Here is a 56302-nt window from a genome sequence, read left to right as displayed (position 1 = left end):
GCACGCCCACAGCGAGGGCGAGGTAGAAGTCGGCCTGGGCGTACGGGGACAGCAGCGGACCCGGCCCGGCGTTCCAGCTCGCCAGCCAGTTCACCGCCCAGAACAGGGACGCGGCCAGGAACAGCAGCCCGGTGCGCCGGGTGCGGGCGCCGGTCGCGAGCAGCGCGCCGACGACCGCGATGCCGCCGGTGCCGGCGAGGGTGAGCGCCGCGGCGGCGTGATGGCCGCGCCAGTAGGGCCATCCCGCGGCGTAGGCGAGCGCGGCCACCGCGAGGCCGGCGGCGAGGGCGCGCCTCGTCTCCTGGCCGAACCACGGTGGCGACCTGCGCCTCCGCGGGGCGGATATCACCACGACCATCCTTTCCATGCTCGGGCCCGGGACCGGTCTCCCGGTACCGGGATCCCACGGGCGCGCGCCCCGTGCTTCCCCGGACGCACCGGCAGTGTCCCCGCTCCGCGCCGTCCGGGAGAAGCGCGTTACCGGATCGCGATGCGCGCCCGTGCGGCACGGCCCGAAGGGGAGTTGGCTCCACCCCCAGTGGGGACCTGCCCCCACCGACGCGGCCCCCTCGCCCGGTGCACAGTCGTTGCGGACGGCCGCCATCGCGCAGGCCGCCCGACGGCACGGACGAGACGACACCGAAGAGACGGCACGGACGAGGAGCCGCAATGGGAGAGCGCACACGACGGGACGTGCTGACCTACGTGCACGACCCGGTGCGCGGCGCCGCCGACCTGATGATCCTTTCCGCGCAGGAGTTCACCGGCGAGCCGCCGGCCCGCGTCCACCTTCCGAGGCGGGGCGCGCCGGGCTTCCACGGAAGCTGGGTTCCGACGGTCTGGGTCCGGAAGATGTTTGCGCTACCACGATTGCTTCCTGGGTATTGACATCGGTCGGCGTTATCGCAAACATTCAGGGCACCCGACCGATGTGGAGCAGATCACAGTGACCACCGCAGCGCCCCCGCCCCCGTCCGGCACCGGCCCGTCCGGTGCCGGGCCGGACGGGCGAGGGAGCGCGCGGTCGCGCGCGGCGGTCATGGAGGACGTCGCGGCGCTCGCCGGCGTCTCGGCGATGACGGTGTCGCGGGTGCTGAACGACCCCGGCAAGGTCGCGCCGCGGACCCGCGAGCGGGTGCTCGCGGCGATGCGCGAGCTGGACTACCGGCCGAACTCGGCGGCGCGCGTGCTCGCGACCGGCCGGTCCGGGGTGCTCGGCGTGGTCAGCTTCGACACGACGCTGTACGGGCCCGCCTCGACCCTGTACGGGATCGAGCGCGCCGCGCGCAGCGCCGACTACATGATCAACATCGCCAGCCTCGGCTCGCTCACCCGCCGCTCCATCGAGGACGGCGTGCAGCGCCTGCGCGCCCAGTCGGTGGACGGCATCGTCATCATCGCGCCGCACCAGTCGGCGGCCGAGGGGCTGCGGCGGCTGCCGCCGGACATGCCGGTGGTGGCGGTCGGCGCGGGCGACGACCTGCCGGTGCCGGTCGCGTCGGTGGACCACCGCGCGGGCGCGGTGCGGGCCGTCCGGCACCTGCTGAGCCTCGGGCACGAGACCGTCTGGCACATGGCCGGGCCCGCCGACTGGATCGACGCGAGCGCCCGCGTGGACGGCTGGCGCTCGGTGCTGGCGGAGGAGGGCCGCGAGGTCCCCGAGCCGCTGGCCGGCGACTGGAGCGCCCGGTCGGGGTACGAGCTCGGCCGGCGGCTCGCCGCCGACCCGGCGGTCACCGCGGTGTTCGCCGCCAACGACCCGATGGCCCTCGGCCTGCTGCGCGCGCTGCGCGAGGCGGGCCGCCGCGTCCCGGAGGAGGTGAGCGTGGTGGGCTTCGACGACGTTCCGGAGGCGCCCTACTTCGCGCCGCCGCTGACCAGCGTCCGGCAGCCGTTCGGCGAGGTCGGGCGGCACGCGTTCCAGCTGCTGCTGCAGCGCGTCGACGATCCCGGCGGCGCGGGCGGCGGGCCGCCGGCGCGCCGGACCGTGGAGCCGGAGCTGGTGGTGAGGGAGAGCACGGCCGTGCGGCCCGGCGGCCGCTGACACCGGATCGCGTGGAGGGGGCCGGTTCCGCGGCGGCGAATGTTAGCGCTAACACAAGCTACTGCCAGGTTGATCAAGAAGGGCGGCACGTTGCGCATCACCGAGATCGGTACCCATGTCCTGGGCACGCCGTGGCGGAACCTCACGTTCGTGACCGTCCGCACCGACGAGGGCCTCACCGGCGTCGGCGAGGCGCGGATGCTCGGCCACACCGACGCGCTCGCCGGCTACCTCGCCGAGGCGGAGCGCCGGCACATCATCGGCAGCGACCCGTTCGACATCGAGGACCTCGTCCACCGGATGAAGTACGGCGACTTCGGCCGCGCGGGCGAGATCGTCATGTCCGGCATCGCGTGCGTCGAGATGGCGTGCTGGGACATCGTCGGCAAGGCGCTCGGCCAGCCCGTGTGGCGGCTGCTCGGCGGCAAGGTGCGCGACCGCGTCAAGGCGTACGCGAACGGCTGGTACACCGTCGACCGGACCCCCGAGGACTTCCACGCCGCCGCCAAGCGGGTCGTGGACGCCGGCTACCGGGCGCTGAAGCTGGACCCCTTCGGCGCGGGGCGGATGGAGCTGGACCACGCCGGGACGGTGCTGGCCATCGACCTGGTGGAGGCGGTCCGCGACGCGGTCGGCCCCGACGTCGAGCTGCTCGTCGAGATGCACGGCCGGTTCTCCCCCGCCACCGCGATCCGGCTCGCGGGCCTGCTCGCCCCGTTCGACCCGGCGTGGCTGGAGGAGCCCGTCCCGCCGGAGAACCTCAAGGCGCTCGCCAAGGTGTCCGCGCACACCGGGCTGCCGATCGCGACGGGCGAGCGGATCCACGACCGCATCGAGTTCCGCGAGCTGCTGGAGCTGCAGGCCGCCGACGTCCTGCAGCCCGACGTCGGGCACACCGGCGGCATCGCCGAGGTCCGCAAGCTCGCCGCCACCGCCGAGACCTACTACGTGCAGATCGCGCCGCACAACGTCGGCGGCCCGGTGCTGACCGCCGCGAGCCTCCAGCTCGGCGTCTGCACCCCGAACTTCAAGATCCTGGAGCACTTCAACGACTTCGCCGACGCCGCCGTCAAGGACGTCGCGAAGGGCGCCCCGCAGGTCGTCGACGGCTACTTCGCGCTGCCGGAGGCGCCCGGCCTCGGCGTCGAGCTGGACCTCGACGCGGTCGCCGCCTTCCCCCAGCAGCACGCCGACTTCGACCTGTACGCCGACGGCTGGCACTTCCGCGGGACGCGCCGTTGAGCCGCGCCGTGCTGGTGGAGGCGCCGGGCCGCTGGCGGCTCGACGCGGGCGAGCCGCCGGAGCCGGGACGCGGCGAGGCCCGCGTCCGGGTCGCCGCCGCCGGGCTGTGCGGCAGCGACCGCGAGCTGTTCGACGGCGCGCGCCCGGACGGCTTCGCCTGCTACCCCGTCGTCCCCGGCCACGAGTGGTCCGGCACGGTCGACGCGGTCGGGCCCGACACCGACCCGTCACTGGTCGGCGCGCCCGTCGTCGGCGAGGGGTTCCGCGGCTGCATGGCGTGCGGACGCTGCCGGGAGGGCGCCCCGAACCTGTGCGCGAGCCGCTACGACGAGACGGGCTTCACCCGGCCCGGCGCGTTCGCCGACCACCTGCTCGTCCCGGCCCGGCTGCTGCACGTGCTGCCGCCCGGCGCCGACCTGCGCGCCGCGGCGCTGCTGGAGCCCGCCGCGGTGATCGCGGGGGCCGTCCGGCACGCGGCGCCGCGTCCCGGCGAGACGGTCGCGGTCGTCGGCGCCGGCACGCTCGGGATGCTCGCGCTGCAGTTCCTCGCCGCGTCGTCGCCCGCCCGGCTCGTCGCGATCGACCCGCGGGTGGAGCGCGGCGAACCGGCGCTCGACGCGGGCGCGACGGCGTTCAGCCGTCCGGGCGAGGCCGCCGAGGGCGCGTTCGACGTGGTCGTGGAGACCGCCGGCGCGCCCGGCACCGCGAGCTCGGCGGTGCGGCTGGCCCGCCGCGGCGGCCGCGTCGTCGTCACCGGCATCCCCGCCGACCCGGCCGACGCCGTCCCGACGTCGCTGCTGGTCACCCGCGCACTGTCGCTGCACACCGTGTTCGGCTCCGGCCCCGCCGACTGGACGTACGCGGTGCGCGCGTTCGGCAGCGGCGTGCTGCGGCCGGCGTCCCTGATCACCCACGAGCTGCCGCTGACCGAGTTCGCGGCGGCGCTGAAGCTCAGCGGCTCCCCCGACGCCGGGAAGGTGCTGCTGCGCCCCGACCTCGACACGCCCCCGACCGGCGGGAGGACCGATGGACCCCTACTCTGACGAGCTCGCCGACCCGGCCGGCGGCGGCCGGGCGCCCGGCGAGGACGCGCTGCGCTCGCTCGGCTGGCCCGACGCCCCGCCGCGCCCGCCCTCCTCCGGCCTGCGGTTCCCCGACGGCGGGACGTGGCGCACCGAGCTGCCGTCCTGCGAGGGGCCCGCGGTCCTGGCGGCCGTGCTGGAGGAGAGCGACCGCCTCGACGTGCCGCTGCACCGCATCAGCCAGGGCAGCGGCGTGTGGATGCTCACCGACGCCGAGATCGGCGAGATGGTGGCCGCCTGCGACGCGCGCGGCATCGAGCTGTGCCTGTTCCTCGGCCCGCGCGGCACCTGGGAGCCCGGAGCCGGCGGCCGCTCCTACAACGCCTCCGGGCCCCGCGCCCGGGGCCGCGACCAGCTCGCCCAGTGCGTCGAGGACGCCGAACGCGCGACCGCGCTCGGCGTCCGGTCGCTGCTCGTCGCCGACGAGGGCGTGCTGTGGACGCTGCACCTCCTGCGCGAGGCCGGTCGGCTGCCCGCCGACACCACGTTCAAGGTGTCGGCGCTGGTCGGCCCGGTGAACCCGGCGTCGTTCACGGTGTGGGAAGGGCTCGGCGCCGACTCGGTGAACGTGCCGAGCGACCTGGCGCTCGCTCAGCTCGCCGAGATCCGCGCGGTGAGCGCCGCGCCGATGGACTTCTACGTCGAGGCGCCCGACGACCTCGGCGGGTTCGTCCGCTTCTACGACGCGGCGGAGCTGATCCGCTGCGGCGCCCCCATCTATCTGAAGTTCGGGCTGCGCAACGCGCCCGGCATCTATCCGGTCGGCCAACACCTGCTGCCCGCCGCCGTGGCGAGCGCGCGGGAGCGGGTGCGGCGCGGCCGGCTCGTCCTGGACACCCTCGCCCGGCTCGGGGCGGGCGAGGGGATGTCCCCGATCGGGTCCCGGGACCCGGGGCCGCTGCGGCGGTTCCCGGCGCTGCCGGAGACCCTGCCCGCGTCCGCCGTCCCACGCTGATCCACTCCGCTGCCCTCCCCCACCCCGAAGGAGAACGAGATGAGACTCCGGCGCATCACCACGGTCCTGTCCACGCTGGTGCTGGCGACCGCCATGACGGCGTGCGGCTCCAGCGAGAAGAGCATCGACAAGAAGCCCAAGGCCGGCGACGCCAAGGGCGCGCTCATCGGCGTCACCATGCCGACCAAGTCGTCCGAGCGCTGGATCCGCGACGGCAACACCCTCAAGGCCGACCTGGAGAAGCTCGGCTACAAGGTGGACCTGCAGTACGCCGAGAACGACATCCCGACGCAGGTCAGCCAGATCGAGAACCAGATCACCAAGGGCGCCAAGCTGCTGGTCGTCGCGTCCATCGACGGCACCGCGCTGACCAGCCAGCTGCAGCAGGCGCACCAGAACCACATCCCGGTGATCTCCTACGACCGGCTCATCATGCGCAGCCCGGACGTCGACTACTACGTCACCTTCGACAACTACAAGGTCGGCGTGGAGCAGGCGACGTCGCTGCTCACCGGCCTGAAGCTGAAGAACGCCGACGGGTCGGAGGGCACGGCGAAGGGCCCGTTCAACATCGAGCTGTTCGCCGGCTCCCCCGACGACAACAACGCGCCGTTCTTCTACAAGGGCGCGATGTCGGTGCTCAAGCCGTACATCGACAAGGGGACCCTGGTCGTGAAGAGCGGCCAGACCGACTTCAAGACCATGGCGATCCTGCGTTGGGACCCGGCGACGGCGCAGAAGCGGATGGAGGACATCCTCACCAAGACCTACCGGGGCGGCGCCAAGGTCGACGGCGTGCTCTCGCCCTACGACGGACTGTCGATCGGCATCCTGTCGGCGCTCAAGAGCAACGGCTACGGCACGCCGAGCCAGCCGTACCCGGTGGTGACCGGGCAGGACGCCGAGCGGGCCTCGGTGAAGTCGATCCTGGCCGGCGAGCAGTACTCGACCATCTTCAAGGACGTCCGCAAGCTCGCCGACGAGGCGGCGAAGATGTCCGACGCCATCCTCAAGGGCGGGAAGCCGCAGGTCAACAACACCACCGACTACAACAACGAGAAGAAGGTCGTCCCGACGCAGATGCTGCAGCCGGTCATCGTCAACAAGTCCAACGTGCAGACCGAGCTGGTGCAGTCCGGCTACTACACGCAGGCGCAGCTGGGGTGACGCCGTGACCACCGACGACACCACCGACGCGGCGGCCGCCGGCGCCGCGGGGCGCGACGACATCCTGCGGATGCAGGGGATCACCAAGACGTTCCCCGGGGTGAACGCGCTCGCGGACGTCGACCTGACCGTGCGCCGCGGCGAGATCCACGCGATCTGCGGGGAGAACGGCGCCGGCAAGTCCACGCTGATGAAGGTGCTGTCCGGGGTGTACCCGCACGGCTCGTACGACGGGGAGATCCTCTTCGACGGCGAGCCGTGCCGGTTCTCCGGCATCCGCGACAGCGAGGAGCGCGGCATCGTCATCATCCACCAGGAGCTGGCGCTGTGCCCGCAGCTGTCGATCGCCGAGAACATCTTCCTCGGCAACGAGCGCGGCGCCCCGGGGTTCCTGGGGCGCGGCCTGGTCGACTGGAACCGCACCAACCACGAGGCGGGCCGGCTGCTGGAGCGGGTCGGGCTGCCGGAGAACCCGGTGACCCCGATCGCCGACCTCGGCGTCGGCAAGCAGCAGCTGGTGGAGATCGCCAAGGCACTGTCCAAGCGGGTGCGGCTGCTGATCCTGGACGAGCCGACCGCCGCGCTGAACGACGCGGACTCCGCGCACCTGCTGGAGCTGATGCGCGGCCTGCGCGACGACGGCATCACCTGCGTGATCATCTCGCACAAGCTGAACGAGGTGCTGGCGATCGCCGACACCGTCAGCGTGCTGCGCGACGGCCGGATGATCGAGACGCTCGACCCGTCGGGCGGCGGGGTCACCGAGGACCGGATCATCTCCGGGATGGTCGGCCGGGACCTGGAGCACCGCTTCCCGCCGCGCGAGCCGGAGATCGGCGCGGAGGTGCTGCGGATCGAGGACTGGACGGTGCACAGCCCCGCGCAGCGCGACCGGGCGGTGGTGTCGGGGGCCGCCCTGTCGCTGCGGCGCGGCGAGATCGTGGGGCTGGCCGGGCTGATGGGCGCGGGCCGCACCGAGCTGGCGATGAGCGTGTTCGGCCGGTCGTACGGGGTGGACATCTCGGGCCGGGTCTACAAGGACGGCGAACCCGTCCGGCTGCGGAACGTGCGGGACGCGATCCGGCACCGCATCGCCTACGCCACCGAGGACCGCAAGCGGTACGGGCTCAACCTCATCCAGGACATCAAGCGGAACGTATCGGCCGCGCGGCTCGGGAAGCTGGCCCGGGCCGGGTGGGTGAACGAGTACGACGAGTACCGGGTCGCCGAGGAGTTCCGCGGCGGGATGAACATCAAGGCGCCGAGCGTGTCGGCCGTGGCCGGGCAGCTGAGCGGCGGCAACCAGCAGAAGGTCGTGCTGTCCAAGTGGATCTTCACGGACCCGGACGTGCTGATCCTGGACGAGCCGACCCGCGGCATCGACGTCGGCGCCAAGTACGAGATCTACACGATCATCAACCGGCTCGCCGCGGAGGGCCGGGCGATCCTGCTGATCTCCTCGGAGCTGCCGGAGCTGCTCGGCATGTGCGACCGGATCTACACGATGGCGGCCGGCCGGATCACCGGCGAGGTGCCGCGGGCGGAGGCGACGCAGGAGCGCCTCATGTCCTTCATGACCATGGGAAGGGAGCAGGCCGGATGAGCCGTACCGCACCTGCCGAGACCGGGGCCGCGAGCCCCGCCGCCGCGCCCGGGGCGGCGCCCGCGGGCCGGCCGCGGCTGACCGTCAACGTGCGGCAGAGCGGCATCTACATCGCGTTCGCGCTGATCGTCGTGCTGTTCGCGGTGCTGACCGGCGGCGATCTGCTGCAGCCGCAGAACATCTCCAACATCATCGTGCAGAACTCCTACATCCTGATCCTGGCGATCGGGATGATCCTCATCATCATCTCGGGGCACATCGACCTGTCGGTGGGCTCGCTGGTCGGCGTGACCGGCGCGATCGCGGCCTGGCTGATGGTGAGCCACCATGTGGCGTGGCCGGTCGCGCTGCTGCTGACGCTGGTGGCGGGCGCCGCGATCGGCGCGTGGCAGGGGTACTGGACGGCGTTCTTCGGCATCCCGTCGTTCATCGTCACGCTGGCGGGGATGCTGCTGTTCCGTGCGCTGACCATGACGGTGCTCGGCAACCAGGGTCTCGGCCCGTTCCCCGACCAGGTGCGGACGCTGTCGAACGGGTTCACCTCCGGCTACTTCGGCAACGTCGGGCTCGGCCCGCTGGGCGGCGCCGACCTGTTCAGCCTGCTGGTGGGGATCGTGGCCGTCGCGGGGCTGGCGGTGTCGCGGTGGCGGACCCGCACGACGCGGCTCGGCTACGGGCAGACCGTCGACCCGGTGCCGGTGTTCCTGCTGAAGATCGTCGCCGCGGGCGCGCTGATCATGGCGGTGACGGTGCAGCTGGCCCGGTTCCACAACCTGCCGTGGGTGCTGGTGCTGCTGGCGGTGCTGGTGCTGGCGTACTCGCTGCTGACGGGACGGTCGGTGTTCGGCCGGCACGTCTACGCGGTCGGCGGCAACCTGCAGGCGGCGGTGCTGTCCGGCGTGCGGGCCAAGTCGGTGGTGTTCTGGCTGTTCGTCAACATGGGCGTGCTGTCGGCCCTCGCCGGGATCATCTTCGCCGGGCGGCTCAACCAGGCGGGGCCCACCGCGGGCAACACCTTCGAGCTGGACGCGATCGCCGCGGCGTTCATCGGCGGCGCGGCGGTGCAGGGCGGCGTCGGCAAGGTGGTCGGCGCGATCACCGGCGGCCTGATCATGGGTGTGATCAACAACGGGATGTCGCTGATGGGCGCGCCGAGCGAGCGGGTGATGCTGGTGAAGGGCCTGGTCCTGCTCGCCGCCGTCGCGTTCGACGTGTGGACGAAGCGGCGGTCCGGGTCGCCGCTGCTGCGGTGACGGGCGTGCCGGACGCGAGGGCCGAGATCGCCGAGCGCGGGCCCGCCGCGCTCGGCGAGGGCCCCACCTGGGATCCCGCGACCGGCCGGCTGGTCTGGGTGGACGTCCTCGCATGCGAGGTGCGCTTCCACGACCCGTCCGGCGGGCCGGGCACCGTCCTGGGCACGGAGCAGCACGTCGGCGCGGCCAAGCCCCGCGCCGGCGGCGGCCTGGTGGTGAACCTGCGCGACGGCGTCGGCCTCTACGACCCGGACGGGTCGTTCCGCTGGCTGGCCGAGTGGCCGGAGGACGGCTGCCGCGGCAACGACGCCGCCGTCGCACCGGACGGGTCGCTGTGGGCGGGCAGCATGCGCTACGACGAGGCGCCCGGCGGCGGACGGCTGCGGCGCGTCGGCCCGTCCGGCGAGGTCCGCACGCTGCTGGACGCCGTGACGGTCAGCAACGGCACCGGGTGGAGCCCGGACGGGCGGCTCGTCTACTACGTGGACACGCCGACGGGACGCATCGACGTCCTCGACGCCGGCGACCCGTCGAAACGGCGGCCGTTCGCGCACGTCCCGACGCCCGGCCTCCCCGACGGCCTCACCGTCGACGCGGACGGCTGCGTGTGGGTGGCGCTGTGGGGCGGCGGCCGCGTCCTGCGGTACACGCCGGCGGGGACGCTCGACCGGGTCGTGGAGATCCCGGCGCGGCAGACGACCGCCTGCGCCTTCGGCGGCCCCGGCCTGCGGGACCTGTACGTCACGACCGCGACGGCGGGCGCGCCGCCGGGCGACGTCCACGCGGGCGCGCTGTTCGTCGTCCCGGACGCGGGGCAGGGCCTGCCCTCCCCCGCGTTCGCCGGCTGACCCGGGCGGCGAGGGCGGTCAGGCGCGGCGGCCGACGCCCGCGAGCGTGAACGTCCGCTCGGCGTGCCCGGCCGCCCCGCCGGGCGGGTCGGGCCGCCACTGCGAGGTGTAGGTCAGGCCCGGTTCGAGCAGGTCGAACGGCGCGACGACGGACTCGACCTCGGCGCGGGTGCGGCCCCGGAACAGGCCGCTGGTCGGCCGGAACACCTTGCGGACGTCGCCGCCCGACTCCGGCTCCGGGTCCTGCGTGATGTGCGTGAACACCAGGTGCCCGCCCGGCGGGAGCGCCGCGTGCAGGCGCCGGACCGACGCGGCGGCCTCGGCGGTGTCTTCGATGAAGTGCAGGACGCGGTCCAGCACGACCGCGACGGGTTCGGAGAAGTCGATGTGCTCGCGGACGGCCGGGTCGTCGGCGACGGCCTCGGGGTGCTTGAGGTCGCACTGCACGACCGACGTCCGCTCGTTGCCCGCGAGCAGCGCCCGCGCGTGCACGAGCACGACCGGGTCTCCGTCGGCGAACACGACGGTCGCGTCCGGCGCGACCCGGGCCGCGACCTCGTGCACGTTGCCGGCCGCGGGCAGCTTGGTGCCGATGTCGATGAACTGCCGCACGCCCTGCCCGGCGAGGTGCCGGACGGCGCGGCCGATGAAGGCGTGGTTCTCCCTGGCCGCCGCCTGCGCCTCCGGGATGACGGCGAGCAGCTGCTCGGCCACCTCCCGGTCGGCGGCGTAGTTGTCCTTGCCGCCGAGCAGGTAGTCGTAGATCCGCGCGGTGTTCGGGGTCGTCAGGTCGACGCCGGCGGGGGACGGCCTCTCCTCGGTCATCGGCACACTCCGCTTCGTCCCGGGGAAGTTGATCGTCTCATGGGACGCGGCGTGCTCGCGCCGGGACGCACCGCACCCGGCCGTCAGGGCCCCTCAGGGTCGACGACGCCGCGGTCGGCCCAGAACGGGTCGAGGAGCGAGCGCAGCCGCTCCGCGCCGACCCGCTCCAGCACGCCGAGCGCGGCGATGTCGCCGGTGAGCTGGTCCAGGCCCGTCGCGCCGAACAGGACCGTGCCGGTGGACGGGTGCGTCAGCGTGAAGGCGATGCACAGCTGCGCGGGCGTCGCGTCCAGCTCGGCGGCCAGCTCGCCGATCCCCTTCGCGGCCTCGACGATCCGCTCGCGGATCCCGCCCGGGTCGCGGCCGATCTGCCGGGACGTCCCGGACTTGCCGGCGAGGATGCCGCCCTCCAGCACGTCGGACGCCTGCATCGACACGCCCTCGGCGAAGACGGCCGCGAACGGCTCCCCGTCGGGGATGGACCGGCGGCACGGGCTGTACTTCAGCTGGGCGAGCTGCGGACCGGGCGAGCCGGCCGCCAGCGCGTGCCCGCGGATCTCCCGGACGGCGGCCGCCGACCAGTTGTTGACGCCCCAGCAGCCGAGCAGCCCCTCCCGCTCCAGTTCGGCGAGGTCGCCTGCGAGCCGCTTGAGGTCGAGGTCGTCGCTGCGGATATCGCCGAGGACCGCCACGTCGGCATGGTCGGCGCCGACGCGGAACAGCGCGTTGGCGAGCTGGTCGCGCAGCGAGTGCTCCGGGTACCCCTCCAGCCACAGCTTGGTGGACAGCAGGTAGTCGTCGCGGGCGATCCCGGCGGCGCGGACGATCGCGGAGAACAGCACGTCGGTGAAGACGGGCGGGTGGCCCGGCATGCCGTAGACGGCGACGTCGAACAGGTTGATGCCGGAGTCGACGGCGTGCCGCAGCATCGTGACGGCGTCGCGGAAGTCCATCCGGTCGTAGGTGTGCCAGGAGCCGAGGGACAGGACGGACGCCTCGGGCCCGGCCGTGCCGAGGCGGCGGCGCGGAACGATCGTGGTCACGTTTCTCCTCACAGGTGCGGGTGGACGACGGCCTTGACCTGTTCGAGCCGCCGCATCGACGCCAGCGCGGCGGACGCGCCGCCGAGGCCGGCGGGCTCGCCGAACAGGTCGTCCCAGGGGAAGCGGTCCCGGGACGTGCGCAGGAACTCGATGGCGCGGTACAGGTCGCCGGCGTCGCCGTTCAGCGAGCCGAGGACGTTCAGCTCCTTGCCCATGATGGTGCCGAGCGGCAGCTCGTCCGGGCGCGGCCCGGTCGTGCCGACCACGACGAACCGGCCGCCGAACGCCGCCATGCCCACCGCCTCGGCGCCGACGCCGGGCGCGCCCGCGAGGTCCAGGACCAGTTCGGCGCCGCGCCCGTGCGTGGCGTCCATGACGGTGGCGAGCCGCGCGTCGGCGCCGCCGTCCAGGCCGATGACGGTGTCGGCGCCGAACGCGCGGGCCAGATCGAGCCGGGAGTCGGGGGCGCCGATGGTGATGACGGTTCCGGCGCCGGACGCGCGGGCGACCGCGGTGGCGACGATGCCGAGCGCTCCCGCGCCCTGGACGACGACACTGGATCCGGGCCGCACCCCGCCGGCGCGGTCGTAGGCGTGCAGGACGGTCTTGACCGCGCATCCGGCCGACGCCGCCCACGTGTCCTTCACCTCGTCGGGCAGCACGACCTTCAGCGCGCCGGGCGTCACATAGTTGTGCGCGGCGAGCCCGCCGGTGGCGTAGGGGAAGCGGTCGGAGCGCAGCAGGAAGCCGTAGCCGCGTTCGGAGCAGGCGACCGGGTTGCGCAGCACGGTGCAGCCGTAGCAGTGCCCGCACACCGACTCCGACCAGCCGATCCGGTCGCCGACCTTGACCGTGCGGCCGAGCGCGTCGCGGGTGCCGGGGCCGACGGCGCGGACGGTGCCCATCGTCTCGTGGCCGAGCACGATCGGCAGCATGTCCGGGAAGGCCATCGCGCCCGACCACAGGTGCACGTCCGTCGCGCACAGGGTGGCGCAGTCGACCCGCACGACCGCCGCGCCGGGCTCGACCTCGGCGGGCAGCGGCAACTCCTCCAGGACGAGGGGGGCGCCGTGCTCGCGCAGCACCGCCGCCCTCGTGGACGTCAACCGGGTCATCACTCTCCTCGTTTCGTCATCGGCCGTGCTCGGTGTCCCAGACCTCGCGCCGGCTGCGCCACCACAGCAGGACCAGGATCACCAGGAAGGGCACCACGCCCTGGTACTTCTGGATCGCGTCGAGGGAGGACGACAGGCCCTCCAGGCAGCCGAGGATCAGCCCGCCGGCGAGGGTCAGCGGCAGGCTGCGGAAGGCGCCCACCATCGCGACCGCCAGCGCGGTGCTGATCAGCCCGGACAGGGTGGAGAAGTCGCCGCCGAGCCGCGGCGCGACCAGCACGACCACCATCGTGGTGACGGCGCCGACGCCGGCCCAGACGCCGACGGCCAGCCGCGGCGCGGGGATCCCGACGACCTCGGCGGTGCCCGGCCGCTCCGACAGCGCCTGCAGCTTCAGCCCGATCCGGGTGCGGGTCAGCAGCAGCCCGACCGCGACGGTGATGAGCAGCGCGAACGCCAGCGACACCGGTACCGACTGCGGGACGACGACGTCCCCCACGGTGAACAGCGGCGCGCCGAACGGGTTGGGGAAGCGGTGCGCGCCGGTGCTGTTGCCGCCGAACAGCCGCACGCCGACCGCGGTGAGCGCGACGAAGATCGCCACGGTCACGGCCGCCTTGGTGCCCTCCTTGTGCCCGGCGAACCAGCGCACCAGCGCCGCGCCGAGCAGCGCCGACAGCGCGGCCGCGAACACCACGCCGGCGAGCAGGGCGAGCAGCGCGTTCACGCCGCGGTCGGTGAGCGACACCATCACGAACGCGCCGAGGGCGCCGACGGCCGTGAGCGCGAAGTTGACCACGGCGACGAGCCGGTAGGTCAGCACGACGCACAGGCCGAGCAGGGCGTACCCGCCGCCGCTGGTCAGCCCGGCGATCACAGAGTTCACCATCGATACCTCCGGGTGGTGCCGGGCGCGCGGGTCCGCGCGCCCGGCGGTCGGATCTGCTCGTCCCGCTACTTCTCGCCGGGGACGGTGAACCCCTCGGGCAGGACCTTCCAGCCGCCGGCGTCGGCCTTCACGAACCGGGTGCCCTTGATCGGGTTGTGCTCCTTGCCGGGCCCGAACACCCACGGGTTGGCGGCCATCGGGTAGTCGACCGGCTTCATCGCCTTGAACGCCTTGGTGACGGACTCGCGGGTGATGGCGCCCTTGATGCCCTTGAGGACCTGGACGAAGAGGTCCGCCGCCATCACCGCGCCCTGGCTGAACGCCGTCTTCTGGATGCCGTTCCTCTCGACGATCCTCGCCCAGCGGTCGTTGCCCGGCAGCGTCGGATCGGTGTACGGCTGCCACTCGGCGCCGCAGTAGGCGTTCATGCCCGCCGGGATCACCTTCGCGTTGGCGTCGGTGTAGCTGTTGGCCGCCAGCAGGAAGTCGACGTTCTGCATGCCCTGCGTCTTGGCCTGCGAGAACCACGGCGCGACGGTCGCGTTGTAGAGGACGGCCTCGCAGCCGGCGTTCTTGTCGGCGACGAGGTAGCGGGTCGGGTCGCCGTTGCCGACCGCGAGGTTCTTGTGGGCGAGCGTCTTGCCGGTCAGCCCCGTCCATTTCTTGATGGCGTTCTCGATGCCGCCGCCGCTGCCCGGAAGGACCGTGTAGTCGATGCAGATCCTCTGCTTCTTCAGCGTCTCGGACGCGTAGTACAGCATCGCGGTCGTCAGCGCGTACGGCCCCGGGTTGACGGGGGCGATGTTCGGGCTGGTGAAGCAGGCCGGGTCGACGCCGACGGCCGGGACGGAGACGATCTTCTCCTTGCTGTAGGTGACGCGGTTCAGCCCGCAGTCCACCGCGCTGGAGGACCCGGCGAACGCGACGACGCCGTCGGACTTGATCAGCTCGCGGGCCGCCTGGCTGGAGCGCTGCGGGTCCATCGCGTCGTCCTTGCTGATCAGCTTCAGCTTCCGGCCGCCGATCCCGCCGGAGGCGTTGACCTCGTCGAAGACCGCCTTGACGGCCTTCGGCACCTCGGGCGTCTGGAACAGCCCGGTGATGCCGTTGATCGAGCCGACCTTGATCGGCCCCTTCGTCGAGTCGCCCGACCGGCAGCCGGCCGCGGTCACGGACACGGTGACGGACACGGCGAGCACGGCCGCCGCCGTCGAGAGGGTGCGCTTCATGGCATGAGCCCTTGCTTGGGGGGTGGGATGGACTGGGGGTGCGCGCGTGCGGGTGGGCGCGCGGACGCGGCGCGGGTCGTCAGGTGGCGGGGACGTCCGCGGTCCCGAGGTAGGCGGCCCGGACGGCCGGCTCCTCCAGGACCTCGGCGGTGGGCCCGGAGGCGATGACGTGCCCGAAGTCGAGGACGGTGACCTGCGCGCACGTCGCCTGGACGAGCTCCATGTCGTGCTCGACGAGCAGGATCGACACCCCGAACCTGGCGGGGACCTCGGTGAGCCGCCGGCCGAGCGCCAGCGACTCGGCGGCGGACTGGCCCGCGGCGGGCTCGTCGAGCAGCGCCACCTTCGGGCGCGCCGCGATCGCCGCGGCGACGTCCAGCAGCCGGCGGCTGCCCGCGTCGACGATGGACACCGGGACGTCGCCGGGCGGGCAGCCGAAGAACTCCAGCAGCTCGTCGGCCTCGGCGCGCGGGAGGCGCCGGCCCGAGCCGATCGTCAGGTACTCGTACAGGGACAGTTCAGGGGCGATCGCGGTGGTCTGGAACGTGCGCCGCAGGCCGCGCTTCGCGCGGGCGCTCGGCCCGAGCCGGTCCAGCCGGGCGCCGGCCAGCTCCACCGAGCCCCGGTAGCCCGCGACGAACCCGGTCGCCGCCGCGATGAACGTCGACTTGCCGGCGCCGTTCGGGCCGATCAGCCCGGCGACCGCGCCGTCCGGGACCGTCAGGTCGACCGCGTCCAGCGCGACGACCTCGCCGAACCGCACGGTCAGCCCGGTCACCTTCAGCGCCGCCGGAGCGGAGCCGCCGGCCGCGCCGGAGCCGGCGGGCGGACGGGGCGCGGGCACCACGGCGGGCGCGTCGCCAGGGTGCTCGTCGCCGGTCCGGTCGAGGAGCTTGCGGGCGTCGCGCTCGCGCTTGCGCATCCGGGTCATGTCGGTCTGGCTGAGCCCGCTGCGCAGCGCGAGCAGCGCGCCCGCGCCGAACAGCACGCCTCCGAAGTCCTGCGGCAGCGACAGCTTGTCCATGATCGTCGCCATCACGGCGCCGAACACGCCGCCGAGCACCGCGCCCTCGGGGTGGTGCGGCCCGATCATGATCGCGACGGCGAACAGCGCGAGGGACTGGCCCATCGCGAAGTTGCTCGGCACGACCATGCTGAGCTGACCGGCGAGCAGCCCGCCGCCGATCCCGGCGACGAAGGCGCTGATCGCGAACGCGGCGAGCTTGCTGCGCGCCACCGAGACGCCGTGCGCGGCGGCCGACCGCTCGGAGTGCCGCAGCTCGTACCAGGACAGGCCGAGCCGCGTCCGGCCGATCGCCCGCAGCGCCACCGCGATCACGGTGAACACGATCACGCAGAGGACGAAGTAGCCGCCGTCGCCGTCGAACGGCGCGGGCCGGTCCAGCATCGTCAGGTCCGCCGCGCCGGGGAACGGGTTGGAGTTCCACACGATGTCGGCGGACACGGCGAACCCGAAGGTGACGACGGCGAGGTTCACCCCGCGGATGCGCAGCGCGGGCAGCCCGATGGCGACGCCCACCGGCACCGCCGCGAGGCCGCCGAGCAGCAGCCAGGCGAAGAACCCGCCGGGCGCGCCCATCACGTTGAGCTTCAGCACGACCCACGCGCCGATCGCCGCGAACGACATCTGGCACAGCGACATCACGCCGGCCCGGCCGACGATCACGCCGAAGCTCTGCATGATCACCGCGCTGACCGCGGCGCTGATCGCCAGGTAGATCCAGTACGGCGGCAGCACCGCCGGGAGGACCGCGCAGGCGAGCACGGCCGCGGCGAGGCCGGTGCCGAGGCTCCGGCCGGACTGGAGCCTGCCGGTCGGGTTCATCGCGCCTCGCTCTCCGCGGCCGGCGGCGTCGCGCCGCCGGGTTCCGCGCCGTCGGATCTCGGGCCGCCGGCGGACGGGGCGCCGCCGAAGTACAGCCGGTGCAGCCGCCGTTCGTCGCCGCGCAGCTCGGCGCACGGGCCGGAGAACACGATCCGGCCCTTGCGGAGCACGTGCGCGCTGGTCCCGACGTCCAGGGCCAGGTTCGCGAACTGCTCGATGAGCACCACCGCGATCCCCATCCCGGCCAGCTCGCCGACCGTGGTCATCAGCCGCCGCACGACGAGCGGCGCGAGGCCGAGCGACATCTCGTCGATCAGCACGACCTTGGGCGCCGACACCAGCGCGCGGCCGAGCACCACCATCTGCTGCTCGCCGCCCGACAGGTGCCCGGCCTGCAGGCCGCGCCGCTTGTCCAGCTCGGGGAAGAGCCGGTAGACGGTCGCGAGGTCGCCGTCGCCCCGCTGGGACACCAGCAGATTCTGCTCGACGGTCAGGGTCCGGAACGTGGTGCGCGCCTGCTCGACGTAGCCGAGCCCCGCCCGCGCCCGCTTGTAGGGGGCGAGCTTCTCGACGGCGGTGCCGGCGAGCCGGACCGTCCCGGACTTGACCTGGGCCAGGCCGGCGATGCCGTCCATCAGCGTCGTCTTCCCCGCGCCGTTCGCGCCGAGCACGACCGTGACCTCGCCCCGCGCGGCCTCCAGCGCGACGTCGTGGACGACCGGCACCTCGGCCCGGTCGACGGCGACGCCCTCCAGCGCGAGAGCCGGAGCCTCCATCACTCGCCGTCCGTCCCGAAGGCGGAGCGCAGTGCGGCGGCGGCGCGGGCGTGGGCCTGCGCGGCGGCCGACAGCTCGGAGGCGAGCGGGCCGAAGAACGCGTGGATCAGGCCGTCGTAGCGGACGAGTTCGGTGTCGACGCCCGCGTCCCTCAGCCGCCGCGCGTACTCCTCCCCCTCGTCGCGGAGCACGTCGCATTCGGCTTCGAGGATCAGCGCGGGCGCCACGCCGGAGAGGTCCTTGGAGCGCAGCGGGAGGAGGTAGGGGTCGTCGAGGTCGGCCGGGCCGGTCGGGTAGGTGGTGAAGAACCAGTCCATGCTCGCCTTGGAGAGGAAGTAGCCCTCCGCGAACTCGGCGTAGGACGCGCGCCCGTCCTCGGGGTGGCCGAGGACGGGCGAGACGAGCACCTGCAAGGCGAGCTCGGGCCCGCCGAGGTCGCGGGCCTTGAGCGCGGCGACCGCGGCGAGGTTGCCGCCGGCGCTCTCGCCGCCGACGGCGATCCGGGCGGGGTCGGCGTTGATCCCGGCGCCGTGCGCGGCGACCCACCGGACGGCGGCGTAGGCGTCCTCGGCGGCGGCCGGGAAGGGGTCCTCGGGGGCGAGCCGGTAGTCGACGGAGACGACGACCGCCCCGGCCGCGGCGCAGACGGCGCGGCAGGAGAACTCGTTCTCGTCGAGCCCGCCGATCGTCCAGCCGCCGCCGTGGAACCAGACGAACGCGGGGAACGGGCCGTCCCCCTCCGGGGTGTAGACGCGCACCGGGAGGTCGCCGGCCGGGCCCGGGATCGCGGTGTCGGCGACCGACCCGACCCGCCGCAGGTTCTCCGGCACCGTCCACATCGACTTGAACTGCTCGCGGATCGCGGGGACGTCCAGCGGTCCGGCCGACCGGTTCGGGTCCTCGGCGGGGGTGCGGTCGACGATCCGCTGCGCCTCGGGATGAAGGGGCATCGATTACCTCCGAAGGCCCGGTGCGCCCGGGCCCCGGGGGCCGGGCACTCCGAAATCGTATCTGATTCCGTGTACGTTAAAGGCATACCATCGACGGTGTCCAGAGCTGGAGCGCGATATGACCGACGAATCCCCCGCGGCCGACCTCGTCCTCACCGGCGGGCGCGTGCACACCGCCGACGCCCGCGACCGGGTGGCCGAGGCCGTCGCGGTGCGCGCCGGCCGCATCGCCCGCGTCGGCACCGCCGCCGAGGTCGCGCCGCTGGTCGGGCGCGGTACCCGGGTCGTCCGGCTGGCCGGGCGGTCGGTGCTGCCGGGCATCAACGACTCGCACCTGCACGGCGTCTGGCTCGGCGCGATGTGGCCGTCGCTGCTCATGGACCAGCTGGCCGGATCCGGCGGGCACGCGCACGAGACGCCGTCCCGGCTGGAGTCCTCCGCCGACCGGCGCCGCGCGATCCTGCGCACGGCCGACCTGCTGGCCTCGCTCGGCGTCACCAGCTACACCGAGCCCGGCCTCGGCCCCGGCGAGGACGACGGCCCGAGCGGCTGCTTCGGCTCCGCGGCGCTGCGCGACTACGCCGACCTCGCCGCCGAGGGCGCGCTGAAGGCGCGGGTCACCGCGCTGATGCTGTTCGGGGAGCTGGACGGCCGCAGCTCGGCGGCCGAACTGGCGAAGGGGCTGCGCGAGTTCGTCCCGCCGGCGGACGTGCCGGGCCGGTTCCGGGTCGCCGGCGTCAAGATCTTCGCCGACGGCATCCCACCGATGCGCACCGCCTGGACGGACCGTCCCTACGCCGGCGGCGGGCACGGGTCACTGCTGGTCGACGGCGCGGACGACACCGAGCGCGAGGCCGCGCTCCGCGCGATGATCGCCGTGGCGCACGACGCCGGCCACCAGGTCGGCGTGCACGCGACCGGGGACCGCGCCACCCGGGTCGTCGCGGACGCGTTCGCCGCCGCGACGGGCCGCGACGGCCGGGACGCCCGGCACTACGTCATCCACGGCGACCTGCTCTCCCCCGCGACGCTGGCCGTCCTGGCCGCGCACGGGATCGGGCTGAACACGCAGGCCGGCATCCCGGTCGCGACCGAGCCGCTGCTGGCCGCCGCGCTCGGCGCGGACGCCCTCCGCGACGCCTGGCCGACCCGCGACGCGCTCGACGCGGGCGTCCGGCTGTCGCTCAGCTCGGACGCGCCCGTGCTCACCCCCGACTGGCGGGCCGGCGTCGCCGCCGCCGTGACCCGCCGCGCCGTGGACGGGAGCGTCCGCGGCGCCGCGCAGCGGCTCGCGCTCACCGAGGCGCTGCGCGCCTACACGATCACCCCGGCATGGCAGGACGGCGCCGAGCACGCGAAGGGCTCGATCGAACCCGGGAAGGCCGCCGACCTGTGTGTCCTGGACGCCGACCTGTTCGACCTCGAACCCGCCGCCCTGCCCGAGGTTCCGATCGCGCTGACCGTCCTGGACGGCGAGGTGATCCACGAACACCGCTGACGGTGTCAGGGGGCGTCGGTGCCCCAGGACGCGGCGGGGTCGACGACGCCCTCGTCCAGCCAGAGGCCGGCGGCCGCTTCGGGGAGCTCGTCCCCGTGCCGGGCGAGCAGGTCCAGCGCGGCGAGGTCGTCCTCGAGCTGCGCCTTGCGGCTGACGCCGACGAGGACGTTCGCCACGGCCGGGTGGGTCAGGCAGTAGGCGATCGCGAGCTGCGCCGGAGTGGCGCCGAACCGCTCGGCGACCTGCTGGACCTGCGGGAACGCGGCGCGGATCCGGTCGCGGATGCCGCCGGGGTCCTGGCCGATCTTGCGCTGCGGGTCGAGCCTCCCGGCGAGGATGCCGCCTTCCAGGACGTCCGACGCCTGCAGTCCGAGACCGTCCTCGAACAGCCGGCGGTAGGGCGCCCCCTCGGGCACCGAACGGCGCGCCAGGCTGTACTTGAGCTGCGCGAACGACGGCGGGACGAGGCCCTCCGCGGCGGCGAACCGGCGGGCGAACAGCACGTCTGCGGCAGACCAGTTGTTGACGCCCCAGGACGCGAACCGGCCCGCCCGCACCAGCTCGGCGACGTCCGCGACGACGGCCCGCAGGTCCGGTTTCTCCATGAAGTCGCCGACGACGACGGTGTCGGCGCGGTCGGTGCCGATCCGCCCCAGCGACACCTTGATCTGCTCGGCGAAGGACAGGGCCGGGTACTCCCAGAGCCAGAGCTTGCCGCACAGAAGGTAGTCATCGCGTGCGAGGCCCGCGTCCCGGACGGCCTGCCCGAACAGCACGTCGGTGACCGCGTTCTCCGCGTGCGGGCCGAAGTCGTAGTGCGCGACGTCGAACATGTCCGCGCCGCCGTCCACGGCCAGCCGCACCAGCTCGGCGGCCGCCTCGCGCTCCATCCGGTCCCAGGTGTTCCAGGAGCCGAGCGCCAGCGGCGGCACCTCAGGGCCGTCCGCGCCCAGGCGGCGCCTCGGCACCCGTGCTGAGAACTCCATCGGTGACCTCCGATCGCTGAGCGGCCGCCGCGGGCGGCGGTGGCCGTTGACGGAGTGATCGTATAGCATCCTGCATATCTTTTCGGAGAAGGAGATCGCCCATGCCGCTTCCCTCCCCCGGCGCCGACCCGTCCGGCATCCTCGGCGTCGCCACCGGCTACATGGCCGCCAAACAGCTGTTCGCGGCCAGCGAGGCCGGCGTCTTCGCCGCGCTCGCCGCGGGCCCGGCCGGCGCGCCGGAACTGGCCGCCCGCACCGGCCTGCCCGAGCGCACCGCCCGGATCCTCGGCGACGCCCTGTCCGGCCTCGGCCTGCTGACCCGCGAGGACGGCCGCTACGCCAACACCTCCGCCACCGCCGCCTACCTGGCCGGCGCCGAGGACGGCGTGGACCTGCGCCCCTTCCTGGCCTTCCTCGACGCGATCAGCTACGGGCACTGGCTCGGGTTCGCCGAAACGACCCGGACCGCGAAGCCACAGCCCCTCGACCTCGCCGGCGACCGGATGCAGACGTTCATGGGCGGCGTGATGACCTACAACGCCCTGCACGCCCGCATGCTCGCCGAGGTCTTCGACTTCACCCCGTACCGGCGGATCCTCGACTTCGGCGGGCTGTCCGGCTCGTTCCTCGCCGAGGCCCTGACCGCCGCCCCCGACGCCCGCGGCACCTTCGCCTCCGCCGGCGAGCTGGTCGACTTCGCCCGCAAGGTCATCGACGACGCGGGCGCCGGCGACCGCGTCGAGGTCGTCCGCACCGACCCGGTGACCGGCGACGTCCCCGGGCTCCACGACCTCGTGCTGCTCGAACACGTCGTGCACCGGTTCGACGCCGGGCAGAACAGGGCCATCATAGAGCGGGCCCGGCGCGCCGCCTCCCCCGGCGCCACCCTCGTCCTGCTCGACTTCTTCCTCGACGCCGACCCGCACCAGCGCGCCATCGACGCCCTGCACGCCGGCGAGTACCTCGTCATCGACGGCACGGTCGTCCACCCCGAGGACGAGGTGCGCGGCTGGCTGAAGGACGCCGGCTGGGAACCGGTCGAGACCCGCGAGCTGCCCGGCAGCCCGCGGATCATCATCGCGGAGGCCCGGTGAGCGCCGGGCGGGCCGTCCTCGTGACGGGCGGAGCGAGCGGCATCGGCAAGGCCGTCGCCGCGGCCTTCGCCGCCGCGGGGGACCGCGTCGTGATCGCCGACCGGAACGAGGACGGCGCCGCCACCGCCGCCAAGGAGCTCGGCTGCGACGCCGTGACCCTGGACGTCACCGGCGCCGCGTCCGTCGCCGCCGGAGTCGCGCGCGCCACTGAGCTCGCCGGGCCCGTCGAGATCCTGGTGAACAACGCCGGCCTGGTCGCGGGCGGCGGTCCCCTCACCGCGCTGCCGCTGGAGGTCTTCGACACCGTCGTCGCCGTCAACCTGCGCGGCACCTTCACCGTCACCCAGGCCGTCGCGAACCAGATGATCGAGCGCGGCACGCGCGGCCGCATCGTCAACATCAGCTCGATCGGCGCGCGCCAGCCGACCGCCGGCCTCGGCCACTACGAGGCCACCAAGGCCGCGGTGGACGCTCTGACCCGCACCGCCGCGCTGGAGCTCGCCGGGCACGGCATCCGCGTCAACGGCGTCGCGCCGGGCCCCGTCCACACCCCGATGACCGCCGGGCTGATGGACGACCCGCAGGCCCGCGCCGCGTGGGAGGCCCGCATCCCCCTAGGCCGCATCGCCGCCACCGCCGACATCGCCCCGCTGGTCGTCTTCCTGGCCTCCGACCAGGCCGCCCACATCACCGGCGCGATCGTCCAGGTCGACGGCGGCCAACTCCTCACCTGACAAGCCCCGGACGCGCCGGTCCCCTCCCCCTCGCCCGGCCCAGGGCCCCGGCGCGTCCGGCCCGCACACCCGAGTCCGGACCAGGCGGCTTGAGCCCCGTCCCCAACGGTTTGGACTCCAACGCCGGTGGTTCGAAGCTCAGCCACCGGTCACGGGCAGGCACGCGGAGCGAGCGCCAGCGAGCGGAGCGGGCCTGCCCGACGACGGACAAGGCGTTTCGCGCGGAGCGCTAGCGGAGCGGGAAACGCCTTGTCCGTCGCAACGGGGGTTCCAGGGGGTCGCCCCCCTGGGAAAACACAGCCACGGGCAGGCACGCGGAGCGAGCGCTAGCGAGCGCAGCGGGCATGCCCGGCGGTCGGTGAGCCGTTTTGCCGCGGAGCTCTAGCGGAGCGGGAAAACGGTTCGCCGACCGTGACGGGGGTTCCAGGGGGTCGCCCCCCTGGGCTAACGCTGTTTAGCGCTGTGGAGGGCGTCGGCGGTGGCGTTCTTGTGGGCGCAGGCGACGCGTTCGATCTCGGCGGGGTCGGCGCCGCCGGAGATGAGCGCGAGGATCCGCTCGTGCTCCTCGACCGAGCGGCGGGCGCGGCCGGGGACGTAGCTGAAGGTGGAGCGGCGCATGTGGTCGAGGCGGGTCCACTCGGCTTCGAGGAGGGAGCGCAGGTGGGCGTCCGGGCAGTGCTCGTAGATGGAGAAGTGGAACTCGCGGTTGAGGGCGGTGAACGCGGTCGGGTCGAACTCCTCCAGCGCCTCCACCATCCGGTCGTTGATCTTGCGGGAGGCGTCGATGTGCGCGGCCTTCATGAACGGGGCGGAGATCGCGGTGGCGTACCCTTCCAGCCGCGCGAGGATCTGCAGGGTGTGCTCGACCTGCTCGGCGTCGAAGACGGCGACGCGGGCGCCGACGTTGCGGACGACCTCGACCAGCCCGTCGGACTGCAGGCGGCGCAGCGCCTCGCGCAGCGGGATCGTGCTGACCCCGGTCTCCTGCGCGAGCTGGTTGATGACCAGCCGGTATCCGGGCACGTAGGTGCCCTCGAGGATGCGCGACCGCAGCAGTTCGTAGCAGAACTCTGCCTTGCTCTCCTTGCCCTGGTCCTGCTTCCTGGCGGAACTCACCCGGTTCTCCTCATCGTCGGCCCGCACCCCCGGTCCCGTTCGGCGGCCGGGTCACCGCGCCAGCGCGTCCAGGAGGGCCTCCCGGAAGCGCGCCCCGCCCGGCACCTCGTGGTGGGCGCCGGGGACGGTCACCAGCCCGGCCCCGCCGAGTCCCTCGGCGAGGTCCCCGATTCCTCGGGTCAGGTCATCATTCTCGCCGACGACGAAGACGGGAAGGACCTTCGCGTTCCAGGGGCCGCCGGCGAACGGCGTGGAGCGCAGTCCTTCGACGCAGCGGGCGAGGCCGGGCGCGCGGTCGCCGTGCGCCGTGACCATGGCGGCGATGGCCGCGGTGAACGGGTCGGCGCAGGGGGTGCCGTCGGCGACGTGCCGGTGCAGGGCGGCGATGTCGACGGCGGTGAACGGCTCGGCGGGGCTGAGCCCGCCGAGGACGGACCGTTCCACCCGGCCGGGCGCGGTGGCGGCGATCTCCCAGGCGATGCGGGCGCCGAGGGAGTATCCGGCGATGTCGAAGGCGGTGGCGCCGGCGTCGTCCATGACGGCGAGGAGGGCGGCGGCGAGCGCGGGGGCGGTGGCGCCGGCGGCCGTGCGCGGGGCGGGGCTGGCGCCGTGGCCGGGCAGGTCGGGCACGACGACGGTGCGGCCGGCGGCGGTGAGGGCGGCGGCGGTGCCGGTGTCGATCCAGTCGGCCGCCCCGTCGGAGCCGAAGCCGTGCACGAGCAGCACGGGCGGCGCGTCGACGGGCTCGGCGGGGGTGAGCGTGCGGGCCGCGAGGCCGCCTCGGTCGCGCATCCTTCAAGCACCTCCTAGAGGATTTCGTACACGATTTGCGATCATACTGCACGGACCCGGCCGTTTCCGCGGCGCGATCCGCTGAACGGTCCGCGCCGCTTCCCCGAAGACCGAACTCTCGATATTGTGCATGACTTCATATACGATTTCCTCTACCCCTCGTCCGACAGCCGTCCGCCACAGGAGAGCCCCTCGTGCCGCACCCGCTGGGCAACCGGCCCTCGAAGGTCATCGCCGTCCATCTGAACTTCCCCTCCCGGGCCCGCGAGCGCGGCCGGATCCCGGCGCGGCCGTCCTACTTCCTGAAGCCGCCGTCCTCGCTGGCCGGCGCCGGCGACCCGCTGGTCCGGCCGGCGGGCTGCGAGCTGATGACGTTCGAGGGCGAGATCGCCCTGGTCATCGGGCGCACCGCCCGGCACGCCTCCCCCGCGGACGCCTGGGAGCACGTCGGCTGGGTGACCGCGGCCGACGACGCCGGCGTCCACGACCTGCGCTACGCCGACCGCGGCTCCAACCTGCGCTCCAAGGGCGCGGACGGCTTCACGCCCGTCGGCCCGCGGCTGCTCGACGCCCGCACGGTGGACCCGCGCGGGCTGCGCGTGCGCACCTGGGTGAACGGCGAGCTCGTCCAGGACGACACCAGCGACGCGCTGCTGTTCCCGTTCGCCGACCTGGTCGCCGACCTGTCCCGCCTGGTCACGCTGGAGCCCGGCGACGTCATCCTCACCGGCACCCCGGCCGGGGCGTCCGTCGTCTCGCCCGGCGACACCGTCGAGGTCGAGGTGACCGCCGGGTCGCAGTCGACCGGACGGCTGCACAACACGGTCGTCGAGGCGGACCGCGCGCTGCCCGGCTGGGGCGCGATGCCCCGCGTGGACGAGGCGGTCCGCGCGGACGCGTGGGGTTCGGCGTACCGGCCGAAGCCCGCCCTCGATCCGGCCGCCGAGGAGGCCCTGCGCGGGCTGTCGACCGCGACGCTCAGCTCCCAACTGCGCAAGCGCGGCCTGCAGCACATGTCGATCGACGGCGTCCATCCCGCCGGCGGCGACGTGAAGATGGTCGGCACCGCGCACACCCTGCGCTACCTGCCGCTCCGCGAGGACCTGTTCACGGCGCACGGCGGCGGCATGAACGCGCAGAAGCGGGCCGTGGAGGAGCTGCGGCCCGGGCAGGTGCTGGTCATGGACGCCCGCCGCGACACCACCGCCGGGACGATCGGCGACATCCTCGCGCTGCGCGCCGCCAAACGGGGCGCGGCCGGCGTCGTCACCGACGGCGGCCTGCGCGACAGCGCCACCGTCGCCGGCCTGGACGTCCCGGTCTTCCACGGCGGCGCGCACCCGGCCGTCCTCGGCCGCCGGCACGTCCCGTGGGACACCGGCCTGCCGATCTCCTGCGGCGGCGCGCTCGTCCAGCCCGGCGACGTGCTGGCCGGCGACGCCGACGGCGTCGTCGTGATCCCCCCGGACCTCGTCGGGGCGCTCGTCGCGGACGCGGCCGAGCAGGAGGCGCAGGAGCGCTTCATCACCGAGCGCGTCGCCGCCGGCGAGCCGATCGACGGCCTGTACCCGCTCGGCCCGCGCTGGCGCGAGGCGTACGAGACCTGGCGCCGCGACGGCCGCTGAGCAGCCCTTTCCCCGTCCCCCGAGGAGGAGACTTGAAGTTCCGCACCGACCCGGCCACGATCCGGGGGTCCATCGCCCCGGTGGTGACGCCGTTCACCGCCGACGGCGCCCTCGACCTCGACGCGCTGCGCGGGCTGGTCCGCTGGCAGCTGGAGTCCGGCTCGCACGGCATCTCGCTCGGCGGGTCCACCGGCGAGCCGAGCGCGCAGACCACCGGGGAGCGCATCGAGGCGATCCGCGCCGCCGCCGACGAGATCGCCGACCGCGTGCCGTTCCTGCCCGGCACCGGATCGGCGAAGCTGGAGGAGACCCTCGAGGTCACCGCCGCGGCCCGGGACGCCGGCGCCGACGCCGCCCTGGTGATCACTCCGTACTACGCCCGGCCGACGCAGGACGCGCTGTACGAGTGGTACGCGACGGTCGCCCGCGAGTTCCCCGACCTGCCGATCGTCGTCTACAACGTGCCGTCCCGCACCGCCGTGGACATCGCGCCCGGGACGGTCCGGCGGCTGTTCACCGATTTCGACAACGTCGTCGGGATCAAGGAGACCACCAAGGACTTCGAGCACTTCTCCCGCGTCCTGCACGCCTGCGGGCCGGAGCTGCTCGTCTGGTCGGGGATCGAGCTGCTGTGCCTGCCGCTGCTCGCGCTCGGCGGCGCCGGGTTCGTCAGCGCCGTCGCCAACCTCGCCCCGGACGCGGTCGCCCGCATGTACGAGCTGTGGACGGCCGGCGACCACGCCGCCGCCCGCGACCTGCACTACCGGCTGCACCCCCTGGTGGACCTGCTGTTCGCCGAGACGAACCCGGCGCCCGCCAAGTGGGTGCTGGAGCGGCACGGCCGGATCCCGTCCGGGCGCGTCCGGCCGCCGCTGACCGGCCCGTCCGGCGACGCGCGGGCCCGCATCAGCGCGCTGCTCGACCAGGCCGGCGACCTCACCGCGGGCCTGGCGCGGCGGTCCTGAGCCGCGCCGCCGCCCCGACCACCGAACCGGAAGAGAGCACGATGCCCCTCCCCTCCAGCCCCCGCCCCGCCGGACTGCCGGACCGCATCCGGCACTGGATCGGCGGCGCGCACGCCGACAGCGCCGGCGGCGCGGTCTTCGACGTCGCCGACCCCGTCTCCAACGCGCCCTACGCCGTCGCCGCCGCGGGCGGGCCCGCCGACGTCGACCGCGCCGTCGCCGCGGCGAAGGCCGCGTTCACCGCCTGGTCGGGCCTCGGGAACCGCGAGCGCGCGAACGTCCTCACCCGCGTCGCCGACGCGGTCGAGGCGCGCGAGGACCGGCTCGCCGAACTGGAGTCGTTCGACTCCGGGCTGCCGATCGCCCAGGCGCGCGGGCAGGCCCGCCGCGCCGCGGAGAACTTCCGCTACTTCGCCGACGTGATCGTCGCGCTCGGCGAGGAGTCCTACCGGGTCGGCGACCAGCAGATCAACTACGTGGTGCGCACGCCCGCGGGCGTCGCCGGGCTGATCACCCCCTGGAACACGCCGTTCATGCTGGAGAGCTGGAAGCTGGCGCCGGCGCTGGCGGCCGGCTGCACGCTGGTGCTCAAGCCCGCCGAGTGGACGCCGCTGTCGGCCGGCCTGTGGCCGGAGATCCTCACCGAGGCGGGCGTGCCCGCCGGGGTCGTCAACATCGTGCACGGCATCGGCGAGGTCGCCGGGCAGGCCCTCGTCGACCACCCGGACGTGCCGCTGCTGTCGTTCACCGGCTCCACCGACACCGGCCGGCACATCATGCGCTGCTCCGCCGACGGCCTGAAAGCGCTGTCCATGGAGCTGGGCGGCAAGTCCCCGGTCGTGGTGTTCGCCGACGCCGACCTCGACGCCGCGCTGGACTCGGTCGTGTTCGGGGTGTTCTCCCTCAACGGCGAGCGCTGCACCGCCGGGTCCCGCGTCCTGGTGGAGCGGCCCGTCTACGAGGAGTTCACGCGCCGGCTCGCCGAGCGCGCCGACAAGGTCAGGGTCGGGCCGCCGGCCGACCCGTCCACCGAGGTCGGCGCGCTCGTGCACCCCGAGCACTACGCCCGCGTCATGGACTACGTGGACATCGGCCGGCGCGAGGCGAGGCTCGTCGCGGGCGGCGAGCGGCCCGGCGGCCTCCCGGCGGGCAACTACCTGCGGCCGACGGTGTTCGCCGACGTCCCGCGGGACGCGCGGATCTTCCAGGAGGAGATCTTCGGGCCGGTCGTGGCCGCCGCGCCGTTCGACGGCGAGGCCGAGGCGGTCGAGCTCGCCAACGCCACCCGCTACGGCCTCGCCGCCTACGTGTGGACGAGCGATCTGCGCCGCGGCCACCGCATCGCCGCCGCGGTCGCCTCCGGTATGGTCTGGATCAACTCGCACAACGTCCGTGACCTGCGCACTCCCTTCGGCGGCGTGAAGGACTCGGGCCTCGGCCGCGAGGGCGGCGCGCACAGCATCGACTTCTTCTCCGAGTCCAAGATCGTGCACGTCATGCTCGGCGAGGCCCGCACGCCTCGCTTCGGCGCCTAGGAGCAGAGCACATGAGCACTCCCCCCGACGTCGTCCGCTCCGCGTACGCGCAACTGGCCGTCACCGACCTCGCGGCGGCCCGCTGGTTCTGGGTCGACATGCTCGGCCTGCACGTCCAGCACGAGGACGCGGACGCCCTCTACCTGCGGGGCACCGACGAGCTCACGCACCACTCCCTCGTGCTGCGGGCCGGCCCCGTCGCGGCGCTGGACCACATCGCCTACCGGGTCCGCGCGCCCGAGGACGTGGAACGCGCCGGACGGTTCTTCGCCGCGCTGGGACGGCCCGTCCGGCGCGTCCCCGCCGGCACCGGGACGCACGGTGTCGGCGACGCCGTCCGGGTCGTCGACCCGCTCGGCTTCACCGTCGAGTTCTTCCACGCCATCGCGCGCGGCGAGCGCCTCATCCAGCGCTACGACCTGCACCGGGGCGCGCGGATAGCGCGGCTCGACCACTTCAACGTCTGCACGCCCGACATCCCCGCCGCGTACGCGCACTACCGCTCGCTCGGGTTCGGCTGCTCCGAGACGATCGAGGGCGACGAGCACGAGCTGTACGCGGCATGGATGTACCGCAAGCAGACCGTCCACGACGTCGCGTTCACCGGCGGCGCCGGCCCGCGCCTGCACCACGTCGGGATGGCGACCCACGAGTCGCACCAGGTGCTGCACATCGCCGACGTGTTCGGCTCGCTCGGCAAGGAGCACCACATCGAGCGCGGCCCCGGCCGGCACGGCGTGTCCAACGCGTTCTACGTCTACCTGCGCGACCCCGACGGGCACCGGGTGGAGATCTACACCTCCGACTACTACACCGGCGACCCCGACCACGAGACGTACCGGTGGAACGTCCACGACGACCGCCGCCGCGACTTCTGGGGCAACGCGGTGATCGAGTCCTGGTACAAGGAGGCGTCGCCCGTCCTCGACCTGGACGGCGCGGTCCAGCCGGTGTCGGAGTCGGTGCTCGACGAGTCGGCGGTGCAGGTGGGCGCCGACGGCCTCGGCATCGTGGACGGGACGTAGGGCTAGCCCCGGCTCAGGGGCGGCCCCGGCTCAGGGGCGGCCCCGGCTCAGGGGCGCGGGGCGGCGAGGTCGTCGGAGCGCCCGGCTTCGAGCCGGGACAGCTGCGCCGTCGGCCGCCCGGCGGAGCGCCAGTTGCCGCCGTCGTTCTCGCGCGGCCGCGGCCATCCGGCGGGCGAGTCCTCCCAGCGCTCCTGCCGCCCGTACACGGTCATGTCGAGCAGCCCGCAGGTCGGCGCCAGCGGCTCGACGCCGCGGCCGGTCGTCCAGTACGTCTCGAAGACCCGGTCGCCGTCCCGCAGGTAGCACGCCAGGCCGAAGGCGCTGCGGTCCGCGTGCAGGGCGCCGATGGAGTCCCGTGCCGAGTACCAGGGGACGTCCCAGCCCATGAAGTCGCGGTAGCGGACGCTGACCTCGTACGGGCCCTTGCAGAACGTGGCGTAGGTGACGTCGCGCGCGTGCAGGTAGGACAGCTCCCGCACCTGCGAGTTGAAGAACGTGCACCCCTCGCACTGCTCGGCTGCGGGGTGGCCGTCGTGCCACATGTGGAAGTAGGCGATGAGCTGCGTGCGGCCCTCGAACGTCTCGAGCAGCGTGACGGGCCCGTCCGGGCCGGTCAGCGGCGTGTCCGCGGGCACCTCCACCATCGGCAGCCGCCGGCGCGCCGCCGCGATCGCGTCGCCCTCGTGGGTGTGCGCCTTCTCTCGCACCAGCAGCGCGTCCCGTTCGGCCTGCCAGGTCGCCCGGTCGACGATCGGGGGCAGCGCCCCGGCGCCGATGTCCGCGTGGGCCGTGTTCGTCCGGTCGTTCATGATTCCTCCGTATGCCGTGTGCCGTTGTTCTTGCGAGGTGACCGCTCGAGGTGGTCCCTGAGCGCGTCGAGGCGGTCGTCCCAGTCGCTCGCCAGTACCGCGAGGAACTGCTGCGCCACCCGCATCGGCGCGGTGCGCACCCGGTAGCGGATCCGGCGCCGCTCCCCCGGTTCGGCCGTCACCAGGCCCGCTTCGGTGAGCAGGGCGAGGTGCTTGGCGATCGCCTGCCGTGTGATCGGCAGCCGGACGGCCAGGTCGGTGGCGGTCGCCGGGCCGTCCGCGGCCAGCGCCGCCAGGACGGACCGCCGGGACGGGTCGGCGAGCGCGGCGAAGACCCGCTCGGCGGTCGCCTCGAGGTCAGGCCGCATCGAGGTGCTCGGCGAGCTCGCCCAGTTCCGATGCCCAGCCGCCGACGTGGGCGTCGTACTCCTCCTGGTAGACGTCCTCGGGGAGCTGGGCGAAGCCTGTCTCCACCACGTGCAGCGCCGTGCCCGCGCCCGCCGGTTCGAGCGTGAACTCGACGTAGGTGCGGCGCGGGTCGTCCTCGGGCAATCCCTTGACCTGCCAGGTGAAGCCGAACACCCGCGGCTCCTCGACCCGTTCGACGCGCATGGCGACGGCCGACCCGTCGCTCCAGCCCATCCAGGCCGCGCCGCCCGGGCGGGGGTCGATCGCCGCCTCTTCGCCGAACCAGGCGGCCAGCCCCTCGGCCGTGGTGAGCGCCGCCCACACCTTCGCGGGCGGTGCGCCGAGCTGGACGGTGCGTTCGATCCGATCGGGGAATCCCATGGCGGCCTCCTATAGCAACCCAACGGTTGCCACACTATAGCAACCGATCGGTTGCGTCAATGGCCGGCCTCAGGCGTCGAGCAGGTCGAGGACCTCAGAGTCCAGGCCGATGTCCGGATCGGCCGCATACGCGGCGCGCAGCGCGCCCGCCAGGGTCGCCGCCGCGAGGGCCGCCAGCCGGTCGCGCGGGACGTCGCGGTGCCGCAGGTGGTCGATGATGACCTCGTCCAGGTAGCCGACCCAGCCGCGCATCGTGGTGCGCAGCGCGGGACGGGCCGGATCGGGGACGCCGAGCGCGTCCAGCAGCCGCCGCGCGCCCTGCCAGCGCAGGTCCTCGACGATCGCGCGGACCTCCGGATCGGACCCGTTGCCCCCGCGCATCACCGCCAGGAACCCGGCGGCGTTGGCCTCCATGAAGGCGATGTGCCGGTCGAGCGCGTCGCGCAACTGCTCCCCCGGCGTCGCGCCCTCGGGCCCGGCCTCGTGGACGACCCGCAGCCGGTCGGCGGCGGCGCGGATCGTCGCGAGGTACAGGCCGCGCTTGTTGCCGAAGTGGTGCGCGATCAGCCCGTAGGCGACGCCCGCCCGTTTCGCTATCTCGGTGGTGGTGACCTCGTCGTAGGGGCGGTCGGTGAACAGCTCCGCGGCGGCGTCGATCAGCATCTGCCGGCGGTCAGGCCGGGCCATCGGCGGCTCCCTCGCATTGACGTGCGGTCGCGGACGAGTCTAGCCTCACGAACTGATTGATAATCAGTCAATAACGGAGGCGATGATGGCCCGAATGGAGCCGGCGGACACGCCGGTCCTGCTCACCGGCGCGTCCAGCGGGATCGGCCGCGCCCTGGCGTTCGCGCTGGCCGGACGCGGCGCGCGGCTGGCGATCGCGGCGCGCCGGCGGGACGCGCTGGACGAGGTGGCCGACCGGATCGCGGACCGCGGCGGCCCGCGCCCGCACGTGATCGAGGCCGACCTGTCGCGTCCGGGCGCCGCCGCCGAGCTGGCCGGCGCGGCGGTGGACGCGCTGGGCGGCGTGCGGGTGCTGGTCAGCAACGCCGGCGTGGGGCTCGTCGCGGCCCAGGGCGAGCTCGGCGACGGCGCCGCCGCGCGGGTGCTGTTCGAGACGAACTTCTGGTCGCCGCTCGCGCTGGCCCGCGAGCTGCTGCCCGGGATGCGCGGCGGCGGCGTGATCGTCAACGTCACGTCCACGCTGCAGGCGCTGCCGGTCCCGATGCTCGGCCACTACGGCGCGGCGAAGGCCGCGCTCGCGCACGCCACCCGCACGCTGCGCAACGAGCTGCGCGGCACCGGCGTCACCGTCCTGGAGTACGTCCCCGGCGCGACCGACACCGGCGCCCGCGACGTCGGCCTGCTGCCCTGGCGCGGGCGGCCGGTGCGCACGCTCCCGCCGGTGTCCCCCGAGTCCGCCGCGCGGGCGATCGTGCGGGCGGTCGAGCGCGGCGAGCGGCGCCGCGTCCACCCGCTCCCCTCGCTGCTGCCGCTGGAGGTCCCGGCGATCGGACGGCTGGCGGCGCGGGCCGCGGCGCGCCGGATTCAGGTGCCGCGGAGCTTGTCAACTACTCGGCCGTGAAGGACCGAGCTTGTTGGCTCGGTCAGGAAGGGCTCCGCTTATGCTCCCGACTGCCCTTTACGGCGGGACGGTCACGGGTCACATCGCCGGTCCTGGCCGTTCAGGCGGGGGCCGGTTTGGGCATGTTGACGAATACCCACGCCGAGCGTGCGCGGTCGCGCACGTTGACCCCGGCGACGACGTCGGCGGGCCCAGCGAGACCGCACCGGCGACAGCAGAAATGGTCCCGAGTGGGGCGGTTGCCGCGCTCGGTGTGGCCGCAGCGCGGGCAGCGCTGCGAGGTGTAGGCCGGGTCCACCTCGAGGAACGGCACGCCGGCGCGGCGGGCCTTGTAGGCGATGAACGCCCCGAGCTGGTGGAACGGCCAGGACGACTGCCGTGCTCGCTGGTCGCGTCGAACCGTGACCCGCTCGCGGATCCCCTGGAGTTGTTCCAGGGCGATACCGCGTTCGGTGCGTTGGGCGACAGCAACGACGGTCTTGGAGATCACATGGTTGATGTGTGTCGCGTGCCGCGACTCGCGGCGTGCACGCTTCTTCAGCAGTTGCGCGGCCGAGCGTGTCTTCTGGCCTGGATCTCGGCCTTCTTACGGGCCTGCCAGCGGCGGTAGCGGTCCAGGCGCCGCCCCGAATGGTTGTCGCCGTCGCTGGTGGTGGCCAGATTGGCGATGCCCCGGTCCACCCCGATCCAGTCCCTCGGCTCGTACCGCTGGGCTTCGGGGACCTCGCAGGTGGCGACCAGGAACCACTTCCCGTCCCGGCGGACCAGGTCCGATTCGCCCTGGCGGTATTGGACGAGTTGCTTGAGCGCGGCCGCCGAGCAGGCGAAGCGGACGGTTTTCAGACGTCCATCCATGGTCCAGATGGACACGGTCTGGGCGTCGTAGTTCCACGAGGCGCACCGGTCGTCGTAGGTGTGCGCGGCACCGGCGCGGAAGGCTATGGGCTTGGAGACGGCTTTGCGGCGCCGCTTGGAGCCCTCGCCACCGAGGTTCCCGGCCCGCAGGTTGGCCCGCAGCGTGGTGTAGGCGTCCACGACCCGTTTGATGACGTGCTGCGCGGCCTGCGCACCCAGACCGCGGGCCTTGAGATCGCCGTAGGCCAGCGACCGCAGGTCCTTGACCGAGCCCTTGAGCCCGTAGGTCTCGAACGAAGCGGCCGAGACCCGGTTCGCGCACTGGTTGACCGTATGCAGGGTCCGCTCGAGCGCCGCCGCCTGCGTGGCGTCCGGGATGAGCTTGACCTGCACCACGATCTTCACATCGTGACCATATCATTACCCTGTGCAACTTCGATGAGGTCGGCCGTGCCGTCACCGTCGAGCGGCAGGACCTGGACGAGCACCGCAGCGACCTCGCCCGCTGGGGGCCGCCGGAGGTCGCCGAGGCGCTGATCTGCACCGCGGTCGCGGCCATCGACGTGCCGCCGCCCGTCACCGGGAACGTCGAACGGATCACCGGGCGCCCGGCCCGCACGTTCGCCGCCTGGGCCCGCGACCACGCCGCCGGCTTCCGCTAGCCGGACGGCTCGTCGGGCAGCGTCGGCACCGCGATCCCCGGGTCTCGGCCGAGCAGCACCGCTCGGGTGATCGCGGCCGACCCGAACCGGCCGCGGACGCCGTCGACGGCGGCGTCCGCGGCCGCGCCCGCCTCGAACGGCAGCGCGAGCTGCATGATCCGGTCGTCGTGCAGCGAGCCGAGCGACACCCCGATCAGCGTCAGCCCGCGCTCGGCGACCAGCGGCGCGGCGCCGCCGAGCAGCCGGCGCGCCGCGTCCAGCAGGACGGACGTCTCGGCCGTGGCCTGCGGCAGCGTGTGCGAGCGGGACGCGCGCGCGTAGTCGCCGAACCGCAGCCGCAGCGTGACCGTCCGGCACACGCGGTGGGCGCCGCGCAGGCGTCCCGCGAGCCGGTCGAGGAGGCCGACGAGGATCGCGTCCAGCTCGTCGGGCCGCCTCTGCCTGCGCCCGAGCGCGCGCTGGGCGCCCATGGAGCGGCGCCGGACCCCGGTGCGGACGGGCCGCGGGTCCCGGTTGCGGGCGAGCGCGTGCAGGTGCCGTCCCGCGCCGGGCCCGAGCATCGACACCAGCGTCGCCTCCGGCATGTCGGCGACCTCGCCGACCGTCGCGACGCCGTAGGCGGCGAGCTTGGCGGCGGTCGCCGGGCCCACGCCCCACAGCCGCCGCACCGGCAGCGGGCGCAGGAACTCCAGCTCCCCCTCCGGCGGCACGACGAGCAGCCCGTCGGGCTTGGCGACGCCGCTGGCCACCTTCGCCAGGAACTTCGTGCGCGCCACGCCGACGGTGATCGGCAGCCCGACCTCCTCGGCCACCCGCCGCCGCAGCCCGGCCGCGATCCCGGCGGGCGTCCCCGCGATGCGGCGCAGGCCGTCCACGTCGAGGAACGCCTCGTCGATCGACAGGCCCTCCACCAGCGGCGTCGTCGCGCGGAACAGCGCGAACACCGCCTTGCTCGCCGCGGCGTAGGCCTCCATCCGGGGCCGGACGACCACGGCACCGGGGCACAGCCGCCGCGCCTGCCCGCCGCTCATCGCGGTGCGGACGCCGTGCGCCTTGGCCTCGTAGCTGGCCGCCAGCACCACGCCCCCGCCGACGATCACCGGCCGCCCGCGCAGCGCGGGGTCGTCGCGCTGCTCGACCGACGCGTAGAACGCGTCCAGGTCGGCGTGCAGGATCGTGGCGGCGGCGGGCACGAACATATGTTCGCATACACGCCCCTGACCTGCACCGGGGGCGCCCGGTCAGCCCTTCGTCGCGCCGGCGGTGAGGCCGCCGATCAGCTGGCGCTCGGCGACGGAGTAGAACGCGATCGCGGGGACCATCGCCAGCACGATGTAGGCGATGACGAGCGCGTAGTTCGTCGCGTACTGCCCCTGGAACTGCTGGATGCCGACCGGGATCGTCTGCCATTTCTGGCCGCCCAGCACGAGCAGCGGCAGGAGGAAGTTGTTCCAGCTCGTCACGATGGCGAGGACCGACACGGTGCCGAGCGCGGGCCGCGCCATCGGCAGCAGGATCCGCCAGAAGAACCCGAACCGGGTGCAGCCGTCCATGACGGCGGCCTCCTCCAGCTCGGCGGGGATCGTCCGGAAGAAGGACCGCAGGATGATGAGCGTCATCGGCAGCGCGAACGCGGCCTGCGGCAGGATCACGCCGAGGGGGTTGTCGAGCAGCCCGAACGAGCGCAGCAGGACGAACAGCGGCAGCACCGCCACCGCGGGCGGGAACATCAGGCCCGCCGCGAACAGCGTGAAGAAGAACTCGCGGCCGCGGAAGGCGTAGCGGGCGAACGCGAACGCCGCCAGGGCGGCGGCCGCCACGGTGATCAGCGTGGTCGCGACCGCGATCAGCACGCTGTTGCCGATCTGCCGCCAGAAGGTGTCCGACGACAGGATGCCGGTGTAGTTCGACACCTTCCATGGATGCGGGAGCCCGGCGGGGTCCGTGGTGAGGTCGCCCGTGGTCTTGAACCCGGAGATGACGGCGTACAGCAGCGGGACGACGACGAAGGAGCCGAGCACCCACACCAGCGCGTGGCGGGACAGGCCCCGGACTGCGGCCGCCCTCATCGCGCGCCACCCGCCGACGTGACCGCGCCCTCCAGGTCGCGGCGCAGCGCGTAGCGCTGGTACAGCAGGGAGAAGACCATGCTGATGAGGAACATCGCCACGCTGATCGCGCTCGCGTAGCCCATCTGGTACCGCTTGAAGCCGAACTGGAACATGGTGACGGCCATCGTCTCCGTGGAGTTGGTCGGCCCGCCCGTCGTGGTGACCCACACCAGGTCGAACAGCTGGATCGAGCCGATGACGGACAGGAACACGCTGATCCGCAGGGTCGGCGCGAGCAGCGGCAGCGTGACCGAGCGGAACCGGCGCCACGGCCCGGCCCCGTCGATGGCGGCCGCCTCCAGAATCTCGGCCGGGACGCCCTGCAGCCCGGCGAGGTAGATCATCATGTGGAAGCCGAAGTACTTCCAAGTCATGACGGCGAACAGGGTGGGCAGCGCGGTGCCGGGGTCGGAGAACCACTTGCCGGCGAGGCCGCCGACCAGCGGCAGGCCGCCGACGAGCTCGTCGGCGAGCCCGCTGCCGGGCAGGAAGATGATGCCGAACAGCACGCCGGCGATCACCTCGGACAGGATGTAGGGCGCGAAGAAGACCGCGCGGTACACCGCGCGGCCCCGCATCCGCTGGTTCAGCAGGACGGCGGTGCCGAGCGCGATCGGCAGCTGGACGACCAGCGACAGCACGACGATCAGCAGGCCGCGCCACAGGTCGCCGCGGAAGACCGGGTCGGCGGCGAGCTTGCGGTAGTTGCCGAGGCCGACGAAGTCCTCCGGGCGGCCGAAGCCGCCCCACTTGAAGAGGCTCGTGTAGAGGGCGACGGCGATCGGGATCAGCACGAACAGGAAGAACAGCAGCAGGGCCGGCAGCAGGAACCAGGTGGTGGCCGCCCAGCCGCGCAGCCGCCGGCCGAGCGGCGCCCGGGAGCCCCGCTCGCGCGGGGTCCGGGCGGTGCGCCGCCGGTCGCCGGCCGCGGCGGGCAGCGTGAGGGGTTCGGTCATTGGCTCTTGGCCGCCTTGGTGACCTGCTGCGCGACCTGCTCCGGTGTCGCCTTGCCACCGATGAGCGCGGCGACGCTGTCGTTGACCTGCTGCCCGACGGCGGGCGGGAACGCCTGGTCCAGGTACAGCTGGAATCCGGTGGAGGTGCCGAGCGCATCGGCGACCTGCTTGCGGTTGGCGTCGAGTGCGTTCTCGGCGCCCTTCACGACCGGCATGAAGGCGCCGGAGGAGACGAGCTCGTGCTCGTTCTCGGCGTTGAGCATGAAGGCGAGGAAGTCGACGGCCTCCTTGGGGGCGTCCTTGCCGAGCGCGTGGCCGTTGCCGCCGCCGAACACGTCGGTGAGGGCGCCCTGCCCGCCGTCGACGGCCGGGAAGGGGAACCAGCCCTCGTCGTCGCCGATGCCCTTGCCGGAGGCGTCCTTCTCCACCGCCGGCGCCCACTGCCCCATCAGCTCCATGGCGGCCTTGCCGGCGCCGACGCTCGCGGCCTCCCCGCCGGGGGCGTCGAATCCGGCGTTCTGGAAGCCGGGCTGGAACGGCTGCAGGTCGACGAGTTCCTTGAGGTGCTGCCCGGCGCCGGCGAACGCGGGCGCGGTGAAGTCGTTGGTCTTGGCGGCCTGCTCCATCGCGGGCATCCCGCCGACGCGCATCGCGAGGTAGGCCCAGTAGTACATGCCGGGCCACTTGTCCTTGCCGCCGAGCGCGATGGGGGTGATCCCGGCGGCCTTGAGCTTGCGGACGTCGTCCAGGAACTCCGCCCAGGTCTTCGGCGGGGCCTTGATGCCGGCCTTCGCGAAGTGCCGCTTGTTGTACCAGAACCCGACCATGCCCATGTCGTACGGGACGGCGTAGGTCTTCCCGTCGAACTGGTACGGCTTCTGCGACACCGGGGTGATGGTGTTCAGCAGGCCGGACGCGGGCGAGGTGAGGTCCTTGACGAGCCCGGCGTCGATCTGCTGCTTGAGGACGCCGCCGCCCCAGGTCACGAAGATGTCGGGCAGCTTCCCGGAGGCGGTGAGGGCCGTCATCTTCGACTTGAACGCCTCGTTCTCCAGGTTGGTGAGCTTGATCTTCACGTTCGGGTGCGCGGCCTCGTACGCCTTGGCGATCTTCGGGTAGATCGTCTTGGACGGCTCGGTGGTGGCGATGTCCATCCATTCGATCGTGACCTTGCCGTCCGATCCGGAGCCGCCGTCGCCGCAGGCGGCGAGCAGCGGCGCGGCGGTGAGCGCGACCGCCCCTGCGGAGACTGCGGTCAGGAACGAGCGGCGCGACGGGTGGGGGATGCCCATGGTGGTCTCCTGGATGGGGGTGGGCGGCGGCCGGAGCGGAGGGCGCTCCGCTCGAAACATTTCGAAACTCTTCGAGGCTCCGTTGCCGTGGAACTCTAAGAACGCACTCCCCTGCGGTCAAGGGTTCGCGCGCACTTGCCCGCACTCGGGCCGCTGAACTCGGCACCGTTCCGGGCTAGGAGTGAGCGAAACATTGCGATACTGTTCGCAATCGTTTCCTCGGGGAGGAGAGAAGCGTGCCCGTGCGCACCACCGACGAGATGCCGGACCCGCCGTCCCGGCCGACGCTGGCCGTCATCGCGGCCGAGGCGGGGGTCTCCCCCGCCACGGTGTCCAAGGTCCTCAACGGCCGCAGCGACGTGGCCGCCGCGACCCGCGAGCGGGTGGAGGCGCTGCTGCGCACCCACCACTACCCCGGCCCCGGCGGCGTCGCCCGGCGCGCCCGCCGGTCCGGGCTGATCGACCTGGTGCTCGCCGGGCTGGACAGCCCGTGGGCGGTGGAGATCCTGCGCGGCGTCGAGGCCGAGTGCGCCGAGCACGGCACCGGCGTCGTGGTCTCGCTCGTCCGCGACGACGACGCCCGCCCGCCGAGCTGGCAGAACCTGCCCGCCCTGCACCACAGCGACGGCGTGATCCTCGTGACGTCCCGGATGACGCACCGCCAGCGCGCCCAGCTGGAGAAGGCGGGCGTCGGGCTCGTGCTGGTCGACCCGGTGAACCTGCCGGACACCGACATCGCCAGCGTCGGCGCCACCAACTGGGCCGGCGGCCTCGCCGCCACCGAGCACCTCATCGGCCTCGGCCACCGCCGCATCGGGATGATCGGCGGGCCCGCCGACATGCTGTGCACGCAGGCCCGCGTCGACGGCTACCGGACGGCGCTGGAGCGCGCCGGGATCGAGGTCGACAAGGACCTCGTCCGGTACGGCGACTTCCACCACCGCGGCGGCTTCGCCCGCACCCGCGAGCTGCTGGAGCTGCCCGCCCCGCCGACCGCGATCTTCGCCGGCAGCGACGAGCAGGCCATGGGCGCCTACCAGGCGGCGCGGCTCGCCGGCCTGCGCATCCCCGAGGACCTCAGCGTCGTCGGCTTCGACGACCTGCCGACCTGCGAGTGGCTGTCGCCGCCGCTGACCACCGTCCGGCAGCCGCTGGAGGAGATGGGCCGCGTCGCCGCCCGCACCCTGCTCCAGCTGCTGGACGGCCGCCCGCCGCTGACCCCGCGCGTGGAACTGGCCACCGACCTGCGCGTCCGCTCGTCCACCGCCCCGCCGCCCCCCGCCCCGCCGGTCCCCACGGAGGAACGATGACCGAAGCCGTCCCGGCCGCGCGCGCGACCGGCGAACCGTGGCGGGACCGCGCCCTGCCGGCCGCCGCGCGGGTCGCCGACCTGCTGGCCCGCATGACGCCGGAGGAGAAGGCGGGGCAGCTCGCCGGCTACTGGGCGATGCCCGCCGAACCCGGCGAACCCGTGGCCCCGATGGAGGACGACTCGCACGAGACCGCGCCGTCCCTGGACGAGGTGGTGGGGCACGGCCTCGGGCAGCTCACCCGCGTGTTCGGGACCGCGCCCGTCGCGGCGGCGGAGGGCGCGGCACGGCTGCGCGACCTGCAGCGCCGCGTCGCCGCCGGCAACCGTTTCGGCATCCCGGCGATCGCGCACGAGGAGTGCCTCAACGGCTTCATGACCTGGGGCGCGACCATCTTCCCGAGCCCGCCCGCGTGGGGCGCCACGTTCGACGCCGCGCTCGTCGAGGAGATGGCCGCCGCGATCGGCTCGGCGATGCGGTCGGCGGGCGTCCACCAGGGCCTCGCGCCGGTGCTGGACGTCGTCCGCGACGCCCGCTGGGGCCGGACGGAGGAGTGCCTCGGCGAGGACCCGTACCTCGTCGGCGTCCTCGGCACCGCCTACGCGCGGGGGCTGGAACGATCCGGCGTCGTCGCGACGCTCAAGCACTTCGCCGGCTACTCCGCGTCCCGCGACGGCCGGAACATGGCGCCCGCGCCGATCGGGCCGCGCGAGTTCGCCGACGTGGTCCTCGAACCGTTCGTCATGGCGCTGCGCGAGAGCGGCGCCCGGGCGGTCATGCACTCCTACACCGACGTGGACGGCATGCCCGCCGCCGCCGACGAACGCCTGCTCACCCGCCTGCTCCGCGACGAGCTCGGCTTCACCGGCGCCGTCGTCGCCGACTACTTCGGCATCTCGTTCCTGGAGACCCGCCACCGCGTCGCCGGCTCGCAGGGCGAGGCCGCCGCCGCCGCGCTGCGCGCCGGCGTCGACATGGAGCTGCCGACCGTCCGCTGCTACGGCCCGCCGCTGATCGAGGAGGTGCGGCGCGGCGCCGTCCCCGAGGAACTGCTCGACCGCGCCGCCGCCCGCGTCCTGACGCTCAAGGCCGGACTCGGCCTCCTCGACGGCCCGCCCTCCCCCGCCGGAACGGCACCGGACCTCGACCCGCCGGAGCACCGGGCGCTGGCCCGGCGCGTCGCCGAGGAGTCGGTGGTGCTGCTCGCCAACGACGGCGTGCTCCCGCTGGCGTCCGGCGCGCGGGTCGCGCTGGTCGGCGCGCTGGCGGACGACCCGTTCGCGATGCTGGGCGCCTACACCTTCCCCGGCCATGTCGGGCACGGGCATCCGGACCTGCCCCTGGGCGTCGAGATCCCGACGCTGGCGGAGGCGCTCCGCGCCGAGGGCGCCGACCTGCGGGTCGCGGCAGGCGGGGACGCGGTGGAGCCCGGCGACGCCGACATCGCGGCCGCCGCCGCGGCGGCCCGGGACGCGGACGTCTGCGTCCTCGCGCTCGGTGACCGCGCCGGGATGTTCGGCCGCGGCACGTCCGGGGAGGGCAGCGACGCCCGCACCCTCGCGCTGCCGGGCCGGCAGGCAGACCTCGCCGCCGCCGTCCTGGACACCGGCACGCCTACCGTCGTCGTCCTGTTCACCGGCCGCCCCTACGCGCTGGAGGGCGTCGCCGACCGCGCCGCCGCGCTCGTCCAGGCGTTCTTCCCCGGGCAGCAGGGCGGCCCGGCGGTCGCCGGGGTGCTGACCGGGCGGGTCGAGCCGTCCGGGCGGCTGCCGCTCGGCGTGCCGCTCCGCCCGTCCGGCCCGTCCGCCTCCTACCTGCGTTCGGCGATGGACGGCGCGCACGACTGGAGCACCGTCGACCCCGCGCCGCTGTACCCGTTCGGGCACGGCCTGACCTGGACCCGGTTCGAGTACGCCGACCTGCGGACCGACGAGCGCGCGGGCACCGGCGGGACGGTCACGGTCAGCGCGGTCGTCCGCAACGCCGGGGACCGCGCGGGCACCGAGGTCGTCCAGCTGTACCTCTCGGACCCGGTCGCGTCGGTGGTGCGGCCGGTGCGCTGGCTCGCCGGGTTCGCGCGGGTCCGGCTGGAGCCGGGCGAGGCGGCCCGCGTCGCATTCGAGGTGCACGCCGACCGGACCTCCTTCACCGGTCCTGACCTGCGGCGCGTCGTCGAACCCGGGGTGGTCGAGGTGGCCGTCGGGCGCTCCAGCGCCGACCTGCCGCTGCGCGGCTCGTTCAAGCTGGACGGCCCGGTCCGCGAGCCAGGCCGGGACCGCGTCCTGACCGTCCCGGTGCAGGTGACGCGGCTGTGAGGCGGTTTCGCAATCCCGTGCTGCCGGGCTGCCACCCCGATCCCTCGATCTGCCGCGTGGGCGACGACTTCTACCTCGTGACGTCGACGTTCGAGTGGTTCCCCGGCCTGCCGGTGCACCACAGCCGCGATCTGGTGCACTGGCGGCAGATCGGGCACGCCTTCGACCGGCCGGAGCAGCTCCCGCTGGACGGCGTCCCCGCCTCCGGCGGGCTGTACGCGCCGACGCTGCGGCACCACGACGGCACGTTCTATCTGGTGTGCACGCTGGTGGACGGGACGCAGTGGTCGGGCCACTTCGTGATGACCGCCGACGATCCGGCCGGGCCGTGGTCGGACCCAGTGCGGCTGGAGGGGGACGGCATCGACCCGTCCCTGTTCTTCGACGACGACGGCCGCGCCTGGTGCACCGGCACCCGGCCGACCGGGCGGTACGAAGGGCACACCGAGATCTGGCTGCGCGAGTTCGACCCGCGGTCCCTCGCCCTCGTCGGCGAGGAGCACGTGATCTGGGACGGGGCGCTGAAGGGCGCGATCTGGTCGGAGGGCTCCCACCTCTACCGCATCGGCGGCCGGTACTACCTGCTGACCGCCGAGGGCGGCACCGCGATGGACCACGCGGTGATGATCGCGCGCGCCGACCGCGTCACCGGCCCCTACGAGGGGAACCCCCGCAACCCGGTGCTGACCCACCGCGACCTCGGCGCCGACCATCCCGTCGTCGGGACGGGGCACGCCGACCTGGTGGAGACGCCGGACGGCGAGTGGTGGACGGTCCTGCTCGCCATGCGCCCGCACCACGGCGACCGCTGCGCCCTCGGCCGGGAGACGTTCCTCGTCCCGGTCACCTGGGAGGACGGCTGGCCGGTCACCGGCGGCCGGGTCGAGGGGGAGTACCCCGTGCCGTCGCTGCCGGAGCATCCGTGGCCGGCCGTCCCGGCGTGCGAGCAGTTCGACGGCCCGGAGCTCGACCCGTCCTGGACCATGCTGCGCACGCCCCGCGAGCGGTGGTGGAGCCTCACCGACCGTCCCGGGCACCTGCGGCTGCGCCCGCGTCCGGAATCGCTCGCGGACGTCGCCAACCCGTCCTTCCTCGGCCGTCGGCAGCGGCATCCGGAGTTCGCCGCCTTCACCGCCCTGGAGTTCGCCCCCGCCGACGACGAGGAGGCGGGGATCGCGCTCCTGCAGAACAACGACTTCCACGTCGTGCTGGCCGTGACGGGCGGCGGGCTGCGGCTGGCGAAGCGGGAGCAGGGCGTCACGACCGTCCTGGCCGAGGCGCCGGCCGTGCCGGGGGTCGCCGGGCTCGGTTTCGAGGCCCACGGCCGCTGGTACCGGGCGTCGTACTCCCCGTGTCCGGGGCGATGGGAGCCGCTGGGCGGCCCCATCGACGGCGACCTCCTGACCAGCCAGGTCGCCGGGGGCTTCACCGGCGTCCTCGTCGGCCTCTACGCCACCTCCAACGGCCGGCCGAGCACGAACCACGCCGACTTCGACTGGTTCGAGTACCTCCCGCTCTAGAGGAGGCGGGCCGGGTCGGCGATGACGCGCTCGATGACGAGGCCGGCGGCGCCGAGGACCGCGGCGCCCTCGGCCAGGCCCGACACCTCGACCGGCGGGACGGCGCGGCGCAGCGACCCGGTCCCCGCGGCGAGGACGTCCCGGAGCGGCGGGCGGATCCACGCGGCGAGCGGTGAGAACACCCCGCCGAGGACGATCGCGTCGGGGTCGATGAGGTTGACGACGGAGGCGAGCGCGCCGCCGAGCGCGCGGCCCGCGCGCTCCACCGCGGCGAGCGCGGCGGCGTCGCCGGCGTTCAGCCGGTCGAGGAGCGCGTTCACCGAGCCGTCGGGGCCGGTGACCGTCCGCGCCTGCGGGATCCCGGCGGCGCGCAGCATCGCCTCCTGACCTGCGACCTGCTCCAGGCAGCCGCGCCCGCCGCACGAGCAGGGCGGGCCGGACGGGTCGGTGACCAGATGCCCGAGCTCGCCCGCGAAGCCGTGCGCGCCGCGGAAGACCCGGCCGTCCACGACGATGCCGGCGCCGATCCCGATCTCGCCGGAGACGTGCACGAAGTCGCCGAGCCCGGCGCCGCCGCCGAACCACAGCTCGCCGAGCGCGGCGAGGTTCGCCTCGTTGTCGTACTCGGCGGGCAGCGGCGCCGCGCCCGCCGGCACGGCGACGGGGACGTCCGTCCAGCCGAGGTTCGGTGCGTGCCGGACGACGGCGTGCTCGCGGTCGAGCAGGCCGGGCAGCGCGACGGCGGCGCCGGCGACCGCGAGGCCCTGGCCCGCGGCCGCCGCGACGGCCTCCGCGGCGAGCGCCGACAGCGCGGCGAGGACGTCGGCGGGCGCGCGGCCGCGGTTGTCGGCGCTGACCACGTGCCGGTACCGGACCTGCTTGCCGAGGTCCAGGACGCAGGCGGCGAGGTAGTCGACGTTCACCTCCAGCCCGAGCCCGGCGGCGCCGTCCCCCGCGACCGACACGCCGACGCCGGGCCGGCCGCGCTCCCCCTCGTGCACGAGAGCGCCGTCGCGGACGAGGCCCGCGCCCTCCAGCAGGCCGACGAGGTTGGAGACGGTGGTCTTGGTGAAGCCGGTCAGCTCGGCGAGCCGGGCCCGGGTGACGGGCTGGTGCCGGGCGACGTGCTCCAGCACGACGGCGAGGTTGCGACCGCGCATCGTCGCGTGCCGGACGGGCGCGTTCCCGGACTTCGTCATGAACCAACCCTAATTGAATCGCGTGCCTGGGCAGGGCCGATGCCGTCTGCTACGTTAATTAGTCCAGACTCTTTACGAAAGAGGGCGGATGGCCGAGACCCTGGTGGCGGGCGTCGATTCCTCGACGCAGTCGACGAAGGCCGTGCTGTGCCGCGCCGCCGACGGCGCCGTCGTCGCGCAGGCGTCGGCGCCCCACCCGGACGGCACCGAGTGCCACCCCCGGCACTGGTGGGACGCGCTGGCGCAGGTGCGCGGTCTGCTGGAGCGGGCCGACGCGGTCGCCGTCGCGGCGCAGCAGCACGGGATGGTCGCGGTCGACGGCGCCGGCGAGGTCGTGCGGCCCGCGCTGCTGTGGAACGACACCCGCTCCGCGCCGCAGGCGCGCGCGCTGGTCGCCGAGCACGGCGGGCCGGAAGCGTGGGCCCAGCGGACCGGCAGCGTGCCGCTCGCCTCGTTCACCGTCGGCAAGCTGCGCTGGATGGCCGAGCACGAGCCTGACAACGCCCGCCGCACCGAGCGGGTGATGCTCCCGCACGACTGGCTGACGTGGCGGCTCGGCGCGAGCGAACCGATCACCGACCGGGGCGATGCGTCCGGCACCGGCTACTGGTCCCCCGCCACCGGCGCCTACCTGCCCGGCCTGCTGCGCGCCGCGCTCGGCCACGACGCCGAGCCGCCGCGCGTCGCCGCACCCGGCGAGACCGTCGGCGAGACCGACTGGGGCGCGGCGCTCGGCCCCGGCACCGGCGACAACATGGGCGCCGCGCTCGGCCTCGGGCTGGAGCCGGGCGACGTCGTGGTGTCGATCGGCACGTCCGGGACGGCGTTCGCGGTCGCGGACGAACCGGCCGCCGACCCGTCCGGCCTGGTCGCCGGGTTCGCCGACGCGACCGGCCGCTTCCTCCCCCTCGTCTGCACGCTGAACGCGGCCCGGATCCTGACGGCCGCCGCGTCCATGACCGGCGCGACCATCGAGGAGCTGTCGGCGCTCGCGCTCGCCGCGGAACCGGGCGCGGGCGGCCTGACGCTGCTCCCCTACCTCGACGGCGAACGCACCCCCGACCGTCCCGACGCCAACGGCGTCCTCGCCGGGCTGACCACGTCCAACGCCACCCGCGAGAACATCGCCCGCGCCGCGGTCGAGGCGCTCCTGTGCTCCCTCGCCGACGCCGTCGGCCACCTCGCCGCGCAGGGAGTGACGCCGCGCCGCACCCTGCTCATCGGCGGCGGCGCGCGCTCGGACGCCGTCCGCGCGCTGGCCCCCGCGATCCTGGGTACGCCGGTCACCGTGCCGGAGCCCGCCGAGTACGTCGCGCTCGGCGCCGCCCGCCAGGCGGCCTGGGCGCTGGCCGGGACGCCGGAACCGCCGCGCTGGCCCGCGCCGCCCGCCACCGAGCACACCACCGACAACGCGGCGGACGCGGAGCGGATCCGCGCGCGCTACGCCGCCCTGCGCGACTCCGCCCCGCAGATCTGACAAGGAGACCCATGAGCGACTACACGCCCGTCCCGGAGGACCGCTTCTCGTTCGGCATCTGGACGGTCGGCTGGCAGGGCGTCGACGTGTTCGGCCCCGGCACCCGCCCGCCGATGCCCGCCGACCGCGCCGTCCGCAAGCTCGCCGAGATCGGCGCCTACGGCGTCAACTTCCACGACAACGACGTCTTCGACTTCGACGCCTCCCCCGCCGAGCGCCAGGAGAAGATCGACGCGTTCAAGAAGGCCCTGGGCGAGACGGGCCTGGTCGTCACCACCGCGACCACCAACCTGTTCTCCCACCCGATCTTCAAGGACGGCGCGTTCACCTCCAACGACCGCGACGTCCGCCGGTTCGCGCTGCGCAAGGTCATGGACAACCTCGACCTCGCCGCCGAGCTCGGCGCGAAGACCTACGTGTGCTGGGGCGGCCGCGAGGGCGCCGAGTCCGGCGCCGCCAAGGACGTCCGCGCCGCCCTGGACCGCTACAAGGAGGCGTTCGACGTCCTCGGCGACTACGTCGCCGACCAGGGCTACGACCTGCGCTTCGCCATCGAGCCCAAGCCGAACGAGCCGCGCGGCGACATCCTCCTCCCCACCATCGGCCACGCACTCGCCTTCATCCAGACCCTGGAACGCTCCGAGAACGTCGGCCTCAACCCCGAGGTCGGCCACGAGGAGATGGCCGGCCTCAACTACGCGCACGGCCTCGCGCAGGCGCTGTGGCAGGGCAAGCTGTTCCACATCGACCTGAACGGCCAGCACGGCCCCCGCTACGACCAGGACCTGCGCTTCGGCGCCGGCAACGCCCGCGGCGCCTTCTGGGTCGTCGACCTCATCGAGAACAGCGACTACAACGGCCCGGTCCACTTCGACTTCAAGCCGCCGCGCACCGAGGACGACGAGGGCGTCTGGAACTCGGCGCGGGCCTGCATGCGCAACTGGCTGATCCTTCGCGAGAAGGCCCGCGCCTTCCGCGCCGACCCCGAGGTCCAGGACGCCCTGCGCGCCGCCAAGCTCGACGAGCTGGCCGTCCCCACCCTCGCCGACGGCGAGGACTGGCGCTCGGTCCGCGACGCGTCCCCCGACATCGAGTCCCTCGCCACCCGCGGCGCCGCCTTCGAACACCTCGACCAACTAGCCCTGGAACACCTCTACGGCATCCGCTAAACCCCACACCCCAGACCACCGGGCCGTTCCCGGGGTGAGCACGGGCGGGCACGCGGAGCGAGTGCAGCGAGCGCAGCGGGCCCGCCCGACGGCGGGCAAGGCGTTTCGCGCGGAGCTCCAGCGGAGCGTGAAACGCCTTGCCCGCCGTAACGGGGGTTCCAGGGGGTCGCCCCCGGGATGAGCACGGGCGGGCACGCGGAGCGAGCGCCAGCGAGCGCAGCGGGCCCGCCCGACGGCGGACGAGGCGTTTCGCGCGGAGCTCTAGCGGAGCGTGAAACGCCTCGTCCGCCGCAACGGGGGTTCCAGGGGGTCGCCCCCCTGGGCTAAACAGCCCCGAGGGCTTCGGTCGGGGGGAGGCGGGCGGCGCGGATCGCCGGGTAGAGGCCGGCGACGGCGCCGATGAGGAGGGTGGCGAGGATGCCTCCCGCCATCGCCCAGACCGGGACGACCGTCGGCCACCCTTGTGCGACCGCGAACGCGGCGGTGACGGCGGCGCCGAGCGCGACGCCGCCGATGCCGCCGAGCCCCGCGAGCAGCTGCGACTCGGTGAGGAACTGGAGCCGGACCTGGCCGCGGGTCGCGCCGAGGGAGCGGCGCAGCCCGATCTCGGCGCGGCGCTCCAGCACGGAGATCACCATGGTGTTGGCGACGCCGACGCCGCCGACCAGCAGCGCGACGCCGCCGAGGCCGAGGAGCAGCGCGGTGAACGTCGCGTCCGCGGCGTTCTGCGCGGCGAGCGCGTCGGAGGGGCGGCTGACCTCGACCTCGGTGGGCGACTGCGGGTTGGCGGTCGCGGCGAGGAGGTTCTGCGCCTTCTCCACGGCGTCCTTGCGGGCGCGGGCGTAGACGGTGGTGGGGTGGCCGTCGAAGCCGAGGTGGGTCGCGGCGGCGTCCCAGCCGACGAGGGCGGCGCTGTCCAGTTCCGGAGCGAGCTGGTCGGGGTTCAGGATGCCGACGACGGTGAACCACTGCGCGCCGAGCCAGACCTGGACGCCGGGGGTGGAGACGCCGAGCGCCTGCGCCGCCTCCGAGCCGATGACGACCGCCGGGTAGCGGGCGGTGCCGGCGTTCAGCCAGGTCCCCGCGGCCATGGTGAGGCCGATGGTGCGGGGCAGGTCGAGGCGGGCGGCGAGCACGGAGATGCCGCCGGTCTGGCCTTCCGGGATGTGGTCGTTGCGGTAGACGTCGGCGTCCTCCAGCTTGCCGGTTGCGGACGCGGAGTCGACGTCGGCCATCCGCCCGACCATGCCGGTGGCCTCCTCGGGGAGTTCGCTGTTGCCGCCGAACATGTCCTTGCCGGGCGCCACGGTCAGCAGGTTGGTGCCGAGCCGGTCCAGGGTGGCCTGGAGCTGGGCGCGGCTGGACGTGGAGATGCCGACGACCGCGATCATGGCGGCGATCCCGATCGCGATGCCGAGGGCGGACAGGAACACGCGCAGGGGGCGGGCGCGGAGCCCGGCGGCGCCGACGCGCAGGACGTCGGGCGGGGTGAGGCGCGCGGGGGCGTCGCCGCTTCTCGGGTGCGCTGCGGGGGGCGTCATCGCGCGGCCTCCAGTCCGGCGTCGTCGTGGACGATCCGCCCGTCGCGCATCCGCACCTGCCGGGGCAGGGACGCGGCGATGTCGCGGTCGTGGGTGATGAGGACGACGGCGGTGCCGCCGCCGGCCAGTTCGCGCAGCAGGCCGAGGACGCCGGCGCCGGACGCCGAGTCGAGTGCGCCGGTCGGCTCGTCGGCCAGCAGGATCGCCGGTTCGCCGACGACGGCGCGGGCGATCGCGACCCGCTGCCGCTCGCCGCCGGACAGCTGGTGCGGCCGGTGGCCGAGGCGGTGCCCGAGGCCGACGCGTTCCAGTGCGAGGCGGGCCCGGCGGCGCCGCTGCGCGAGGGGCACGCCGCCGTACAGCAGGCCGTCGGCGACGTTGTCGAGGGCGGCGATCCCGGACGCGAGGTGGAAGTGCTGGAACACGAAGCCGATGCGGCGGGCGCGCAGCGCCGACAGGCGGCGGTCGGTCAGCGCGGACGCGTCCCGGCCTTCGACGAGCACGGTCCCGCTGCTCGGCCGGTCGAGGGTGCCGAGCAGGTGCAGCATCGTGGACTTGCCGGAGCCGGAGGGGCCCACGATCGCGGCGAGCTCGCTCGCCTCGACGGTGAGCGACACCCGGTCGAGCGCGGTGACGCCGCCGGGGTAGGTCTTGGTGACCTCGCGCAGTTCGACGACCGGCGTCACGACGGGATCCCCACCTTCATGCCCTCGGTCAGCCCGGATCCGGAGACCTCGACCTTCCCGCCGGCGAACACGCCGGTCTCGACGGGGACCGTCCGGACCGCGCCGTCCTGGACGACCTGGACCGCGTAGCCGCCGTCGCCCTGGGCGAGGAGCGCGGCGACCGGCACGGCGAGGACGCCGGGGTGCCGGCCGGCGATGAGGTTCACGCTGACGGGCGCCTTGTCGTAGGAGCCGAGCGCGTGCCCGCCGGTGACGGCGATCGCGAGGTGGACGGTGGCGGGGTCGTCGCCGTGCCCCGGCTCGGCGACCTTCCCGACGGAGGTGATGGTGCCCGGGGCGGTGCCCTCGTCGGGCATGACGATCTCGACCTTGGCCCCCTTCTTGACGAGCCGCTGGTACTGGACGTCGAGGTCGACGCCGACGACGCGGGCGGTGCCGGTCCAGGTGAGGACGGGGCCGCCGAGCTTGTCGCCGACCTGCGCCTTGTGGTCGGCGACGCGGATCCGCCCGGGCGCGATGACCACGGAGCCGGCGGTGACCTTGCCGGTCTCGTCCACGCCGAGGTCGTCCTGCCAGCGCTTGACGGCCGCCGCGGTGGCGGAGCTGTAGGTCTTGTCGACGGTGAACCCGGTGTAGCCGAGCGCGGCGAGGTTCTGCTCGAACTGGAGGACGTCGGCGCCTTTGGTCCCGTCGGAGAGGGTCCGGTAGAGGGGCAGCCTCCCGTACAGCAGCGGCACGGGCTCGTTGTCGACCTTGTACACCGGCCTCCCGCGCGTGACCACGGCCCCGGCCCCGGCCAGCCAGGTCAGCGTGCCGCGTCCCTGGGCGGACACGGTGCGGGCGGTGCCGTAGCCGAGCGTCCCGTCCACCTTCTGGGTCTCCAGGAGCGTGGTGCGCTCGACCGCCGCGGTCGCGGGCGGCAGCGCGCCGTGCCGGGCGGACGGGCCGTCGCCGCCGCCCAGCCCGGCGGCGGCGAGCCCGGCGCCGCCGACCACCACGACGCCCGCCGCGCCGAGCGCGGCCGTGCGCCTGCGGCTCATTCTCCGCCCCCGCTGGTGACGCGGGAGCCCTTGCCGCCGCCCGGCTGGTACTTCTGGCAGGCCTTGTCGGCGGCCTTGAAGGTCTGGCTCTGCGGGTCGATCCCGGAGCCCTTGCCGGCCCTGACCTGCATGCCGCCGTCCGGGTTCGGGTCGGGGAACGCGGTGATGCCGTGGTCGCGCATGCACTTGGAGTAGGAGCGCATCTTGGCCAGTTCGGCCGCGGACGGCTTGGTGGGCTTCCCGCCGTTCGGCATGAGGTGGGCGCACTTCTTCTGCGCCGCCTCGATCGTGGGATCGGTGCGCATCGGCCCGCCTCCCCCCGAGGGCTTCGCGCTCGCCCTGATCTCGACCCGGCCGTCCTTCGGGTCCTGCATGTCGACGCCGTTGTCGCGCATGCACTGCGCGAACTTGCGCATCTTGGCGTCGTCGCTCGCCTTCTCGGACGCGCCGGTCCCGCCGTCTCCGCCGCATCCCTGGAGTCCCAGGGCGAGGACGGGCAGCAGGGCCAGCATCGCGAGCTTGTTCCGTTTCATCGGGTCGGTCTCCTCCGGCCGCCGGTCGGACGCCGGCGGCGAGGGCAAGTCCAGCGGCCGGCCGGTAACCCCGCCGTAACCGGATCTCGTTATGCCCGCGTTACGCCCGATGCCGGAGGCTGGGCGCCGGACGGTGACGGGCGAGGCGGAGGACGGCACAGGTGCGCGTATTGGTCGCCGAGGACGAGCGGATGCTCGCCGACTCGATCGCCGAGGGCCTGCGGGCGGAGGCGCTGGCGGTGGACGTGGTGTACGACGGGGACGCGGCGCTGGAACGGCTCGGCGTGAACGACTACGACGTCCTGGTCCTGGACCGCGACCTGCCGGTGGTGCACGGCGACGACGTGTGCCGCGCGGTCGTGGAGTCGGGTGCGCTGGTGCGGGTGCTGATGCTCACCGCCGCCGCGGCCGTGCCGGCGCGCGTCGACGGCCTGCGGATCGGCGCGGACGACTACCTGACGAAGCCGTTCGCGTTCGAGGAGCTGGTCGCGCGGATCCTGGCGCTCGGCCGGCGCGCCCGCCCGGCGGCGCCGCCGGCGCTGGAGCGGGCGGGCATCCGGCTGGACCCGTCCCGCCAGGAGGTCGTGCGGGACGGCCGGTACGTGCGGCTGGCGCGCAAGGAGTTCGGGCTGCTCGCGGAGCTGCTGCGCGCCGACGGGACGATCGTGTCGGCGGAGCGGCTGCTGGAGAAGGTGTGGGACGAGCACACCGACCCCTTCACCAACACCGTGCGGGTGACGCTGATGAAGCTGCGCCGCAAGCTCGGTGAGCCGCAGGTCATCGAGACCGTGCCGGGAGCGGGGTACCGGATCCCGTGAACCGCCTCGCCGACCGCGTCCGCCCGACGATCCGGATGCGCCTCACCCTCCTGTACACCGGCCTGTTCCTCGGCGCCGGCATCGTCCTGCTCGGGCTGACGTACCTGCTGGTGCAGAACAACCTCGCGCAGCACAGCAGCCCCGTGGAGGTCAGCGGCTCCACGGAGGGCGGGGCCACCGACCGGGTGTTCACGCAGGCGCCCGCCGGCGTCGCCGCCCCCGACGCCAAGGCGCTGACGCCGAACCAGGTGCACGGCGTGCTGGTGAGGGCGAAGCGCGACTACAAGGACGACACGCTGAACGCGCTGCTGACGCAGGGCGGGATCGCGCTCGGCCTGGTCGGCGCGGCCGGGCTCGGGTTCGGCTGGCTGCTGGCGGACCGGGCGCTGCGCCCCGTCCACAAGATCACCGAGACGGCGGGGCGGGTGGCGCGCAGCCACGACCTCACCGAGCGGATCGGCTACGAGGGGCCGCGCGACGACGTCAAGGAGCTGGCGGACGCCTTCGACACCATGCTCGGGCGGCTCGCACGGGCGTTCGACGGGCAGCGGCGGTTCGTCGCGAACGCCTCGCACGAGCTGCGCACCCCGCTCGCCATCAACCGGACGCTGGTGGACGTGGCGCTCCGCCGCCCGGACGCGACCGGCGACGTCAAGCGGCTCGGCGAGTCGCTGCTGGTGGTCAACACCCGGCACGAGCGGCTCATCGACGGGCTGCTGACGCTCGCCGGGACGGAGAACACCGAGGCGGGCACGGACCCGCTGGACCTGGCGGACGTCGCCGGGCACGTCCTGCAGCAGGCGGCGGCGGAGGCCGACGCGAGCGGCGTCACCTCGGACCGGCGGCTCGGCCCCGCGCCGACCACCGGCGACCCGGTGCTGGTGGAGCGGCTCGTGCAGAACCTCGTGGAGAACGCGATCCGGCACAACCACGAGGGCGGCGGGCTGTGGGTGTCGACGCGCGGGCGGGACGGCTGGGCGGAGGTGGAGGTCGCCAACACCGGGCCCGCCGTGCCGGGCTACGAGATCGAGACGATCTTCGAGCCGTTCCGCCGGCTGGGCAACGACCGGGTGCGCTCGGACCGCGGGTCGGGGCTCGGCCTGTCGATCGTCCGCGCGATCGCGGGGGCGCACGGCGGGACGGTGACGGCCGAGCCGCGGCCCGGCGGGGGGCTCGTCGTCACGGCGCGGCTGCCGTCCCGCCTGCCCGCGCCCTTGCACGCGCACACCGGCCGGCCGGTCGACGGCGGGCGTCGTCCGCGGGAATGAGGCGGTGTCTCACTCGCGCGGACGAGGTGCGCGGCGGCCCCGATCGCCGACACTGGCGGGATGCGCGACGTGCGGACCGCCGACCGGGTGCTCGCCGCCGCCGTCACCGCCGCGACGGTGGCGCCGGCGGTGTGGGCGGCGCGGCCGTGGTGGGTGGTGGCGCTGGCGCTGCTCGCGTCCGTCCCGGTGCTGTGGCGGCGCCGCGCCCCGCTGCTGGTCGGGCTGGTCGTCGGCCTGGCGATGACGGCGCTGGTCGTGTGGCAGAAGCCGCTGCTGCTGCCGTGGGGGCCGCTGGTGGCCGTGTACACGATCGCCGCGCTGAGCCGGCCGCTGCTGCGGCTGCTGTCGGTCCCGCTGCTGGCCGCCGCCGTGTACGTCTCGATCGTGCTGCCCGGCGAGGACTCCGACGTCTACCCGCTGCTCGGCACCGCGTTCACCGCCGCGTTCGCACTCGGCATGGCCGAGCAGGCCCGCCGCGCGCAGGCCGCCGAGCACGCCGAGCGGGCGCGCCGGCTGGAGCAGGAGCGGGCGGCGGCCGCGGCCGGCGAGCGCGCCCGGATCGCCCGCGACATGCACGACGTCCTCACCCATTCCGTCGGGCTGATGGTGGTGCAGGCCGAGGCGGCGCCGCTCGCCGGCCCGGACCGGGCGGACGAGGCGTTCGGGCGGATCGCCGACACCGGCCGCGGCGCGCTGGCGCAGCTGCGCGCCATCCTCGACGCGCTGCGCGACGACGAGGCAGGCCCCGGCGGCGCGCAGCCGGACCTGGCGACGCTGCCCGACCTCGTGCGCGACTGCGGGCTGCCGGCCGCGCTGACCGTGGACGGAGAGCCGCGCGCCGTCGCGCCGGACGTCGGCGTCGCCGCGTACCGGATCGTGCAGGAGGCGCTCACGAACGTCCGCAAGCACGCCGGGCCGGTGGGCGCGGTGACGGTGGCGGTGCGCTGGCGGGACGCGCTGGAGATCGAGGTCGCCGACGACGGCCGGGGCGGCGGGCCCGCCGCGTCCGGGCACGGGCTGGCCGGGATGCGCGAGCGCGCGGCCGCCTGCGGCGGCGCCGTGCGCGCCGGGCCCGGCCCGCGCGGGTTCACGGTCCTGGCCCGGCTTCCGGTTGAATGATCCCGTGACGGACGAGACGGCCCTGCGCGTCCTCGTCGCCGACGACCAGGACCTCTTCCGCGCCGCGTTCACGATGATCCTGGACGCGCAGCCGGACATGGCCGTCGTCGGGGAGGCGGCGGACGGGGCGGCCGCGGTCCGCGCCGCCGAGGAGCTGCGGCCCGACGTCGTGGTGATGGACGTGCGGATGCCCGTGATGAACGGGATCGAGGCGACGCGGCGGATCTGCGCGGCGCTGCCCGCCCGGGTGCTGGTGCTGACCATGTTCGACTCCGACGAGCACGTCTACGACGCGCTGCGGGCGGGCGCGGGCGGGTTCCTGCTGAAGGACATCCGGCGCGACGAGCTGGCCGACGCCGTGCGGGTCGTCGCCGCCGGCGACGCGCTGCTCGCGCCGGCGGTGACGCGGCGGCTGGTCGAGGACCTGGTGCGCCGGCCGGGGCACGGCGTCGTGCCGCGGCTCGCGGCGCGGCTCGCCGGGCTGACCGAGCGGGAGGCCGCGACGCTGCGGCAGGTGGCGCGGGGCCGGTCCAACGCGGAGATCGCCGCGGCGATGGTGGTCAGCGAGCACACCGTCAAGACGCACGTCAGCCACGTGCTGACCAAGCTCGGGCTGCGCGACCGGGTGCAGGCGGTCGTGTTCGCCTACGAGTCGGGGCTGGTCGTGCCGGGCGACCCCGCGGACTGACGCCCGCGCGAGTGAGGCGGGGTCTCACTCGTCCCGGCGACGCGGCGCGGGGCCTCCGCGGCCGAGGCTCGGACCATGACCGTGATCGCTTCGACCCTGCTGTCGTCCGTCCTGCTGCTGTTCGGCACCGGGCTGCATCCCGTGGCCTGGCTGACCTGGCTCGGCCCGCTGCCCGTCCTGTGGCTCGCGCCCCGGGCCGGCGGCCGGACGGCGTTCGCCGCCGCGTCCCTCGCCTGGCTCGCCGGGCAGAGCCGGATGTGGCCCTACTACCTCGGCACCCTGGAGATGCCGCCGCCGGCGGCCGCCGGGATCATCGTCGG

The 56302-nt window shown here is 74.2% G+C and carries 53 protein-coding genes and 1 pseudogene (2 of these 54 only partly in view); 27 read left to right on the top strand and 27 right to left on the bottom strand.

All coding sequences use genetic code 11. The features are described from left to right. Positions 1-358, bottom strand: partial view of a sensor histidine kinase gene (locus J4709_RS26055; RefSeq protein WP_208244425.1) — the beginning only. The gene continues 1460 nt to the left of window position 1, outside the view; only the first 358 of its 1818 coding nucleotides appear in the window; its start codon is at positions 356-358; the stop codon falls past the left edge of the window. 311 nt (positions 359-669) lie between these two features. Here J4709_RS26055 and J4709_RS26050 point away from each other — a divergent pair, with 311 nt between their 5' ends. The 9 genes and pseudogenes from J4709_RS26050 (at position 670) to J4709_RS26010 (ending at position 10194) form a co-directional block, all read left to right on the top strand. Further along, positions 670-888, top strand: a complete 219-nt coding sequence (locus J4709_RS26050; protein WP_208244424.1) for a carotenoid oxygenase family protein — start codon at positions 670-672, stop codon at positions 886-888. Positions 889-946: 58 nt separating this feature from the next. Continuing rightward, on the top strand, positions 947-2044 hold the full coding sequence (locus tag J4709_RS26045; RefSeq protein WP_307801562.1) for a LacI family DNA-binding transcriptional regulator: 1098 nt from the start codon (positions 947-949) through the stop codon (positions 2042-2044). A 69-nt stretch (positions 2045-2113) separates the two neighbouring features. Then, positions 2114-3286: a mandelate racemase/muconate lactonizing enzyme family protein gene (locus J4709_RS26040; RefSeq protein ID WP_232384075.1), complete on the top strand. Its 1173-nt coding sequence runs from the start codon at positions 2114-2116 to the stop codon at positions 3284-3286. Next, positions 3283-4329 carry a zinc-dependent alcohol dehydrogenase gene (locus tag J4709_RS26035; protein WP_208244423.1) on the top strand — a complete coding sequence of 349 codons (1047 nt, stop codon included), beginning with the start codon at positions 3283-3285 and terminating at the stop codon, positions 4327-4329. The genes J4709_RS26040 and J4709_RS26035 overlap by 4 nt, the downstream gene beginning before the upstream one ends. After that, entirely contained in the window at positions 4313-5323 is a 1011-nt protein-coding gene (locus J4709_RS26030; protein ID WP_208244422.1) for a hypothetical protein, read from the top strand. The genes J4709_RS26035 and J4709_RS26030 overlap by 17 nt, the downstream gene beginning before the upstream one ends. Before the next feature lie 39 nt (positions 5324-5362). Beyond that, positions 5363-6490, top strand: coding sequence for a multiple monosaccharide ABC transporter substrate-binding protein (gene chvE / locus J4709_RS26025; RefSeq protein ID WP_208244421.1), 1128 nt, complete (start codon positions 5363-5365; stop codon positions 6488-6490). A 109-nt stretch (positions 6491-6599) separates the two neighbouring features. Beyond that, positions 6600-8093: pseudogene (mmsA, locus tag J4709_RS26020) on the top strand (multiple monosaccharide ABC transporter ATP-binding protein); the annotation flags it as partial. Next, positions 8090-9346 (top strand): multiple monosaccharide ABC transporter permease, encoded by a 1257-nt coding sequence (gene mmsB / locus J4709_RS26015; protein ID WP_208244420.1) that lies wholly within the window; start codon positions 8090-8092, stop codon positions 9344-9346. The pseudogene mmsA and the gene mmsB, both read left to right, overlap by 4 nt. Then, positions 9307-10194, top strand: coding sequence for an SMP-30/gluconolactonase/LRE family protein (locus tag J4709_RS26010; RefSeq protein WP_307801560.1), 888 nt, complete (start codon positions 9307-9309; stop codon positions 10192-10194). Before mmsB ends, J4709_RS26010 begins: the two co-directional genes overlap by 40 nt. 18 nt (positions 10195-10212) lie before the next feature. On the opposite strand, the gene J4709_RS26005 is transcribed toward J4709_RS26010, so the two are convergent. The 8 genes from J4709_RS26005 to lipP1 form a co-directional block, all read right to left on the bottom strand. Next, on the bottom strand, positions 10213-11019 hold the full coding sequence (locus tag J4709_RS26005; protein WP_208244419.1) for an SAM-dependent methyltransferase: 807 nt from the start codon (positions 11017-11019) through the stop codon (positions 10213-10215). 83 nt (positions 11020-11102) lie between these two features. Beyond that, on the bottom strand, positions 11103-12062 hold the full coding sequence (locus tag J4709_RS26000; RefSeq protein ID WP_307801559.1) for an aldo/keto reductase: 960 nt from the start codon (positions 12060-12062) through the stop codon (positions 11103-11105). A gap of 8 nt (positions 12063-12070) precedes the next feature. After that, positions 12071-13177 (bottom strand): zinc-binding dehydrogenase, encoded by a 1107-nt coding sequence (locus J4709_RS25995; RefSeq protein ID WP_208244418.1) that lies wholly within the window; start codon positions 13175-13177, stop codon positions 12071-12073. Between the two features lie 16 nt (positions 13178-13193). Further along, positions 13194-14066 (bottom strand): branched-chain amino acid ABC transporter permease, encoded by an 873-nt coding sequence (locus tag J4709_RS25990; RefSeq protein WP_208244417.1) that lies wholly within the window; start codon positions 14064-14066, stop codon positions 13194-13196. Between the two features lie 65 nt (positions 14067-14131). Next, complete coding sequence (locus tag J4709_RS25985; protein ID WP_208244416.1) at positions 14132-15295, bottom strand: ABC transporter substrate-binding protein; 1164 nt, start codon at positions 15293-15295, stop codon at positions 14132-14134. 79 nt (positions 15296-15374) lie between these two features. Further along, positions 15375-17141, bottom strand: a complete 1767-nt coding sequence (locus J4709_RS25980) for a branched-chain amino acid ABC transporter ATP-binding protein/permease (protein WP_208244415.1) — start codon at positions 17139-17141, stop codon at positions 15375-15377. Beyond that, positions 17138-17917 (bottom strand): ABC transporter ATP-binding protein, encoded by a 780-nt coding sequence (locus tag J4709_RS25975; RefSeq protein WP_208244414.1) that lies wholly within the window; start codon positions 17915-17917, stop codon positions 17138-17140. The genes J4709_RS25980 and J4709_RS25975 overlap by 4 nt, the downstream gene beginning before the upstream one ends. Then, positions 17917-18867: a LipP1 family hormone-sensitive lipase gene (lipP1, locus tag J4709_RS25970; protein ID WP_208244413.1), complete on the bottom strand. Its 951-nt coding sequence runs from the start codon at positions 18865-18867 to the stop codon at positions 17917-17919. The genes J4709_RS25975 and lipP1 overlap by 1 nt, the downstream gene beginning before the upstream one ends. A 118-nt stretch (positions 18868-18985) precedes the next feature. Between lipP1 and J4709_RS25965 the strand changes: the two genes are divergently transcribed. Beyond that, positions 18986-20365, top strand: a complete 1380-nt coding sequence (locus J4709_RS25965; protein WP_208244412.1) for an amidohydrolase — start codon at positions 18986-18988, stop codon at positions 20363-20365. Between the two features lie 5 nt (positions 20366-20370). Here the strand turns inward: J4709_RS25965 and J4709_RS25960 are convergent, their stop codons facing one another. Next, on the bottom strand, positions 20371-21351 hold the full coding sequence (locus tag J4709_RS25960) for an aldo/keto reductase (protein ID WP_208244411.1): 981 nt from the start codon (positions 21349-21351) through the stop codon (positions 20371-20373). Between the two features lie 101 nt (positions 21352-21452). On the opposite strand from J4709_RS25960, the gene J4709_RS25955 reads away from it, so the two are divergent. Together J4709_RS25955 and J4709_RS25950 are read left to right on the top strand one after the other, a co-directional pair. After that, positions 21453-22445 carry a methyltransferase gene (locus tag J4709_RS25955; protein WP_208244410.1) on the top strand — a complete coding sequence of 331 codons (993 nt, stop codon included), beginning with the start codon at positions 21453-21455 and terminating at the stop codon, positions 22443-22445. Next, on the top strand, positions 22442-23179 hold the full coding sequence (locus J4709_RS25950) for an SDR family NAD(P)-dependent oxidoreductase (RefSeq protein ID WP_208244409.1): 738 nt from the start codon (positions 22442-22444) through the stop codon (positions 23177-23179). The genes J4709_RS25955 and J4709_RS25950 overlap by 4 nt, the downstream gene beginning before the upstream one ends. A 444-nt stretch (positions 23180-23623) precedes the next feature. Here J4709_RS25950 and J4709_RS55740 read toward each other — a convergent pair whose 3' ends face one another. Both J4709_RS55740 and J4709_RS25940 read right to left on the bottom strand, forming a co-directional pair. Further along, positions 23624-24295 (bottom strand): GntR family transcriptional regulator, encoded by a 672-nt coding sequence (locus J4709_RS55740; protein ID WP_208244408.1) that lies wholly within the window; start codon positions 24293-24295, stop codon positions 23624-23626. A 51-nt stretch (positions 24296-24346) separates the two neighbouring features. After that, the gene (locus tag J4709_RS25940) at positions 24347-25087 is read right to left on the bottom strand and encodes an alpha/beta fold hydrolase (RefSeq protein ID WP_208244407.1); all 741 of its coding nucleotides are present in this window, start codon (positions 25085-25087) and stop codon (positions 24347-24349) included. Positions 25088-25281: 194 nt separating this feature from the next. On the opposite strand from J4709_RS25940, the gene J4709_RS25935 reads away from it, so the two are divergent. From J4709_RS25935 to hpaD, 4 genes are read left to right on the top strand one after another with little or no spacing between them, the layout of a single operon-like run. Next, positions 25282-26712 (top strand): fumarylacetoacetate hydrolase family protein, encoded by a 1431-nt coding sequence (locus J4709_RS25935; RefSeq protein WP_208244406.1) that lies wholly within the window; start codon positions 25282-25284, stop codon positions 26710-26712. A gap of 32 nt (positions 26713-26744) precedes the next feature. Next, positions 26745-27677 (top strand): 4-hydroxy-tetrahydrodipicolinate synthase, encoded by a 933-nt coding sequence (dapA, locus tag J4709_RS25930; protein ID WP_208244405.1) that lies wholly within the window; start codon positions 26745-26747, stop codon positions 27675-27677. Positions 27678-27718: 41 nt separating this feature from the next. Continuing rightward, the gene (gene hpaE, locus J4709_RS25925) at positions 27719-29212 is read left to right on the top strand and encodes a 5-carboxymethyl-2-hydroxymuconate semialdehyde dehydrogenase (protein ID WP_208244404.1); all 1494 of its coding nucleotides are present in this window, start codon (positions 27719-27721) and stop codon (positions 29210-29212) included. Positions 29213-29223: 11 nt separating this feature from the next. Beyond that, positions 29224-30237 (top strand): 3,4-dihydroxyphenylacetate 2,3-dioxygenase, encoded by a 1014-nt coding sequence (hpaD, locus tag J4709_RS25920; protein ID WP_208244403.1) that lies wholly within the window; start codon positions 29224-29226, stop codon positions 30235-30237. A 47-nt stretch (positions 30238-30284) separates the two neighbouring features. Here hpaD and J4709_RS25915 read toward each other — a convergent pair whose 3' ends face one another. The 4 genes from J4709_RS25915 to J4709_RS25900 form a co-directional block, all read right to left on the bottom strand. Further along, the gene (locus J4709_RS25915) at positions 30285-31046 is read right to left on the bottom strand and encodes a DUF899 family protein (protein WP_208244402.1); all 762 of its coding nucleotides are present in this window, start codon (positions 31044-31046) and stop codon (positions 30285-30287) included. Further along, positions 31043-31414: an ArsR/SmtB family transcription factor gene (locus tag J4709_RS25910; protein WP_208244401.1), complete on the bottom strand. Its 372-nt coding sequence runs from the start codon at positions 31412-31414 to the stop codon at positions 31043-31045. The genes J4709_RS25915 and J4709_RS25910 overlap by 4 nt, the downstream gene beginning before the upstream one ends. Then, positions 31404-31835, bottom strand: coding sequence for an SRPBCC domain-containing protein (locus tag J4709_RS25905; RefSeq protein WP_208244400.1), 432 nt, complete (start codon positions 31833-31835; stop codon positions 31404-31406). The genes J4709_RS25910 and J4709_RS25905 overlap by 11 nt, the downstream gene beginning before the upstream one ends. Positions 31836-31904: 69 nt before the next feature. Then, positions 31905-32522, bottom strand: coding sequence for a TetR/AcrR family transcriptional regulator (locus J4709_RS25900; RefSeq protein WP_208244399.1), 618 nt, complete (start codon positions 32520-32522; stop codon positions 31905-31907). A gap of 94 nt (positions 32523-32616) precedes the next feature. Between J4709_RS25900 and J4709_RS25895 the strand changes: the two genes are divergently transcribed. Then, positions 32617-33423, top strand: a complete 807-nt coding sequence (locus J4709_RS25895; RefSeq protein WP_232384074.1) for an SDR family NAD(P)-dependent oxidoreductase — start codon at positions 32617-32619, stop codon at positions 33421-33423. A 100-nt stretch (positions 33424-33523) separates the two neighbouring features. Here J4709_RS25895 and J4709_RS53615 read toward each other — a convergent pair whose 3' ends face one another. The 6 genes from J4709_RS53615 to J4709_RS25870 all read right to left on the bottom strand — a co-directional run bounded on the left by J4709_RS53615 (position 33524) and on the right by J4709_RS25870 (position 39299). Continuing rightward, positions 33524-33913, bottom strand: coding sequence for a zinc ribbon domain-containing protein (locus J4709_RS53615; RefSeq protein ID WP_307801557.1), 390 nt, complete (start codon positions 33911-33913; stop codon positions 33524-33526). A 47-nt stretch (positions 33914-33960) separates the two neighbouring features. Further along, positions 33961-34683, bottom strand: a complete 723-nt coding sequence (locus J4709_RS53610; protein WP_232384073.1) for a hypothetical protein — start codon at positions 34681-34683, stop codon at positions 33961-33963. A 253-nt stretch (positions 34684-34936) separates the two neighbouring features. Next, the gene (gene dinB, locus J4709_RS25885) at positions 34937-36133 is read right to left on the bottom strand and encodes a DNA polymerase IV (RefSeq protein ID WP_307801555.1); all 1197 of its coding nucleotides are present in this window, start codon (positions 36131-36133) and stop codon (positions 34937-34939) included. A 48-nt stretch (positions 36134-36181) separates the two neighbouring features. Next, positions 36182-37009, bottom strand: coding sequence for a carbohydrate ABC transporter permease (locus tag J4709_RS25880; RefSeq protein ID WP_208244396.1), 828 nt, complete (start codon positions 37007-37009; stop codon positions 36182-36184). Continuing rightward, on the bottom strand, positions 37006-38007 hold the full coding sequence (locus J4709_RS25875) for a carbohydrate ABC transporter permease (RefSeq protein ID WP_208244395.1): 1002 nt from the start codon (positions 38005-38007) through the stop codon (positions 37006-37008). Before J4709_RS25875 ends, J4709_RS25880 begins: the two co-directional genes overlap by 4 nt. Then, positions 38004-39299 (bottom strand): extracellular solute-binding protein, encoded by a 1296-nt coding sequence (locus J4709_RS25870; protein WP_173091614.1) that lies wholly within the window; start codon positions 39297-39299, stop codon positions 38004-38006. The genes J4709_RS25875 and J4709_RS25870 overlap by 4 nt, the downstream gene beginning before the upstream one ends. Before the next feature lie 260 nt (positions 39300-39559). Here J4709_RS25870 and J4709_RS25865 point away from each other — a divergent pair, with 260 nt between their 5' ends. From J4709_RS25865 to J4709_RS55735, 3 genes are read left to right on the top strand one after another with little or no spacing between them, the layout of a single operon-like run. Continuing rightward, positions 39560-40609 carry a LacI family DNA-binding transcriptional regulator gene (locus J4709_RS25865; RefSeq protein ID WP_208244579.1) on the top strand — a complete coding sequence of 350 codons (1050 nt, stop codon included), beginning with the start codon at positions 39560-39562 and terminating at the stop codon, positions 40607-40609. Then, complete coding sequence (locus J4709_RS25860; RefSeq protein WP_208244394.1) at positions 40606-42924, top strand: glycoside hydrolase family 3 N-terminal domain-containing protein; 2319 nt, start codon at positions 40606-40608, stop codon at positions 42922-42924. The genes J4709_RS25865 and J4709_RS25860 overlap by 4 nt, the downstream gene beginning before the upstream one ends. Continuing rightward, positions 42921-44444, top strand: coding sequence for a glycoside hydrolase family 43 protein (locus tag J4709_RS55735; protein ID WP_208244393.1), 1524 nt, complete (start codon positions 42921-42923; stop codon positions 44442-44444). The genes J4709_RS25860 and J4709_RS55735 overlap by 4 nt, the downstream gene beginning before the upstream one ends. Here J4709_RS55735 and J4709_RS25850 read toward each other — a convergent pair. Then, positions 44441-45643, bottom strand: a complete 1203-nt coding sequence (locus tag J4709_RS25850) for an ROK family transcriptional regulator (RefSeq protein WP_208244392.1) — start codon at positions 45641-45643, stop codon at positions 44441-44443. The genes J4709_RS55735 and J4709_RS25850 overlap by 4 nt on opposite strands. 88 nt (positions 45644-45731) lie before the next feature. Between J4709_RS25850 and xylB the strand changes: the two genes are divergently transcribed. Together xylB and xylA are read left to right on the top strand one after the other, a co-directional pair. Further along, complete coding sequence (gene xylB, locus J4709_RS25845; protein WP_208244391.1) at positions 45732-47120, top strand: xylulokinase; 1389 nt, start codon at positions 45732-45734, stop codon at positions 47118-47120. 11 nt (positions 47121-47131) lie between these two features. Further along, a complete protein-coding gene (xylA, locus tag J4709_RS25840; protein WP_208244390.1) occupies positions 47132-48289 on the top strand; it encodes a xylose isomerase in 1158 nt (385 codons plus the stop codon). A gap of 323 nt (positions 48290-48612) precedes the next feature. On the opposite strand, the gene J4709_RS25835 is transcribed toward xylA, so the two are convergent. From J4709_RS25835 to J4709_RS25820, 4 genes are read right to left on the bottom strand one after another with little or no spacing between them, the layout of a single operon-like run. Then, the gene (locus tag J4709_RS25835; protein ID WP_208244389.1) at positions 48613-49830 is read right to left on the bottom strand and encodes an ABC transporter permease; all 1218 of its coding nucleotides are present in this window, start codon (positions 49828-49830) and stop codon (positions 48613-48615) included. Further along, on the bottom strand, positions 49827-50516 hold the full coding sequence (locus J4709_RS25830; RefSeq protein WP_208244388.1) for an ABC transporter ATP-binding protein: 690 nt from the start codon (positions 50514-50516) through the stop codon (positions 49827-49829). Before J4709_RS25830 ends, J4709_RS25835 begins: the two co-directional genes overlap by 4 nt. Next, on the bottom strand, positions 50513-51556 hold the full coding sequence (locus J4709_RS25825) for a peptidoglycan-binding protein (protein WP_208244387.1): 1044 nt from the start codon (positions 51554-51556) through the stop codon (positions 50513-50515). The genes J4709_RS25830 and J4709_RS25825 overlap by 4 nt, the downstream gene beginning before the upstream one ends. Next, positions 51553-52089, bottom strand: a complete 537-nt coding sequence (locus tag J4709_RS25820) for a hypothetical protein (RefSeq protein ID WP_208244386.1) — start codon at positions 52087-52089, stop codon at positions 51553-51555. Before J4709_RS25820 ends, J4709_RS25825 begins: the two co-directional genes overlap by 4 nt. Positions 52090-52250: 161 nt before the next feature. Here J4709_RS25820 and J4709_RS25815 point away from each other — a divergent pair, with 161 nt between their 5' ends. The 5 genes from J4709_RS25815 to J4709_RS25795 all read left to right on the top strand — a co-directional run. Next, positions 52251-52907, top strand: a complete 657-nt coding sequence (locus J4709_RS25815; RefSeq protein WP_190854338.1) for a response regulator transcription factor — start codon at positions 52251-52253, stop codon at positions 52905-52907. After that, positions 52904-54175, top strand: coding sequence for a sensor histidine kinase (locus J4709_RS25810; RefSeq protein WP_307801554.1), 1272 nt, complete (start codon positions 52904-52906; stop codon positions 54173-54175). The genes J4709_RS25815 and J4709_RS25810 overlap by 4 nt, the downstream gene beginning before the upstream one ends. 60 nt (positions 54176-54235) lie before the next feature. Further along, on the top strand, positions 54236-55294 hold the full coding sequence (locus J4709_RS25805; RefSeq protein ID WP_208244385.1) for a sensor histidine kinase: 1059 nt from the start codon (positions 54236-54238) through the stop codon (positions 55292-55294). A 4-nt stretch (positions 55295-55298) separates the two neighbouring features. Beyond that, on the top strand, positions 55299-55982 hold the full coding sequence (locus J4709_RS25800; protein ID WP_307801553.1) for a response regulator: 684 nt from the start codon (positions 55299-55301) through the stop codon (positions 55980-55982). 75 nt (positions 55983-56057) lie between these two features. Beyond that, positions 56058-56302: the beginning of a nitrilase-related carbon-nitrogen hydrolase gene (locus J4709_RS25795; RefSeq protein WP_208244384.1), read on the top strand. 1192 nt of this gene lie beyond the right edge of the window; the window shows 245 of its 1437 coding nt (coding positions 1-245); the start codon lies at positions 56058-56060; its stop codon lies beyond the right edge, outside the window.

Origin of the sequence: Actinomadura violacea (genome assembly GCF_017573465.1) — a bacterium.
Classification (GTDB): Bacteria; Actinomycetota; Actinomycetes; order Streptosporangiales; family Streptosporangiaceae; genus Spirillospora; species Spirillospora violacea.
The sequence above is the reverse complement of the archived record's forward strand: the minus strand, read 5'-3'. Positions and strand labels throughout refer to the sequence as shown.

Coding starts and splice junctions, on each gene's coding strand:
- J4709_RS26050 (WP_208244424.1), top strand. CDS start 670: ATGGGAGAGCGCACACGACGGGACGTGCTGACCTACGTGCACGACCCG.
- J4709_RS25820 (WP_208244386.1), bottom strand. CDS start 52,089: ATGAAACGGAACAAGCTCGCGATGCTGGCCCTGCTGCCCGTCCTCGCC.
- J4709_RS25850 (WP_208244392.1), bottom strand. CDS start 45,643: ATGACGAAGTCCGGGAACGCGCCCGTCCGGCACGCGACGATGCGCGGT.
- lipP1 (WP_208244413.1), bottom strand. CDS start 18,867: ATGCCCCTTCATCCCGAGGCGCAGCGGATCGTCGACCGCACCCCCGCC.
- J4709_RS25965 (WP_208244412.1), top strand. CDS start 18,986: ATGACCGACGAATCCCCCGCGGCCGACCTCGTCCTCACCGGCGGGCGC.
- J4709_RS25960 (WP_208244411.1), bottom strand. CDS start 21,351: ATGGAGTTCTCAGCACGGGTGCCGAGGCGCCGCCTGGGCGCGGACGGC.
- J4709_RS25975 (WP_208244414.1), bottom strand. CDS start 17,917: ATGGAGGCTCCGGCTCTCGCGCTGGAGGGCGTCGCCGTCGACCGGGCC.
- hpaD (WP_208244403.1), top strand. CDS start 29,224: ATGAGCACTCCCCCCGACGTCGTCCGCTCCGCGTACGCGCAACTGGCC.
- hpaE (WP_208244404.1), top strand. CDS start 27,719: ATGCCCCTCCCCTCCAGCCCCCGCCCCGCCGGACTGCCGGACCGCATC.
- J4709_RS25865 (WP_208244579.1), top strand. CDS start 39,560: ATGCCGGACCCGCCGTCCCGGCCGACGCTGGCCGTCATCGCGGCCGAG.
- J4709_RS25980 (WP_208244415.1), bottom strand. CDS start 17,141: ATGAACCCGACCGGCAGGCTCCAGTCCGGCCGGAGCCTCGGCACCGGC.
- J4709_RS25875 (WP_208244395.1), bottom strand. CDS start 38,007: ATGACCGAACCCCTCACGCTGCCCGCCGCGGCCGGCGACCGGCGGCGC.
- J4709_RS26030 (WP_208244422.1), top strand. CDS start 4,313: ATGGACCCCTACTCTGACGAGCTCGCCGACCCGGCCGGCGGCGGCCGG.
- J4709_RS25835 (WP_208244389.1), bottom strand. CDS start 49,830: ATGACGCCCCCCGCAGCGCACCCGAGAAGCGGCGACGCCCCCGCGCGC.
- J4709_RS25805 (WP_208244385.1), top strand. CDS start 54,236: ATGCGCGACGTGCGGACCGCCGACCGGGTGCTCGCCGCCGCCGTCACC.
- J4709_RS25990 (WP_208244417.1), bottom strand. CDS start 14,066: ATGGTGAACTCTGTGATCGCCGGGCTGACCAGCGGCGGCGGGTACGCC.
- J4709_RS25955 (WP_208244410.1), top strand. CDS start 21,453: ATGCCGCTTCCCTCCCCCGGCGCCGACCCGTCCGGCATCCTCGGCGTC.
- J4709_RS25940 (WP_208244407.1), bottom strand. CDS start 25,087: ATGCGCGACCGAGGCGGCCTCGCGGCCCGCACGCTCACCCCCGCCGAG.
- J4709_RS25915 (WP_208244402.1), bottom strand. CDS start 31,046: ATGAACGACCGGACGAACACGGCCCACGCGGACATCGGCGCCGGGGCG.
- J4709_RS25900 (WP_208244399.1), bottom strand. CDS start 32,522: ATGGCCCGGCCTGACCGCCGGCAGATGCTGATCGACGCCGCCGCGGAG.
- J4709_RS25825 (WP_208244387.1), bottom strand. CDS start 51,556: ATGAGCCGCAGGCGCACGGCCGCGCTCGGCGCGGCGGGCGTCGTGGTG.
- J4709_RS25985 (WP_208244416.1), bottom strand. CDS start 15,295: ATGAAGCGCACCCTCTCGACGGCGGCGGCCGTGCTCGCCGTGTCCGTC.
- J4709_RS25860 (WP_208244394.1), top strand. CDS start 40,606: ATGACCGAAGCCGTCCCGGCCGCGCGCGCGACCGGCGAACCGTGGCGG.
- mmsB (WP_208244420.1), top strand. CDS start 8,090: ATGAGCCGTACCGCACCTGCCGAGACCGGGGCCGCGAGCCCCGCCGCC.
- J4709_RS25895 (WP_232384074.1), top strand. CDS start 32,617: ATGGAGCCGGCGGACACGCCGGTCCTGCTCACCGGCGCGTCCAGCGGG.
- J4709_RS25880 (WP_208244396.1), bottom strand. CDS start 37,009: ATGAGGGCGGCCGCAGTCCGGGGCCTGTCCCGCCACGCGCTGGTGTGG.
- xylA (WP_208244390.1), top strand. CDS start 47,132: ATGAGCGACTACACGCCCGTCCCGGAGGACCGCTTCTCGTTCGGCATC.
- J4709_RS26005 (WP_208244419.1), bottom strand. CDS start 11,019: ATGACCGAGGAGAGGCCGTCCCCCGCCGGCGTCGACCTGACGACCCCG.
- J4709_RS25910 (WP_208244401.1), bottom strand. CDS start 31,414: ATGCGGCCTGACCTCGAGGCGACCGCCGAGCGGGTCTTCGCCGCGCTC.
- J4709_RS25905 (WP_208244400.1), bottom strand. CDS start 31,835: ATGGGATTCCCCGATCGGATCGAACGCACCGTCCAGCTCGGCGCACCG.
- chvE (WP_208244421.1), top strand. CDS start 5,363: ATGAGACTCCGGCGCATCACCACGGTCCTGTCCACGCTGGTGCTGGCG.
- J4709_RS25870 (WP_173091614.1), bottom strand. CDS start 39,299: ATGGGCATCCCCCACCCGTCGCGCCGCTCGTTCCTGACCGCAGTCTCC.
- J4709_RS25995 (WP_208244418.1), bottom strand. CDS start 13,177: ATGACCCGGTTGACGTCCACGAGGGCGGCGGTGCTGCGCGAGCACGGC.
- xylB (WP_208244391.1), top strand. CDS start 45,732: ATGGCCGAGACCCTGGTGGCGGGCGTCGATTCCTCGACGCAGTCGACG.